At 63.2% G+C, this 57671-nt stretch carries 50 protein-coding genes and 3 tRNA genes (2 of these 53 only partly in view); 21 read left to right on the top strand and 32 right to left on the bottom strand.

The genetic code is table 11. The annotated features are described in order from the left end of the window. Positions 1-346, top strand: partial view of a DUF4177 domain-containing protein gene (locus R1T40_RS02315; protein ID WP_317385732.1) — the 3' portion only. Its footprint begins 239 nt before the window's first position; only the last 346 of its 585 coding nucleotides appear in the window; its start codon lies beyond the left edge, outside the window; the stop codon is at positions 344-346. Positions 347-432: 86 nt separating this feature from the next. Here R1T40_RS02315 and R1T40_RS02310 read toward each other — a convergent pair whose 3' ends face one another. Then, the gene (locus R1T40_RS02310) at positions 433-687 is read right to left on the bottom strand and encodes a BolA family protein (RefSeq protein ID WP_317385731.1); all 255 of its coding nucleotides are present in this window, start codon (positions 685-687) and stop codon (positions 433-435) included. 117 nt (positions 688-804) lie between these two features. On the opposite strand from R1T40_RS02310, the gene R1T40_RS02305 reads away from it, so the two are divergent. The 6 genes from R1T40_RS02305 to R1T40_RS02280 all read left to right on the top strand — a co-directional run bounded on the left by R1T40_RS02305 (position 805) and on the right by R1T40_RS02280 (position 8182). Further along, positions 805-1431: a DnaJ domain-containing protein gene (locus tag R1T40_RS02305; protein ID WP_106163332.1), complete on the top strand. Its 627-nt coding sequence runs from the start codon at positions 805-807 to the stop codon at positions 1429-1431. Positions 1432-1711: 280 nt separating this feature from the next. Next, positions 1712-2311: a methyltransferase family protein gene (locus R1T40_RS02300; protein WP_317385730.1), complete on the top strand. Its 600-nt coding sequence runs from the start codon at positions 1712-1714 to the stop codon at positions 2309-2311. 314 nt (positions 2312-2625) lie between these two features. Continuing rightward, positions 2626-3612 carry a cobaltochelatase subunit CobS gene (gene cobS / locus R1T40_RS02295; protein ID WP_317385729.1) on the top strand — a complete coding sequence of 329 codons (987 nt, stop codon included), beginning with the start codon at positions 2626-2628 and terminating at the stop codon, positions 3610-3612. Between the two features lie 159 nt (positions 3613-3771). Beyond that, a complete protein-coding gene (cobT, locus tag R1T40_RS02290) occupies positions 3772-5649 on the top strand; it encodes a cobaltochelatase subunit CobT (RefSeq protein WP_317385728.1) in 1878 nt (625 codons plus the stop codon). Positions 5650-5994: 345 nt separating this feature from the next. Then, positions 5995-7779: an aminopeptidase P family protein gene (locus R1T40_RS02285; RefSeq protein ID WP_317385727.1), complete on the top strand. Its 1785-nt coding sequence runs from the start codon at positions 5995-5997 to the stop codon at positions 7777-7779. 61 nt (positions 7780-7840) lie between these two features. Next, positions 7841-8182, top strand: a complete 342-nt coding sequence (locus R1T40_RS02280; protein ID WP_317385726.1) for a DUF427 domain-containing protein — start codon at positions 7841-7843, stop codon at positions 8180-8182. Positions 8183-9046: 864 nt separating this feature from the next. On the opposite strand, the gene R1T40_RS02275 is transcribed toward R1T40_RS02280, so the two are convergent. From R1T40_RS02275 to ftsW, 14 genes are all read right to left on the bottom strand, one after another. Next, positions 9047-10741, bottom strand: a complete 1695-nt coding sequence (locus R1T40_RS02275) for a chloride channel protein (RefSeq protein WP_317385725.1) — start codon at positions 10739-10741, stop codon at positions 9047-9049. Between the two features lie 85 nt (positions 10742-10826). After that, on the bottom strand, positions 10827-12476 hold the full coding sequence (gene recN / locus R1T40_RS02270) for a DNA repair protein RecN (protein ID WP_106163325.1): 1650 nt from the start codon (positions 12474-12476) through the stop codon (positions 10827-10829). A 21-nt stretch (positions 12477-12497) separates the two neighbouring features. Next, on the bottom strand, positions 12498-13349 hold the full coding sequence (locus tag R1T40_RS02265; RefSeq protein ID WP_106163324.1) for an outer membrane protein assembly factor BamD: 852 nt from the start codon (positions 13347-13349) through the stop codon (positions 12498-12500). 320 nt (positions 13350-13669) lie between these two features. Beyond that, positions 13670-14617, bottom strand: a complete 948-nt coding sequence (gene lpxC, locus R1T40_RS02260) for a UDP-3-O-acyl-N-acetylglucosamine deacetylase (protein WP_317385724.1) — start codon at positions 14615-14617, stop codon at positions 13670-13672. A 196-nt stretch (positions 14618-14813) separates the two neighbouring features. After that, positions 14814-16553 carry a cell division protein FtsZ gene (ftsZ, locus tag R1T40_RS02255; RefSeq protein WP_317385723.1) on the bottom strand — a complete coding sequence of 580 codons (1740 nt, stop codon included), beginning with the start codon at positions 16551-16553 and terminating at the stop codon, positions 14814-14816. A 420-nt stretch (positions 16554-16973) separates the two neighbouring features. Further along, entirely contained in the window at positions 16974-18308 is a 1335-nt protein-coding gene (ftsA, locus tag R1T40_RS02250; protein ID WP_106163321.1) for a cell division protein FtsA, read from the bottom strand. 1 nt (position 18309) lies between these two features. After that, a complete protein-coding gene (locus R1T40_RS02245) occupies positions 18310-19209 on the bottom strand; it encodes a cell division protein FtsQ/DivIB (protein ID WP_317385722.1) in 900 nt (299 codons plus the stop codon). Then, a complete protein-coding gene (locus tag R1T40_RS02240) occupies positions 19197-20081 on the bottom strand; it encodes a D-alanine--D-alanine ligase (protein ID WP_243394978.1) in 885 nt (294 codons plus the stop codon). Before R1T40_RS02240 ends, R1T40_RS02245 begins: the two co-directional genes overlap by 13 nt. Before the next feature lie 313 nt (positions 20082-20394). Continuing rightward, positions 20395-21321: a UDP-N-acetylmuramate dehydrogenase gene (murB, locus tag R1T40_RS02235; RefSeq protein ID WP_317385721.1), complete on the bottom strand. Its 927-nt coding sequence runs from the start codon at positions 21319-21321 to the stop codon at positions 20395-20397. Positions 21322-21475: 154 nt separating this feature from the next. Then, positions 21476-21724: a DUF2484 family protein gene (locus tag R1T40_RS02230; protein WP_106163318.1), complete on the bottom strand. Its 249-nt coding sequence runs from the start codon at positions 21722-21724 to the stop codon at positions 21476-21478. Continuing rightward, complete coding sequence (locus tag R1T40_RS02225) at positions 21721-21984, bottom strand: DUF2484 family protein (protein ID WP_317385720.1); 264 nt, start codon at positions 21982-21984, stop codon at positions 21721-21723. The genes R1T40_RS02230 and R1T40_RS02225 overlap by 4 nt, the downstream gene beginning before the upstream one ends. Before the next feature lie 43 nt (positions 21985-22027). Further along, complete coding sequence (gene murC, locus R1T40_RS02220) at positions 22028-23437, bottom strand: UDP-N-acetylmuramate--L-alanine ligase (RefSeq protein ID WP_317385719.1); 1410 nt, start codon at positions 23435-23437, stop codon at positions 22028-22030. Further along, positions 23434-24531, bottom strand: a complete 1098-nt coding sequence (locus R1T40_RS02215) for a UDP-N-acetylglucosamine--N-acetylmuramyl-(pentapeptide) pyrophosphoryl-undecaprenol N-acetylglucosamine transferase (RefSeq protein ID WP_317385718.1) — start codon at positions 24529-24531, stop codon at positions 23434-23436. Before R1T40_RS02215 ends, murC begins: the two co-directional genes overlap by 4 nt. Before the next feature lie 46 nt (positions 24532-24577). After that, complete coding sequence (gene ftsW, locus R1T40_RS02210; RefSeq protein ID WP_106163314.1) at positions 24578-25747, bottom strand: putative lipid II flippase FtsW; 1170 nt, start codon at positions 25745-25747, stop codon at positions 24578-24580. A gap of 223 nt (positions 25748-25970) precedes the next feature. Here ftsW and R1T40_RS02205 point away from each other — a divergent pair, with 223 nt between their 5' ends. Further along, a complete protein-coding gene (locus tag R1T40_RS02205) occupies positions 25971-27152 on the top strand; it encodes a BaiN/RdsA family NAD(P)/FAD-dependent oxidoreductase (protein WP_317385717.1) in 1182 nt (393 codons plus the stop codon). Positions 27153-27189: 37 nt separating this feature from the next. Here R1T40_RS02205 and R1T40_RS02200 read toward each other — a convergent pair whose 3' ends face one another. Further along, entirely contained in the window at positions 27190-28089 is a 900-nt protein-coding gene (locus tag R1T40_RS02200; RefSeq protein WP_317385716.1) for a LysR substrate-binding domain-containing protein, read from the bottom strand. 92 nt (positions 28090-28181) lie between these two features. On the opposite strand from R1T40_RS02200, the gene R1T40_RS02195 reads away from it, so the two are divergent. Then, a complete protein-coding gene (locus tag R1T40_RS02195; protein WP_317385715.1) occupies positions 28182-28343 on the top strand; it encodes a DUF1127 domain-containing protein in 162 nt (53 codons plus the stop codon). A gap of 37 nt (positions 28344-28380) precedes the next feature. Here R1T40_RS02195 and murD read toward each other — a convergent pair whose 3' ends face one another. The 10 genes from murD to R1T40_RS02145 form a co-directional block, all read right to left on the bottom strand. Further along, the gene (gene murD / locus R1T40_RS02190) at positions 28381-29784 is read right to left on the bottom strand and encodes a UDP-N-acetylmuramoyl-L-alanine--D-glutamate ligase (RefSeq protein ID WP_317385714.1); all 1404 of its coding nucleotides are present in this window, start codon (positions 29782-29784) and stop codon (positions 28381-28383) included. A gap of 551 nt (positions 29785-30335) precedes the next feature. Next, the gene (gene mraY, locus R1T40_RS02185; protein WP_106163309.1) at positions 30336-31418 is read right to left on the bottom strand and encodes a phospho-N-acetylmuramoyl-pentapeptide-transferase; all 1083 of its coding nucleotides are present in this window, start codon (positions 31416-31418) and stop codon (positions 30336-30338) included. A 40-nt stretch (positions 31419-31458) separates the two neighbouring features. Beyond that, positions 31459-32850 (bottom strand): UDP-N-acetylmuramoyl-tripeptide--D-alanyl-D-alanine ligase, encoded by a 1392-nt coding sequence (locus R1T40_RS02180; RefSeq protein ID WP_317385713.1) that lies wholly within the window; start codon positions 32848-32850, stop codon positions 31459-31461. Continuing rightward, positions 32847-34331, bottom strand: coding sequence for a UDP-N-acetylmuramoyl-L-alanyl-D-glutamate--2,6-diaminopimelate ligase (locus R1T40_RS02175; RefSeq protein ID WP_317385712.1), 1485 nt, complete (start codon positions 34329-34331; stop codon positions 32847-32849). Before R1T40_RS02175 ends, R1T40_RS02180 begins: the two co-directional genes overlap by 4 nt. A 14-nt stretch (positions 34332-34345) precedes the next feature. Next, complete coding sequence (locus R1T40_RS02170) at positions 34346-36130, bottom strand: peptidoglycan D,D-transpeptidase FtsI family protein (protein ID WP_106163306.1); 1785 nt, start codon at positions 36128-36130, stop codon at positions 34346-34348. Continuing rightward, positions 36127-36474, bottom strand: coding sequence for a cell division protein FtsL (gene ftsL / locus R1T40_RS02165; protein WP_106163305.1), 348 nt, complete (start codon positions 36472-36474; stop codon positions 36127-36129). The genes R1T40_RS02170 and ftsL overlap by 4 nt, the downstream gene beginning before the upstream one ends. Continuing rightward, positions 36474-37463, bottom strand: a complete 990-nt coding sequence (gene rsmH / locus R1T40_RS02160) for a 16S rRNA (cytosine(1402)-N(4))-methyltransferase RsmH (RefSeq protein ID WP_106163304.1) — start codon at positions 37461-37463, stop codon at positions 36474-36476. Before rsmH ends, ftsL begins: the two co-directional genes overlap by 1 nt. Positions 37464-37466: 3 nt before the next feature. Next, positions 37467-37970 (bottom strand): division/cell wall cluster transcriptional repressor MraZ, encoded by a 504-nt coding sequence (gene mraZ / locus R1T40_RS02155; RefSeq protein ID WP_106163303.1) that lies wholly within the window; start codon positions 37968-37970, stop codon positions 37467-37469. A gap of 784 nt (positions 37971-38754) precedes the next feature. Further along, complete coding sequence (locus R1T40_RS02150) at positions 38755-39216, bottom strand: hypothetical protein (protein WP_317385711.1); 462 nt, start codon at positions 39214-39216, stop codon at positions 38755-38757. A gap of 120 nt (positions 39217-39336) precedes the next feature. Next, the gene (locus tag R1T40_RS02145) at positions 39337-40416 is read right to left on the bottom strand and encodes an Mrp/NBP35 family ATP-binding protein (protein WP_317385710.1); all 1080 of its coding nucleotides are present in this window, start codon (positions 40414-40416) and stop codon (positions 39337-39339) included. A gap of 319 nt (positions 40417-40735) precedes the next feature. Here R1T40_RS02145 and R1T40_RS02140 point away from each other — a divergent pair, with 319 nt between their 5' ends. Next, positions 40736-40954: a DUF1127 domain-containing protein gene (locus tag R1T40_RS02140; protein WP_106163251.1), complete on the top strand. Its 219-nt coding sequence runs from the start codon at positions 40736-40738 to the stop codon at positions 40952-40954. A gap of 417 nt (positions 40955-41371) precedes the next feature. Here R1T40_RS02140 and R1T40_RS02135 read toward each other — a convergent pair whose 3' ends face one another. Further along, complete coding sequence (locus R1T40_RS02135; protein WP_317385709.1) at positions 41372-43828, bottom strand: ATP-dependent helicase; 2457 nt, start codon at positions 43826-43828, stop codon at positions 41372-41374. Positions 43829-44093: 265 nt separating this feature from the next. Here R1T40_RS02135 and R1T40_RS02130 point away from each other — a divergent pair, with 265 nt between their 5' ends. Both R1T40_RS02130 and R1T40_RS02125 read left to right on the top strand, forming a co-directional pair. Beyond that, positions 44094-44537, top strand: a complete 444-nt coding sequence (locus R1T40_RS02130) for a BLUF domain-containing protein (protein ID WP_317385708.1) — start codon at positions 44094-44096, stop codon at positions 44535-44537. 70 nt (positions 44538-44607) lie between these two features. After that, positions 44608-45777: an alpha-hydroxy acid oxidase gene (locus R1T40_RS02125; RefSeq protein ID WP_317385707.1), complete on the top strand. Its 1170-nt coding sequence runs from the start codon at positions 44608-44610 to the stop codon at positions 45775-45777. 100 nt (positions 45778-45877) lie between these two features. Here R1T40_RS02125 and R1T40_RS02120 read toward each other — a convergent pair whose 3' ends face one another. After that, entirely contained in the window at positions 45878-46312 is a 435-nt protein-coding gene (locus tag R1T40_RS02120; protein WP_106163247.1) for a BLUF domain-containing protein, read from the bottom strand. A gap of 425 nt (positions 46313-46737) precedes the next feature. On the opposite strand from R1T40_RS02120, the gene R1T40_RS02115 reads away from it, so the two are divergent. After that, entirely contained in the window at positions 46738-50178 is a 3441-nt protein-coding gene (locus R1T40_RS02115; protein ID WP_317385706.1) for a pyruvate carboxylase, read from the top strand. Between the two features lie 125 nt (positions 50179-50303). Here R1T40_RS02115 and R1T40_RS02110 read toward each other — a convergent pair whose 3' ends face one another. Next, positions 50304-50891: an outer membrane protein gene (locus R1T40_RS02110; RefSeq protein WP_317385705.1), complete on the bottom strand. Its 588-nt coding sequence runs from the start codon at positions 50889-50891 to the stop codon at positions 50304-50306. Between the two features lie 307 nt (positions 50892-51198). On the opposite strand from R1T40_RS02110, the gene R1T40_RS02105 reads away from it, so the two are divergent. The 4 genes from R1T40_RS02105 to R1T40_RS02090 all read left to right on the top strand — a co-directional run bounded on the left by R1T40_RS02105 (position 51199) and on the right by R1T40_RS02090 (position 53260). After that, positions 51199-51273: transfer RNA gene (locus tag R1T40_RS02105), tRNA-Gly, on the top strand. 172 nt (positions 51274-51445) lie between these two features. Next, a tRNA-Gly gene (locus tag R1T40_RS02100) sits at positions 51446-51520 on the top strand. A gap of 168 nt (positions 51521-51688) precedes the next feature. Next, positions 51689-51763: transfer RNA gene (locus R1T40_RS02095), tRNA-Gly, on the top strand. Positions 51764-51907: 144 nt separating this feature from the next. Continuing rightward, positions 51908-53260, top strand: coding sequence for an aminotransferase (locus tag R1T40_RS02090; RefSeq protein WP_317385704.1), 1353 nt, complete (start codon positions 51908-51910; stop codon positions 53258-53260). A 145-nt stretch (positions 53261-53405) separates the two neighbouring features. Here the strand turns inward: R1T40_RS02090 and R1T40_RS02085 are convergent, their stop codons facing one another. Continuing rightward, positions 53406-53645: an Lrp/AsnC family transcriptional regulator gene (locus tag R1T40_RS02085; RefSeq protein WP_005652398.1), complete on the bottom strand. Its 240-nt coding sequence runs from the start codon at positions 53643-53645 to the stop codon at positions 53406-53408. Between the two features lie 170 nt (positions 53646-53815). On the opposite strand from R1T40_RS02085, the gene hisB reads away from it, so the two are divergent. Further along, positions 53816-54403 (top strand): imidazoleglycerol-phosphate dehydratase HisB, encoded by a 588-nt coding sequence (gene hisB / locus R1T40_RS02080; RefSeq protein ID WP_317385703.1) that lies wholly within the window; start codon positions 53816-53818, stop codon positions 54401-54403. Positions 54404-54484: 81 nt separating this feature from the next. Here the strand turns inward: hisB and R1T40_RS02075 are convergent, their stop codons facing one another. Continuing rightward, positions 54485-55117: a DUF2306 domain-containing protein gene (locus tag R1T40_RS02075; protein WP_317385702.1), complete on the bottom strand. Its 633-nt coding sequence runs from the start codon at positions 55115-55117 to the stop codon at positions 54485-54487. 84 nt (positions 55118-55201) lie between these two features. Between R1T40_RS02075 and R1T40_RS02070 the strand changes: the two genes are divergently transcribed. Next, complete coding sequence (locus tag R1T40_RS02070; RefSeq protein ID WP_317385701.1) at positions 55202-55810, top strand: TetR/AcrR family transcriptional regulator; 609 nt, start codon at positions 55202-55204, stop codon at positions 55808-55810. A gap of 72 nt (positions 55811-55882) precedes the next feature. Continuing rightward, positions 55883-56521, top strand: coding sequence for an imidazole glycerol phosphate synthase subunit HisH (gene hisH / locus R1T40_RS02065; RefSeq protein WP_317385700.1), 639 nt, complete (start codon positions 55883-55885; stop codon positions 56519-56521). A gap of 213 nt (positions 56522-56734) precedes the next feature. On the opposite strand, the gene R1T40_RS02060 is transcribed toward hisH, so the two are convergent. Further along, positions 56735-57463 carry a helix-turn-helix transcriptional regulator gene (locus R1T40_RS02060; protein ID WP_317385699.1) on the bottom strand — a complete coding sequence of 243 codons (729 nt, stop codon included), beginning with the start codon at positions 57461-57463 and terminating at the stop codon, positions 56735-56737. A gap of 138 nt (positions 57464-57601) precedes the next feature. Between R1T40_RS02060 and R1T40_RS02055 the strand changes: the two genes are divergently transcribed. Continuing rightward, on the top strand, positions 57602-57671 hold the 5' portion of the coding sequence (locus R1T40_RS02055) for a peroxiredoxin-like family protein (protein WP_106163238.1). It continues 467 nt past the right edge of the window; only the first 70 of its 537 coding nucleotides appear in the window; the start codon lies at positions 57602-57604; its stop codon lies off the right edge, out of view.

Genomic DNA, 57671 nt, shown 5'->3' with positions numbered 1-57671 from the left:
GAGCCATACGTCTCCAACGCTTGCAACCACAGAGCCGACGCCCGCGACCGCGGCACAGCCCGTTGTCGCCGCAACCACACCCTCCGAAGCCGCGGCCCCCGAGCCGAATGCAGAACTGATCGCGGAAACCGAGCGCGTCGCTGCGCCATCCGCCCAGCCTGCAGCCGCGCCAGCGCCGCTGACTGCCACTGCCGGCGACCCAGAGGCCCCGCCAGAAGCGATTCCCGTGCCGGGCCCCGGTGCCCGGCGCATGGTCTCCGATGATGGGGTGGAAGAATTGAGCCCGGTCTCCGGCCTCACCGCCGCGCTGAAGGCACGGGCCAGTCGGGGCAAACCGGACGAGTGAGGCTCCTCGCTTCAGTGGTCTGATCCCTGTTCCCCGGTCACCATGCGGTGACCGGGGACGCGTTGATCGTGTCAATGTCAGGACCGTCAGGACCCGATATCTAGGGCCAGCGCATGAATGCGTGGAACAGTGTCGCCCATAGCCTTGTGCACCGCGCGATGCTGCGCGACGCGGCTCATGCCCTCGAAGGCCGCGGACCTGATTTTGACATTGAAATGGCTTTCCCCCTTGCCGTCATGCCCTGCGTGACCCACATGACTGTCACTGTCATCTTCGACCTCCAGCTCTCTGGGGTCAAAGGCGGCTCGCAGGCTCGTTTCGATCTCGTCTCTTACGCTCATGTCTGCGTCACTCCGTCTGTAGTTCATAAAACTGTGCCCGCCCCCCTTTTATCTCTCGACCGTTAGACTAAACTGCTGCCTCCGAGTCGAACAGATGCGTCTAGAAGGTGCTCCCGCATGACCAAATCCGATCCCTTTGGATTCGATATGTCGATCCGCTCCGCGAAGAAGAAAAATCCGCGGGGGCGGCGCAGCATGTCTGGCGCCTCCGAAACCTCCGTGCGTCTCTGCGATCATGAGGGGTGCGAGGAAGCCGGCAAGTTCCGTGCCCCCAAGGCCCCCGATGTTCTCGACGATTTTTTCTGGTTCTGCCAGCAGCATGTGCGCGAGTACAACCAGAAATGGAATTTCTTCGAAGGCACCACCGAGGCCGAGCTGAACGCACAGGCCTCCAAGGACAAGGTGTGGGAACGCACCACCAAGCCGCTGGGCGATCCCGAGGCGCGTGCTTGGGCCCGCCTCGGCATCGAGGACCCGCATCAGGTGCTCGGCGCAAACGCGACACAGAACCCCGGCAAGAACGGCCAGGCCGCAGGCCGCCGCCTGCCGCCGCCCGAACGCCGCGCGCTGGAGATCCTCGAGGCCAAGGATGACTGGACAAAGGCCGAGATTCGCAAGGCCTACAAGAAGCTCATCAAGGTGCTGCACCCGGACATGAACGGCGGCGACCGCAGCCAGGAAGAACAGCTGCAGGAGGTCATGTGGGCCTGGGATCAGGTTAAGGACAGCCGCAGCTTCAAGTAGGCTACGCGCCGCGCCCTCCCCGCGCTGCGCCCTGCCGGTGCCACATCCGATTGCCCAGACCGCCCGGCGCCCCCAGCGTTCGGGCGGTTTCTTTTTGGGAAAATCGCGCAGGCGTGACACGGTTTGAACCGCCTGACACGCAGGTCGGCACCACTTTTCTGTTACATTGAATTGCTACGCGAGGCGTCAACCGGGTGTGCGCCCGGCCCACCGGATCCACGTTCCGGACCGACCGTTCAGAGCAGACGTCCAGACCTCCAGAAAGGGATCAATTGCCGCCATGTACGACCTTGTCCTGACCTTGCATGACATCGCCCTCCTCATCGCCGCCGGGGCCGCCCTCGCCCTGGCCGCCCATCTCGGTTACAGCCTGAAGCGGCCCGACCTCGGCCTCTGGCCCGCTTCTGAGGGCTGGCGCCACCACCTGGCCTTTGGCCTGTTCCGGATCTTCTGCGGCGCCACCGTGGTGTTTGCGCTTGCCGAAATCGGCGTCAACGGCTGGGGCCACTGGCTGCGCTATGTGGTGGGCCTGCCCGTCATGGTGGTGGCCTTTGGCATCACCCTCTGGGGCTACCGCTTTCTGGGGCTGGACAACACCTATTGCGACAGCGGCGGGCTGGTCACCGGCGGCATGTATGAATATTCCCGCAACCCGCAGTATGTGACCTCGGTGCTGGCGACCATCGGCCTCGGCATCACCACCGGCTCCTGGCTGACCGTCGCGCTGGCGCTGGTGCTGTTTGCGCTCTATTTCCTGTTTGTGCTGAACGAGGAGCGCTGGCTGATGAAAGGCTACGGCCAGGCCTTTGCCGACTACATGCGCTCAACACCGCGCTTTGTTGACGAACGCAGCCTGGAGCGCCTGCGTGCCGCGCTCTGAGGCCCTTCCTCTGAGGCCCTTTCAGAGGCGACGCGTCCAGGCGCCATATCCCGGGACAGATTGGCCCTGCCGCGTCCACCGCGTGCAGGGCCTTTTTATGCCAGCTTTGCGCCTGCAGGCGACCGCGCCCGCGATAAAACCGCTCACCATTGCGGCTCTGGCGTATCGACACACGAGTTTCCCTTGCCCTCCCCGGCATCTTCAGGCACCAATCCTGCGATTGTGCGCAAGACGCATCCCGAGATTGACCGACGGGCCGCCTGACAGACGCCACCACGCCCGCGCCGAGACTGACAAGACAAGGACTGACACCTATGACCAACGGCCTGCAGGACATGAACGCAAAACCCACCGAGACGATCTCGGTCCGCGAGGTCTTTGGCATCGACACCGACATGACGGTAAAGGGCTTCGCTGCGGGCTCCGACCGGGTGCCGGCCATGGATTCGACCTACAAGTTCGACCCCGACACCACGCTGGCGATCCTTGCAGGCTTCAGCCACAACCGCCGTGTGATGATCCAGGGCTACCACGGCACCGGCAAATCCACCCATATCGAACAGGTCGCCGCGCGCCTGAACTGGCCCTCCGTGCGGGTCAACCTCGACAGCCACATCTCCCGGATCGACCTCATCGGCAAGGACGCGATCAAGCTGCGCGACGGCAAGCAGGTCACCGAGTTCCACGAGGGCATCCTGCCCTGGGCCCTGCGCAACCCGGTGGCGATCGTGTTCGACGAATATGACGCCGGCCGCGCCGACGTGATGTTCGTGATCCAGCGGGTGCTGGAACATGACGGCAAGCTGACGCTCCTCGATCAGAACGAGATCATCACGCCGAACCCGTTCTTCCGCCTGTTTGCCACCGCCAATACCGTGGGCCTCGGCGACACCACCGGACTCTATCACGGCACTCAGCAGATCAACCAGGCCCAGATGGACCGCTGGTCGCTGGTGGCAACGCTGAACTACCTCAGCCATGATGCGGAAACCGCGATCGTGCTGTCGAAGGCGCCGCATTACAACACCGCCGAGGGCCGTCAGCAGATCGCCCGCATGGTGACGGTTGCCGACCTGACCCGCACCGCCTTCATGAACGGCGACCTCTCCACCGTGATGTCGCCGCGGACGGTGATCAACTGGGCCCAGAACGCCGAGATCTTCCGCGACGTAGGCTATGCCTTCCGCCTGTCCTTCCTCAACAAATGCGACGAGTTGGAACGCCAGACCGTGGCGGAGTTCTATCAGCGCTGCTTTGACGAAGAACTGCCCGAAAGTGCTGCAAACGTCAGCCTCGGCTAAGGAGCGGGGATCGGACGGCTTCGCCGTCCGACCGGTGCCGAGGCCCCCTCGACGGGGGCCTCGGCACCCCGCCCCCGGCGGGGCGGGGACGGTCATTTTTCAAATGACTGGACAGCGCCGCGCAAAGGACGAATGCTTGCCCCGTAGGAGCACCGGTTCATGAGCAAACCAAACGACAACCCGGCAGATCCGTTCAAGAAGGCCCTCGCCGAGGCCACCAAGGTGATGGCCGATGACACCGAACTGACGGTGAACTACTCGGTCGACCCCTCGGGCATGAGCGGCGACACCATGCGCCTGCCGCAGGTCTCGCGCCGGATGACCCGCGAGGAAGTACTGCTGGCCCGTGGCACCGCCGACGCACTCGCCCTGCGCCGCAAGTATCATGACGAGAGCGTCGCCAGCCGCTATGCCCCCTCCGGCGACATGGCGCGCGAACTCTATGACGCGATGGAAAGCGCCCGTTGCGAGGCCGTGGGCGCCCGCGACATGCCCGGCACCGCCTCCAACATCGACGTCAAGATCAAGACCGAAGCGCTGCGGCGCGGCTACGATCAGGTGACCTCCGCTTCCGAGGCGCCACTGGCAGTCTCCGCCGGCTACCTGATCCGCCACCTCGCCACCGGCAGACCTCTGCCCGAGGCCGCGGCCAACGTGATGGACCTGTGGCGCGGTTTCATCGAGGCGCAAGCGGGCGAGACGCTGGAAAACCTCGATGAGACCATTGCCGATCAGGCCGCCTTTGCCAAATTCGCCCGGCGGGTGATTTCCGATCTCGGCTATGGTGACCAGCTGGGCGACGACCCGGATGATCTCGATGACGAGATGAACGACGAGTCGGAAGAGACCGCCGAGGAAGAGGAACAGCCTGACAGCTCCGGTCAGGACGACAGCGACGAGGAAGAGGCCGACGCCTCCCCCGAGCAGGCGCAGGAGCAGCAACAGGACGAAAGCCAGGCGCAGGTCTCCGCCGACGACATGGCCGAGGAAGAGGTCACCGACGAGACCGAGATGCCCGACGGCGAAGCGCCGCTGGAGCCGCCCGCACCGCAGCCGGTCTCGGACGCCGACCCGGATTACCGGGTCTTCCTGGACACCCATGACGAGGAAATCGCCGCCGAAGACCTCGCCGAACCGCAGGAGCTGGAACGGCTGCGCGCCTATCTCGACCAGCAGCTGGAGCCGCTGAAAGGCGCGGTCTCGCGTCTCGCCAACAAGCTGCAGCGGCGCCTGCAGGCACAGCAGAACCGCTCCTGGGAGTTCGACAAGGAAGAAGGCGTTCTGGACGCGGGCCGACTGGCGCGCGTGGTGGCCAACCCCACGACGCCCCTGTCGTTCAAGGTCGAGAAGGACACCGAATTCCGCGATACCGTGGTGACGCTGCTGCTGGACAACTCCGGCTCGATGCGCGGTCGCCCGATCTCCATCGCCGCGATCTGCGCCGACGTTCTGGCCCGCACGCTGGAGCGCTGTAACGTCAAGGTGGAAATCCTCGGCTTCACCACCAAAGCCTGGAAAGGCGGCTTGTCGCGCGAGGCTTGGCTCAACGACGGTCGCCCGCAGCTGCCCGGGCGTCTGAACGACCTGCGCCACATCATCTACAAGAGCGCCGATGCGCCCTGGCGCCGGGTGCGCCCGAACCTTGGTCTGATGATGAAGGAAGGCCTCCTGAAGGAGAACATCGACGGCGAGGCACTGGAATGGGCCCATCGCCGCATGGCGGGCCGTCCCGAGGCGCGCAAGATCCTCATGGTGATCTCCGATGGCGCGCCGGTGGATGATTCCACGCTCTCGGTGAACCCGGCCAACTATCTTGAGAAACACCTGCGCGACGTGATCGCCATGGTGGAGAAGAAAAAGCAGGTGGAACTGCTGGCGATCGGCATCGGCCATGACGTGACCCGCTATTATGACCGTGCGGTGACGATCACCGATGTGGAGCAGCTGGCCGGTGCCATGACCGAACAGCTGGCCGCGCTGTTTGACAGCGACCCGCGCGCCCGTGCCCGCGTTATGGGCATGCGCAAGGTCAGCTGACATCGCATCCGCCTGCGGCGGGCGGCGCCCGCACGCCCATGCGACCGTCGCGCTTCGGCCCAATCAAGGCGCAACCGCGCCGCGCCTCCCCTCGGGAGGCGCGGCGCCCGGCCCAACGGGCGCCCGGGGTCCTGCAAGGGAGGCTGGGCAACGGGCGGGAGCCCCCCCCCCGACGCTCCACAGTCATCACGTCACATGGGCTTGTCTGCGCAGGCGTGATCTGTAACAAAACAACTCCCGGTCACCGCGCGCCGTAACCCGGCCGCCGCAGCGGCAGCACCGATGCCCCACATTCTTGCCTGCTGCCCGCCTTTCGGGTCCGGGCTCCGCATTCAGGAGAGAGAGATGTTCCAGACCTTCGACGTCACCGCACGCCCCGAGCAAGGCCCGGACCGGCTTGCCGCCCTGCGCGCGGAGCTGGAGAAAGACGGCTATGACGGCTTCCTGATCCCCCGCGCCGATGCCCATCAGGGCGAATATGTCGCCCCGCGCGACGAACGCCTGTCGTGGCTCACCGGCTTTACCGGCTCTGCGGGCTTCTGCGCCGCGCTGCGTGACAGTGCCGGCGTCTTCATCGACGGGCGCTACCGCACCCAGGTGAAGCGGCAGGTGGCCGATGTCTATACCCCCGTGCCCTGGCCCGAGGTCACGCTGGGCGACTGGCTGGTGGAACAGCTGCCCGAGGGCGGCACACTCGCCTATGACCCCTGGCTGCACGCCGCGCGCGAAATCCGCGAACTGACGACACGCCTCAAGGGCAGTGGCATCACGCTGGTGGAGACGGATAATCTGGTGGATCGCATCTGGGACAACCAGCCTGCGCCGCCGATGCAGCCCGCCACCGCGCACCCCGAGGACATTGCCGGCGAAAGCGCCGCCGCCAAAGCCGCGCGGCTGGCCGAAGGCCTGCGCAAGGGCGGCCAGTCCGCCGCCGTCATCACCCTGCCCGACAGCATCATGTGGCTCTTGAACATCCGCGGCGCCGACATCCCGCGCAACCCGGTGGCGCATGGCTTTGCCATCCTGCACAGCGACGGGTGTGTGGACCTCTTCATGGAGGCGCAAAAACTCGGCGGCCTCGACCTCGGTGCCCATGTCACCTGCCACGCGCCGGACAGGTTTTCCGATGCGGTCGCGGGCCTCAACGGACAGGTCGCGGTGGACGAGCGCAGCCTGCCGCAAGCGCTTGCCAACCTCCTCGAGGGACGCATGGCCATGACCGGCGATCCCTGCGCTCTGCCCAAGGCGCGCAAGAACGCCGCCGAGATCGCCGGCAGCGCCGCCGCCCATCTGCGTGATGGCGCCGCCGTGGTGGAAACCCTCGCCTGGCTCGACGCGCAGCCCCCCGGCAGCATCACCGAGATCGACGTGGTCAAAACCCTCGAAGGCTTCCGCGCTGCCGATCCGAGCTTGCGCGACATCAGTTTCGAGACCATCTCCGGCACCGGCCCCAATGGCGCGGTGATGCACTACCGGGTCACCGAGGAGACCAACACGACGCTGCAGGACGGCCACCTGCTGGTGCTGGACAGCGGTGGGCAGTATCTCGACGGCACCACCGACATCACCCGTACCATCGCCATCGGCACCCCGGGGCGCGACGAGGCCGAAGCCTTCACCCGCGTGCTGCAGGGCATGATCGCGATCTCCCGCCTGCGCTGGCCCGAGGGGCGGTCAGGGCGCGAGCTGGAGGCGATCGGCCGCCTGCCTCTGTGGATGGCCGGTCAGGACTTCAACCATGGGCTAGGCCATGGCGTCGGCGCCTATCTCAGCGTGCATGAGGGCCCGCAGGGGCTGTCGCGGCTCAATACCGTGCCGCTGGAGCCCGGCATGATCCTGTCGAACGAGCCCGGCTACTACCGCGAGGGCGCCTTTGGCATCCGGATCGAAAATCTCCTGGTGGTCGAGGACGCTGCCCCCCTTGACACCAGCGACGCAGACCGCAAGATGCACGCGTGGCGCACATTGACCTTTGCGCCCATCGACCACCGATTGGTGGTGCCCGAGATGCTGTCAACGGGTGAGCGCGACTGGCTCAACAGCTATCACGCAGACGTATACCGCAACATCGCACCGCGCCTCAGCGCAACTGCGGCCAAGTGGTTGGAGACGGCCTGTGCGCCGCTCTGATATTCGACTGTTACATTGACCGGGCAGAAGCCTTACCAAAGCTAGAAGGAGGGGGAACCCGATGAGCAAGATCACGATCCGCAAAGCGACAGGCAGATGGGTTGTCCGTTCGGGCGGCGCCGTTCTGGGCGAGACCTCGAACGCACTGGAACTGAGCGAGGGCGATCTGGCCCCGGTGATCTACTTCCCCAGGGAAGATATCGCCATGGCCTTCCTCGACAAATCCGACAAGACAACCCATTGCCCGCACAAGGGCGACGCGAGCTACTATTCCATCGTCAACAAATCCTCCGTGACCGAAAACGCGGTCTGGAGCTATGAGGCCCCACTGGAGGCCGTGACCGAGATCAAAGGTCATCTCGCGTTCCTGCATCTCGACTCTGTCAAAGTTGAACAGGTCTGAAATCGCAGAGATCCCCCTCAATAGACTGATACTGTGATTGAAATTGGAGTGGTGCAAACCATACCAATTCACAAGAAACAGGATATAGAAAGCCGGGCAATTGCGTCCGGCTTTTTTGCAACACTCCTGGGTTTTCTCAGTCCCCGGACGCTCCGCATTCCATTTTCGTGAATAAAACAGCAGGTCGCAGACCGCAGTTCTGCCCCCCCCGTTTCCGGAGACACATTCGCGGAATGCATGATCTGACCACAGTTGAGATGGTCCGAGACTTACGCTGAAAGCACCGCTGCGCTCAGACTTCGACGCAGGTCATCGGCCCCGTCCCTCCCAATGCTAGACTGGGAATCGCAAGTTGTTTCAACAACATAGTCTATGAGGGCGGTTAGTGCCGCCCGCTCATTTTCCTGCTCTTTGGTTGTCCCGAAGGACGCGACCTCTGCGAGGTCATCTGCCCAAGCACGCATTATTTTCGTCCACCCGATGCCTGCCATTGTTAATCTTTTAGTAATATTAAGTGCCCGGATTAACCTTTGTTATCAAGTATAAAATGCGGACGGGTTCAAACCTAGAATTGGCTTATTGCATATCAGCGAAATTTGACGCTGCGTTTGCGAAAATTTATTATGAGAAATTGACATGCAGGGTCGCGTGGTCATGTCCGCCGCGCACGAACCGCAACAGAACCGCACTCACCTCAGCGGCCTGTTCCATCCCTGAACCCTGCTTGCGTATTGACACCGCTTTGGCATCGCCGACATTCAAATGCGCGGCACCGAGCCGCTTGGAATGTACCGATGAGCATGTGCCCGAATGTCAAAGTAAAGGGCCATTGCGCGATCGCCGCGTCAGACCCGAATTGCCACGTCAGCGATGCTCTTCTGCGGAAATCGCCACCAGCGCCCGGTTATAGGCCTTCAGCGCGTCCAGATGATGGATCACCCCGATCAGCGTCAGCTGCGGCTCTCCGGTCTCTTCTGACCGCTCCTCTTCGTCCACCACCGGGATGAACTCCACCCCTGCCCGGTCAAAGATCGGCAGCGCCGCCTCAAGCGTCGCCAGGGGGCTGATTGCAATGCCTTCATCCATCAGCGCCTGCGCGCTCTCCGGGTCGGATGCCGACAGCGGCCGCATCACCTTGCCCACCAGCAGGGTGCCAAGCAGATAGGCCTGAGGGCCCGCCGAACAGCGCAGGTTGCGTTTTTCCAGCTGGGTCAGGAAGAAAGACCGATCCACCAGACGCGAGGCCAGCGCCGTGGACATGGAAACGGAGACCATCACAGCCAAACCGATCTGCCAGTCACCTGTCAGCTCAAACACGATCAGCGTGGTGGAAATCGGCGCGCCCAGAACCGCTGCGGCCACTGCCCCCATTCCGGCAAACGCATAGAGCGTATGTGTCCCGGAGACATCGGGCAGCGTGGCGGTGGCGATGATCCCGAAGGCCAGCCCGGTCAACGCGCCCACCATCAGCGACGGAGAGAACACGCCGCCGCCCATGCGTCCGCCCATGGTGATGGACACTGCCGCAGCCTTCACGATGGTAAAGAGGATCGCCTGGCTCAACAGCAGCTGGCCCGACAGCGCCAGAACGGTGGTTTCGTAACCAACCCCGATAATATGGGGAAACCAGATCGCAATGAGCCCAAGCAGGAAACCCGCCGCCGCAGGGCGCAGCCAACGCGGCACGCCAAGCGCACTCTGCACCGCCGTTCCCAGCCGGTCTGCCAGAAAGATCGAATGCATCAGCAGCACGGCCACCACGCCGCAAATCACCCCGAGGATCAGAAATGCGGGCAGCTCAACATAGAACTGCAGCGCGCCGGGCGTGGTCAGCACGAATTCTGTCACATCGCCGTATTCCAGCCGGTTGATCACCGTGCCCGCCACCGAGGCCACCACGATGGGCGCAAAGGTGTTGACCGAGAAGTGCCGCAGCACCACCTCCATGGCAAACAGGGCCCCGGCGATCGGCGCGTTGAAGCTGGCTGAAACCGCTGCAGCCACCGCACAGCCCAGCAAATCCCGCCCCGTGACCCCATCAGCACGAATACGGTCGCTCACCCAGGTGGAGATCATACCGGCGATATGGACCACCGGCCCCTCCCGTCCGGAGGACCCCCCGGTGGAGAGCGTCAGAAAGGAGGCGCAGGCCGATGCAAGACCTTCGCGGATTTCCACCCGCCCGTCGCGCAGCGCGGCGCCCTCGATGACATCGGCAACAGAGCGCACGCGACCATCCGGCGTGAACCGATGCAGGATCACCCCCACCGCAAGCCCGCCCATTACCGGCACGAGCAACAGCAGATACCAGGGCAAGGTCGCCGCAAAACTATGAAGGTAGTCAAGGTCTTCGGCACCGTAGACAGCGCCCTGCAGCGCCGTGATCCCCTTGCGGAAGAACAGGGCGGCAAAACCGGCAAGCACACCAATCACCAATGCGATCAGCCAGAACTGCAGCTGGCTCGGTCCGCGATGCAGCAGCACACGCCGTGCGTCCTTCAGCGTCGCCCGTGTCTGGGCGAGATATGAGGACAGGGCCGTGCTTTGCAATCGCGGCATTGGGGTTCTCCGATCAATTCACCGATAAATCAGTCGCGCGGGACCCAATAACTTTAGCAAACAGTTCTATCCGTGCGGTAAATCTTTAATCGCCTTGCAAAAGAGCCTTGGCGGCGGCCCGTGCCTCCGGTGTGATCCTGTCGCCCGACACCATGCGGGCGATCTCATCCACGCGGTCATCAGCGCTCAGGGGCACCACCTGTGACAGGGTTACGCCATCCTCTACGGACTTCTGCACCCGCCAGTGATGGGCGCCCTGTGCGGCAACCTGTGGCGAATGGGTCACCACCAGCACCTGACTGCCATCGGCCAGCGCCTTGAGGCGGCGGCCAACCGCATCTGCCGTGGCGCCGCCCACGCCGCGGTCGATCTCGTCAAAAATCAGCGTCTTGGCCGAATCCTCACCGCGCAGGCAGACCTTCAGCGCCAGCAGGAAGCGGCTCAGCTCACCGCCCGACGCGATCTTGTTCAGCGGTCCCGCAGGCGCACCGGGGTTGGTCGCCACGGTAAAGGCCACCGCATCCACGCCTTCTGGTCCTGCCTCGGCCGGGGTGATGAGGGTCTCAAACACCGCGCGTTCCATTTTCAGTGGCGCCAGCTCCGCCATCACGGCTGCATCCAGCGTCGCGGCGCTGTCCCGGCGCTTGGCCGACAGCCGATCTGCTGCCGTGGCATAGGTTGCCTCTGCCGATTTCAGCGCCAGTTCCTGATCGGCCAGGTTCTGATCGCCTGCGTCCAGCGCCTGCAACTTTTCACGCAGCACATCGGCGTAGTCGGCCAGATCATCGGGCTGCACATTATGCTTGCGCGCCAGAGCGCGGATCGCAAACAGACGCTCCTCGCAATCCTCAAGATCGCCGGGATTGAACTCCAGCCCCTCGAGGACGCGTTCCACACCGTCCTGCGCCTCGCCCAGCTCTATCATCGCGCGGCTCAGGGCTGCCAGCGGCGCGTCCAGCGCCTCGCCCGCATCTCCGGCCACCGCCTCCAGCCAGCGCTGTGCTTCGCCCATGGTGCCCTCGGCCCCCTCGGACAGCAGGCTATGCGCACGGGCGATATCGCCGCGAATACGTTCAGCCGCCTGCATCTGACGACGACGCGCATCGAGGCTCTCATCCTCGCCCGGCTCCGGGTTCAACTGGTCAAGCTCGCCCACAGAATGGCGCAGGAATTCCTCTTCCGCCCGCACCGCCTCAAGTGCTGCGCGGGTTTCCTCGACCCGTTTGCGCGCCTTTGCCGTCGCGGTCCAGGCTGTGCGGACCTCGCCGACCAAGGCGTCGACACCGGCGAACTCATCCAGCATGGCCCGGTGGCCACGCGGGTTCAGCAGCCCTCGGTCATCATGTTGTCCGTGTAATTCCAGCAAAGTGTCCGACAGCGCCCGCAGCACCTCGCCCGAGCAGCGCCGGTCATTGACCCAGGCCGTCTTGCGACCGTCAGCGGTGTTCACCCGGCGCAGCAGCAGACTGTCCGAGACAGGCAGCCCCGCCTCTTCCAGCACGGCACGGGCAGCATGGCCCTCGGGCAGATCAAATTCCGCCACCACCTCGCCTTGATCCGCACCCTGACGCACCAGCGCAGCACGCCCCCGCCAGCCGAGAACAAAGCCCAGTGAATCGAGCAGAATCGATTTGCCTGCCCCGGTTTCGCCGGTCAGAACATTGAGACCTGACTGGAACGTAAGCTCCAGATGGTCGATGATCAGTAAGTCGCGAATATCAAGCGCGCGCAGCATCAAGATGCCCCGTAAATGCCGTCAGAGCCAATCGCCCTTGACCGTTTGACGATAGATCTTGGCAAGCCAGTTGTTGCCGCGATCCTTCAGCTTCAGCCCCTGCGATGTCAGCAGCTTGAAACTGTCCTCATACCACTCGGTCGAACGGAAGTTATGGCCGAGGATGGCCCCCGCAGACTGTGCCTCATCCGTAAGGCCCAGCGATAGATAAGATTCGACCAGACGATGCAGCGCCTCGGCCGTGTGTGATGTGGTCTGGAAGTCCTCGACCACGACGCGGAACCGGTTGATCGCCGCAGTATAGTGCTGACGCTTCAGGTAATACCGCCCGATTTCCATCTCCTTGCCCGCCAGGTGGTCAAAGGCGAGGTCGAATTTCAAGATCGCAGAGGTGGCATATTCGCTGTCAGGATAGACCTCGATCACGGTCCGCAGCGATTGCAGCGCCTGGAAGGTCAGCCCTTGATCGCGGCCCACTTCGTCAATCTGGTCATAGTAGCTCAGGGCCAGCAGATACTGCGCATATGCTGCATCTTCTTCCGTTGGGTAGAAATCAATGTAGCGCTGCGCCGCCGAGCGGCTGTTCTCGTAGTCCTCGGCCTGATGGTAGGTGAAGGCCTGCATGATCAGCGACTGCTTCGCCCATTCGGAATAGGGGTAAAGACGCTCAACCTCGGAGAAATAATAGGCTGCATCCCCTTCGCGATCACGCGCCAGCTCAAACTCACCGCGCTCATAGATCTGTTCCGGAGTATAAACTTCCAGGTTCTGAGAAGATTGCCGGGCGTCGCCATCTGCACCGCCACATGCGGCGAGAGTCGCCATCAGTGCGACCGCTCCGATCCCTTTGGCTGCTGCCCTGATGCCGATCATTCCTGCCTCACTTCACCGTCTTGTTCTACAACCCGCAGGTCGCATCCTCTGCCTGCGCACTGGCGCGGCCCGGACTGTCCATGTCAAACATGACGCCCGGCGTCGCCACGGTCTAGCACATTCATATGATGTGCAAAACGCCTTTCACGCTGCTCCCGTTCAATTGGCAGAGAAAGCTTGCGAGGGTCAAGTCTGCATGCCGCACTGCACCCACGCAATCCGCCTGAAATCCGGTGATCCCTACAGAAGCCCCCACACATAGAAAAACGGCCGGCGACAGGCCGACCGTTAATGCGATTGTAAAGACATGCGTGGCACGCTTAGGCGACGCGGCGCACCTGAGCGGGGATTTCGGACCAGACCAGCCCCTGCCCCGGCAAACGTGCAGTCATGACCGGATCACAGGTGACCTCGGCAACCGCGCCGGGCTCGTTGAACAAGGCGCGCAACAGGGTGTTGGTCATCGAATGGCCCGCACGCTCGCCCACGTAGTGGCCGAAGATCGGCAGACCGGCCAGCGCCAGATCGCCAAGCGCGTCGAGCATCTTGTGGCGCACAGGTTCATCCGAATGGCGCAGACCTGATCCCGCATGCACGACAGGACCGTCGAACACCACGGCATTTTCACCCGGCACGCCGCCCAGAGCCAGACCATTGGCCTGCATCTCCTCGACATCGACGCGGCGGCAAAACGTGCGGCTGTCGCACAGCTCGCGCGCGAAGGTGCCGTTGCGCAGGTCCAGTTCACGGCTCTGATGGCCGATGCCCTCTTCGGCGAATTCGATATCAAAGGAAATCTTCAGGCGGTCACACGGCAGCAGGGTTGCCCGTGCGTCCTTCGTTTCGACCATCACCGGCTTGAGCACTTTCCAGGCGCGCACTGGCGCGTGCAGGCGCTGAATGCCGGTGGCCATGATTTCACGCACGAACTGAGCGGACGACCCGTCCATGATCGGCACTTCCGGTCCGTCGATCTCCACCCGCGCGTTGTGCACACCACAACCGGCCAGCGCCGCCATGATGTGTTCGACAGTGGAGACGGAAACACCGGCAGCATTCACCAGACGCGTGCAAAGCGCCGTGCGCTCCACCATATCCCAGCGCGCCGGGATGACTGTGTTGCCCAGGGCAATGTCGGTCCGTTTGAAGGTCACACCATGCTGCGCTGCAGCGGGAAGCACGACCATCTTGGCCGGCTTGCCGGAGTGCAGGCCGATGCCGTCAAACGTAACTGCTGCTTTGAGCGTGTTCTGCACAGGGTGCCTCATGGGTTGTTCGGGTCGCACTGACCATCTCGCCGGTACACCTAAGCGCTCCATGCATGCGCCTCAACTCAATCTTTGCAACCAAATGAAACATGAATATTACAGTTCGGCAGAACACCGCCACGGCCATGTTAAGCCACTGTATTTAAAATAAAAAAGGCCGCCAACTGGCGGCCTTTTCATCGTTTTCCGTGAGTAATTAGTTGGCTTGACGACGCAGGAATGCGGGAATTTCGATGCGTTCCTGATCTTCATCATGCGGCTGCTCGGCCTGTTGCGGCTGCGCGGACTGCATGCTCGGTTGCGTCCGTTGCGCGGCCTGCGGACGGTTCTGCGTGGTTTCCTGCGGGTGGCCGGTCATCCGGTTGATCAGGGAGTTCAGGCCAAACCGGCGCTGCTCCTGCGGATCCGTAGCCGGGCGCTGCTGCTGCGCTGCGGCAGGTTGCTGCTGATGCTGCGGAGCCTTCTGCTGGCCGCTCTGATGACGTTGCGCCGCCTCGCGCAGACGCACGATGGCATCCTGCGAAGGAGCACCCGGAGCCGGAGCGCGCGGCGCGACAAAGCCCTCGGCCTGGGTCGTGGCAGGCTGTTGCTGTGCAGGTTGCGGCTGAGCCATCTGCTGGTGCTGCTGCGGCGCAGGCTGCTGAGCGACACGTTGTTGCTGCACCTGTTGCGGCTGCACTTGCGGCTGCGGGCGGTATGCCGGCGGCGGCAGGCCGTCATTGGCGTCGGCGCTCTCGTTCACGTCTTCGATCAGCTCGTCGTTCTGCGCCTGGGCTGCCGCACGGTCATTGTCAAACTCGGAAAACAGCGAAGGCTCCTGCCCGGTGGCCGCATCTGCTGCGACAGCCGGAGCGGCTTCCATAGGCTCTTTCAGTTCCAGCGGCGCGCGACGGTTGTCCTCGACGCTGACGGTCTTGGTCAGTGGCGCGGACATCGGACGGCGCGGTACCGGAACGTCATGGACGTCTTCGGTGGCATCGATACCGGTTGCAACCACGGAGACGCGCATCTTGCCTTCCATCGCCGTGTCCAGCGTGGAGCCGACGATGATGTTGGCGTCCGGATCGACCTCTTCGCGGATGCGGTTTGCCGCTTCGTCCAGTTCGAACAGGGTCAGGTCATGCGCGCCGGTGATGTTGATCAGAACACCCTTGGCGCCGCGCAGGGAGATTTCGTCCAGCAGCGGGTTCGCTATGGCTTTCTCGGCGGCCTGGATGGCGCGATCTTCGCCTTCGGCCTCGCCGGTGCCCATCATCGCCTTACCCATCTCGTCCATCACGGCGCGCACGTCCGCAAAGTCGAGGTTGATGAGACCCGGACGGACCATCAGATCGGTCACACCCTTCACACCCTGATACAGGACGTCATCCGCAAGCGAGAACGCTTCGGTGAAGGTGGTCTTTTCATTGGCCAGACGGAACAGGTTCTGGTTCGGAATGATGATCAGCGTGTCCACGACCTTCTGGAGGTTTTCTACACCCTCCTCGGCCTGGCGCATCCGCTTGGCACCTTCGAACTGGAAGGGTTTGGTCACGACGCCAACGGTCAACACGCCAAGCTCACGCGCGGCCTGCGCGATGATCGGTGCCGCACCGGTGCCGGTGCCGCCACCCATGCCAGCGGTGATAAAGCACATGTGCGCACCCGCAAGGTGATCCACGATCTGTTCGATGCTCTCTTCCGCAGCGGCGGACCCGACCGAGGCACGCGCGCCGGCACCCAGACCTTCGGTCACTTTCACACCCAGCTGCACCCGGCTCTTGGCCGCGTTCTGCTGCAACGCTTGCGCGTCGGTGTTGGCCACAACAAAATCCACACCCTCGAGCTCTTTGGCGATCATATTGTTGACGGCATTGCCGCCCGCGCCGCCGACACCGAATACGGTGATCTTGGGGCTCAGCTCTTCTTGTCCGGGCATCGAAAGGTTCAGGGTCATGCTTTTTCCGCCTGTGTTTTAGCCCTCCCGCAAGGGCGTCGATTGTCACTCTTCTGCCTTAATCCTATCGCGATGCAGGAGTCTCGTCATCCCCAAAAGCGCATTCACCCACAAAATATGGGCCAAATGGTGGGGGACTTTGCCGAATATCGCCATTCAGGCGAAATATGGTGGTATGCAGAGGGTCGATACATAAACACAATCTCTCCGCGCCTGCCAGAACAGGCACGCCAGACCGATCTTGATATGATTGCGAACCCCTGCTCGGCCTCGCACATCGCTGATTTCAGCGTATTGGGACGATTTTTAACGCAAGTGAAGACCCCTGTCACGGGGTATGTGGAAAAACTGTGGGTAACCGGTGGATAAGATCCCGCGAAACGGCGCAGATCGGCAAAGCTTTGCCGAGCGCCGCGCGCATTACCAGTTGTCTTTGAACCAACGCACGACGCGGCGCATCGATCCGCCCGCCATCCGGTCCACCGGCGCGTCGAAATCCCACCATTCGTCCTGCGGATGAGCCGCGAACAGGCACATGCCGACGGCGGAGGCGAATCCCGGTCCGGTCACCGCCTGCGGCAGGCCATGCACCCGCATCGGGCGACCCAGACGCACCTGCTGGCCCAGAATGCGGCTCGCCAGACCGTCCAGTCCGAGGATCTGACTGGAGCCCCCGGTCAGCACGATCTGCTGGCTCGGCAGATGGTCGAACCCGGCTGCATCCAGCCGCACCCGCACCTCCTCCAGGATTTCCTCGACCCGGGGGCGCATGATGCCGATCAGCTCCGCCCGGCTGACGGTGCGGCGGTCGCGCTCCCAGTCGCCGGTCTCGCCACCGATGTCGATCATGTCGCGGTCATCCGCGCCCGTGGCATGCACGCCGCCGGACATGGTCTTGATCCGCTCAGCGGTGGCCACCGGCACCCCCAGCCCCATCGAGATATCGCTGGTGATATGGTCGCCGCCCATGCGCACCGCATCGGCATAGATCATGTGCTTCTTCATGAAGACAGAGATCGAGGTGGTTCCGCCGCCCATGTCGACGCAGGCCGCGCCCAGCTCCTGTTCGTCCTCTACCAGCGCCGAGACGCCAGAGACATAGGCCGAAGAGGCAATCCCGGCCAGTTCCAGATCGCAGCGCTGCACGCAGCGCACCAGGTTCTGGATCGTGGCGGCCTCTACCGTCAGCATATGCATGTCGACCGACAGTGCCTGCCCCATTTGGCCGCGCGGGTCCTCAAGACCGGAACGGTTATCAAGCGCGAAATTCACCGGCTGCGCATGCAGCACCTCACGTCCGGCGCCATATTCCGGCACCTCGCAGGCGGCCAGAACGCGGGCGATCTCGTTTTCCGTGACCTCCTGGCCTTCCAGCTCCACCGTGGCGTCCAGCCCGTAAGAGCGCGGCGTCGCACCGGCGAAACAGGCAATCACGTGGTCCACCCGCACCTCGGCCATCTTCTGCGCCGCCTGCACGGCGGTGCGGATGGCCCGTTCGGTTTCCTGCATGGCGGAAATCTCGCCGAACTGCACACCGCGCGACCGCGTCGTTGCAGCGCCGATGACGCGAAATCCCGACTGACCGGCCAGCGAGCCGATGGAATTGTCCTCGCTCAGCCGTCCGATACCATCGAACCGCAGCACCAGACAGGAGATCTTGGAACTGCCCACATCCAGAATGGCCACCACACCGCGCTGCATGGCCTGGCGGCGCATCTGCCGCATCGCACGTTGGGATTGATACAGGTCTGTCATATCAATAAGAGCTCTCGTTCAATTGGCGAATGCGCCACCAGTCCTCAACGGCTGGCGCGTTCATCCGCACGGTCAGACGGGTCGGCAGGCGCAAGTCCACGATCGCCACATCCCGTTCCAATAGGTCCTTCACTTCGCTGACAGCGATCACACGCTCCAACGCCGCAACCGGGCGTTCAACCGGCAACTGAATGCGTTGGCCACGGTCCAGCACCACATCCCAGCGCCGCTCCCCCACACGAACAATGCCGCGCAGGCGTTCCCCCAGGGGACGCGCAGCTGCGAACAGCTTCAGCGCCTCCACGGCAGCCCGGTCCGCGCCCCTGCCCGCAATCAATGGCAGGTTGGGATGCAACCCGCGCTGGCCCAGCTCGGCAACAAAAGCGCCCGTTTCATCCAGCAGAGCCAGCCCGTCGCGGCTGCGCCAGACGATGGCGGGCTGACGCTCCACCACATCCACCTGCAGAATGCCGCCCGGACGGATGCGCACGGCTGCGGTTTTCACCGGGTCCAGCCCGACGATCAGATCGCGAATGGCCGCAAGGTCCAGATCAAAGGAACTGAGCGGCAGATCCAGCGAGGTCACCTCGCGGATGTCCGTCGCCACGCTCTCCCCTGCGCCGTCGATGGCCATCACGTTGACCATGAACTCAGGCCGCGTCTCAAAGGCCGCGCGGGCCTCGGTATAAAGTCCAACCAGATGGTCGCGCCGCGCTTCGCTCGCCAGGTAGCCCCCGGCAGCAGCCAGTATCGCGCAGACCGGAAGGCCCACGCGCAGCCCCATGCGGATACCCGGCGTCAGCATCCAGCGCTGAACACGATACTTCAGACGCGACGGCGCCGGATCGGCCTTGTTCTCGGCCGCATGTGCTTTGGACCTGCGTGATGTCAGCGCTCGCATGACGCATCCTCCACCAGCCAGGCACACAGCTGGCCAAAGCTCAGACCGCAATGCTGCGCCTGCTCAGGTGTCAGCGAGGTTGGCGTCATGCCCGGCTGCGTGTTGGTTTCAAGCAGGATCAGCCCGTCGGTGCCACGCGCCTCATCCCAGCGGAAATCGGTGCGCGACAGGCCCCGGCAGCCCAGCACGTCATGCGCGCGGATCGCATAATCGAGACACAGCTGGGTGATCTCTTCGGGAACCTCGGCGGGCAACACGTGGCGCGAGCCACCGTCGGCATATTTCGCCTCGTAGTCATACCAGCCATCGGTGATGATATCCGTCACGCAAAGCGCCCGCTCGCCCATCACCGTGACCGTCAACTCACGCCCCGGCGCATAGGTCTCCACCATCACCTGCGCGGGCATTTCCTGGGACAGCTGCGGCGGGCTGTTGGCCGCCTCATGCACGATATAGATCCCGACAGAGGAGCCTTCATTGTTGGGCTTCACCACATAGGGCGGCGCGATCACATGGCGCGCCATCACCTCGTCCTTGGCGGCGATCACGCTGTCCACCACCGGCAGACCGGCGGTGCGATAGGTCGCCTTGGAGCGTTCCTTGTCCATCGCCAGCGCCGAGGCCAGCACACCGGAGTGCGTATAGGGAATGCGCATCCATTCCAGAATGCCCTGCACACAGCCGTCCTCGCCCCAACGGCCATGCAGCGCGTTGAAAACCACATCCGGCTTGATGTCCTGCAGTTGCGCCACAAGGTCCGGGCCTGCATCGACCTCGACCACCTCGTAGCCTTCTCCCCTCAGTGCGCCGGCGCATTCACGCCCCGTGGACAGAGACACCTCCCGCTCGGCGGAGGGGCCACCCATCAACATCGCAACCTTCGGGAGTGTTCTGCTCGCTCCACCCACGATCACTGCCTCAATTTCTACCGGGCATTGTTGCCCTTTATAATTATTCCGGTGCCGGTTTTCCGGCTCCCGCAAAGACCTCGGCCTTCAACACCATGAGACCTGCATCCCGATGGCAACATCACACCTGCGCGCCCCGTGACAGGGCCAAAACACAAAGGCTGTTCACCAAGTTTCCCGCACGTTCGGGACTTCAGCATCTGCGCTTGCGCAAACCTGACGGGACGCAAATTGGCCGCACCGGGTCAGGTTATTGAAATCGCTGAATTTTCCTGGATCACACTCGCTTGGGATCGCCTATACGCATGATTTCCCACTTTAGCCAAATGCCGGAGTCCGCGTAAACCTTTTTTCGCACATTTTCGCCCAACTGTTCCAAATCTGCGGCGGTTGCGCCACCCGTGTTAATCATGAAGTTGGAATGCTTCTCACTCATCTGTGCCCCGCCAAGGGTCGCGCCGCGCAGGCCGGCGTTGTCGATCACCTTCCAGGCCTTGAGGTCCATCACGTCATCGGCCTTGCCGGTCGAGGAAAATCCCGCCGGATTGCGGAATGTCGATCCTGCCGAACGCTCCTTGGTGGGCTGGCTTTCGTCGCGCTTGCGCAGCTGCTCCTCCATGCGCGCCGCCAGCGCTTCGGGCGCGCCCGCAGGTCCGCGCAGGGTGGCCGACACCAGAACGGCACCCTCCGGCAGGTCGGTCTGGCGATACTCGAACTGCAGATCTTCCGCCGTCAGGGTCTTTACGCTGCCATCCCGCAACACCACCTGAGCCGAGACAAAGACATCCGCTACATAAGCGCCATAGCAGCCCGCGTTCATCCGCACCGCCCCGCCGATACTGCCGGGAATGGTGCGCAGAAAGGTCAGATCGACACCCGCCTCTGCGGCCTTGCGCGCCACATGGCCGTCCAGCGCCGCCGCGCCTGCGGTCACGGTGTCGCCTTCGACTTTGATCGTGTTGAAACCGCGCCCCAGCCGGATCACCACCGCCCGCAAACCACCATCCCGCACGATCAGGTTCGACCCCACCCCCATGGGAAAAACCTCCACATCCGCTGGCAGATCCCGCAGGAAATCCTGCAAGTCCTGTAGATCGGCGGGCTGGAACAGATAATCCGCAGGCCCGCCCACACGCAGCCATGTGAGGTCACAGAGGTCTCGGTTCGGCGTCAGGCGCCCGCGCACGGCTGGAAGATCGGTCATCACGGCTCACTTCTGGTTTCAACGCGGGTTTAGGCCATGCCCGCGCGAAGGAAAACCCCAGAGCCCACTCCACCTGCCGTTTGCGCGTGTTTCGCCGCCTTTGGATCTGCGCCGCATAGCGCGCGTCGAGGACCGTAGACCAGACGGCCTCCGCCTATCCGCGCCGCACACCGCGCAGCCAGCGCACCAGATAGATCACCGGCCAGCGCAGGATCGACATGCCCGCCACCAGCATCGCCAACCCCCACCAGGGGCCGTTCTCATAGGTCACATAGCCAAGGAGCGGAATGCCAATGGCAATCAGCACATAGGCGCGGGACCAGTGGTTGTCCTTTGACGGGATCATCGCCAGCAGGTTGGCCAGCACCACCCAGAGACAGGCCAGGATCAGGGAGGTGTTCATGGGCGTGGCCCTCCGGTCTCGCGCCCAACAGCAGCGCGACGCAGCAAGGCGGAGAGCGGCTTGCGAAACATCGACAGCAGCGCAAACAGGCCAAAGCCCGCCGCCAGCAGGCCGAAATCACGATACAGCAGCCAGATCAACAGCGGCGCCACCAAGAGCAACAGCAGTCCCGGCGGACGCTGATAGCGCAGTGGCAGGAACGCCACCACGCTGGCGCAGAGCACCCAGACCACGGCGGCAAGGAGCGAGAGCGACATCATGCGTCCCTCCCCTCTGCCACCACGGCCCGGAGTGCGCGCCGCCTCACCCCTGCAGCCTTTCGGGCAGCCCGTTCGCCCAGGCGGAAATCGTACCGGCGCCGAGGCAGACAACCATGTCGCCGGGGCGGGCTTGTTCGCGCACCAGCCGCAGCAGGTCGTCTTCGTTGAGGATCGCGCGCGCATGACGGTGCCCATGACGGATCAGCCCCGCCACCAGATCGTCGCGGCCCGCGCCTTCGATGGGGTCTTCACCGGCGGCGAAGACTTCGGCGATGGCGACTACATCGGCGTCATTGAAACAGGCGCAGAAATCATCGAACAGGCTCGACAGGCGCGAATACCGGTGTGGCTGATGCACCGCGATAACACGGCCCTCACCCTCACTGCCGATGGCCTGACGCGCCGCCTTCAACACGGCAGCAATCTCTACCGGGTGGTGGCCGTAATCGTCGATGATGGTAACGCCGTCGACTTCGCCCACCTTGGTGAAGCGCCGGTTCACGCCGCCAAAGGCCGCCAGCGCCGTGCGAATCTCATCCAGCTTCATGCCCAGATGACGACACACCGCCACTGCCGACAGCGCGTTGGAGACGTTGTGATCGCCCGGCATCGGCAGGGTGCAACCTTCGATCTTCTGCCCTTCGGCCTGCAGCAGCACGTCGAAATGCGCCACCCCGCCTTTGTAGGTCAGGTTCACCGCACGTACGTCCGCCTGCGCGTTGAAGCCATAGGTCACCACGCGGCGATCCGAAATCCGTCCCACCAGCGCCTGCACCTCTGCGTGGTCGGTGCAGCAGACCGCAAGGCCATAGAAGGGGATGTTGGAGACAAACTCATAAAACCCGTCGCGCAGGCGATCAAAGTCGCCCCAGTGTTCCATATGCTCGGGGTCGATATTGGTCACCACGGCGATGGTGGCGGGCAGCCGGTTGAAGGTGCCGTCACTCTCGTCGGCCTCGACCACCATCCACTCGCCCTGCCCCATGCGCGCGTTGGAGCCATAGGCATGAATAATGCCGCCGTTGACCACGGTCGGATCAAAGCCCCCCGCGACCATCAGCTCGGCCATCATAGTGGTGGTGGTGGTCTTGCCGTGGGTGCCGCCGATGGCGATGTTGGACTTGAGCCGCATCAGTTCCGCCAGCATTTCGGCCCGGCGCACCACCGGCAGGCCGCGCGCACGGGCCTCGTCCAGTTCGGCATTGCCGGGTTTGATCGCGGAGGAAGTCACAACCACCTCGGCGTTTTCCAGATTCTCAGCCCGCTGGCCCTCAAACACGGTCGCCCCGAGGGTCTCCAGCCGCTGGGTGATCTTGGAGGACTTCAGGTCGGACCCCTGCACCACATAGCCAAGGTTCAACAGCACTTCGGCGATGCCGGACATGCCGATGCCACCGATACCGACAAAATGGATCGGGCCGACGTCGCCGGGCAGTTTGGTGGCAGGGGTCATGGGGCAGCTTCCTCGGACAAGTGTTCAACAAGCGCCACGAGACGATCCGTGGCATCGGGTATTCCGGCGTTCATCGCCGCATTGGCCATCTGGGTGGCCCCTTGCGGATGGGTCAGAACAGCGGCGATCTGCTCTGCCAGGCTGTTGCTGTCAAGGGCGCTTTCGGGGATGCGGATGGCACCTCCGGCCTCAACCAGCCCGCGCGCATTGGCGGTCTGGTGATCGCCAGCGGCCGAGGCCAGCGGGATCAGGATCGAGGGCCGCCCGATGACGGAAATATCGGCAATCGACGACGCGCCCGAGCGCGATATCACCAGCTGCGCCTCGGAAATGCGCGACGGCACATCGGTAAAGAACGGCTGCACGTCGGCATCAATACCATTGTCGGCATAGACCTTGGCCACCCGCGCCTCATCCTCGCCGCGCGCCTGGTGGCTGATCCGCATATGCTGGCGCAGCTCGGGCGGCAGGGCCAGAATTGCTTCTGGCACCACGTCGGACAGGATGCGCGCGCCTTGGCTGCCGCCGATCACCAGGATCGACATCGGGTAATCCCCGGGCGGAATATAGGGCGCACCCTGACGTTCCAGCACCGCGCCGCGAACCGGATTGCCCACATGAACGCCCTGCGCGCCGTCCGGCAGGTCCGTAGGCCAGACACCGCAGGCCACCTGCGCCACACGCGTGGCGAACTTGCGGTTCACCTTGCCCAGCACGCCGTTCTGTTCGTGGATCATCCGTGGCAGGCCCAACAGCGTCGCCGCACCCAGCGCCGGGATCGACGGGTAGCCGCCAAAGCCCACCACCGCATCGGGACGGTCGCGCCTCATGTCCAGTGCCATCTGCGCCACGCCCGACAGGATCTTCGGCCCCACCAGCGCCTTGGCCAGCAGCCCGCCACGGGCAAATGTGGCCGAAGGCACCTCGGAGATTTCGGTCGAATGGGGAAAGCCGCCAGTGTAGCGCGCGCCGCGCGCATCGGTGGAGAGCTTCACCCGCCAGCCCTTGCGCAACATCGCCTCTGCCAGCGCCTGCGCGGGGAACATATGCCCCCCGGTGCCGCCCGCCGCCATCAGGAGCAGTTTCTGTGTCATCTCGTGCCTGCCTTCGCGTTCTTATCCGTTGACCGGCCCACCTCTCTTATCCGCGCCCACGTCCGCGCAAAGCGTCCGCGATTTCGCCCTGAGGTCGGGACCGGGTGAAGGCCAAGAGCATACCCATTGCGATGCCGCCTGCAATCAGGGAGGAGCCACCATAGCTCACGAACGGCAAAGTCATGCCTTTCGCGGGCAGAAGCCGCACCGCAACCCCCATGTTGATCATCGCCTGAACACCAAAGGAGCAGGCCAGACCGGCCCCCGCCAGACGGATGAATGTATCCCGCTCGCGCATCAGGCGGAACAACGACCGCACGACGATCATGGCGTAGAGGAAGATAATGATCGACACGAGCACAAGCCCGTATTCCTCGGCCGCCACGGCGATAATGAAATCGGTATGCGCATCCGGCAGGGACCATTTCACCTGCCCCTCACCGACGCCAACACCAAACAGGCCGCCCTCGCGAATGGCGTTGGTGGCATAGCCCAGCTGCGTGGTCGGGTCGAGATCCGGGCTCAGGAAGCCATCAATACGACGGGCAAAGTGTTCGGAGTTCGAATAGGCGATAACGCCGCCAAAAATCACCACAGCCGCCATGCCCACCAGCAGCAGCATCGGCGCCCCGGCGACGAAATACATCACGCCCCAGCCAAAGAGGATCAGACAGGCCTGACCAAAGTCCGGCTGCATCACCAGCAGCATCACCACCGACAGACACAGCCCAAAGGACAGCAAGGTGCCCGGCGGGCCATAGATCTGATGGCTCGCCGCGATCATCCAGGCGGCCAGCACGATGAAGCCCGGCTTCAGGAATTCCGACGGTTGCAGCGAGGCAAACCCAAGGCTGTACCAGCGCACAGCCCCCTTGCCGAAATCGGTGCCGAAGATCGGCAGCAAGGCCATCGCGACAAAGGCACAGACAAATCCGATCACAGCCAGCCGTCGCACCAGTGTCGGGGACATCATCGAGGTCAGCACCATCGCCACCAGCGCGGTACAGCCAAAGAAGGCCTGACGTTGCACATAATGGAAATTGTCAAACCCGTTGCGGGCCGCCAGCGGCACCGAGGCCGCCAAGCCCAGCAGAAGCCCGACAATGAACAATGTGACCACAAAGGTCATCGTCCACTTGTCCAGTGTTCGCCACCATTTGGGAAGAATCGGCTCCCCTTCTTGCGCGGGGAGCGCGCCATAGACCATCTCAGTCATGGGTTCACTGCCTTGATTGGGCGCTGAAATCAGCGCCGGTTTTGCCTCGAAAATGTCCCATTTGCGGGACTTATTACATAAAGTGTAACCTGATAACGCTGCGCAGGCCAGTCACTTCCTCCCCGATCACACGGGAAATTACCGCAGTTCGGCCCCGTAGCGACCACAATTGCCCGCAGCGGCGATGCTTGCGCGGACACAGCTTTCGTGGTCGATGCGGCTCATGCAGATCAAGACCCTGATTCTCGGCGCCGGCGCAGCTGGCATGATGTGTGCGGCTCATGCGGGCGGCGATTGTCTGGTGGTGGACCACGCCAAGAACCCGGGCGAGAAGATCCGCATCTCCGGCGGCGGGCGCTGCAACTTCACCAATATGTATGCCACACCCGAGAACTACATCTCGCAGAACCCGCATTTCTGCAAATCGGCCATGGCCCGCTACACACAGTGGGATTTCATCGACCTGGTCACCCGCCACGGCATCGCCTGGCACGAAAAAACCCTCGGGCAGCTGTTTTGCGATGACTCGGCCCGCCAAATCGTTGCCATGCTGGTGAAGGAACTGCGCGATGCGGGCGCGGATCTGTGGCTGCAAACCTCGGTGGTGGATGTGCGCCACGGCGCCGGTGGATACACGGTCCGGCTGGAGCGCGAGGGCAAACCGATCACCGTCACCGCGCAGAACCTGGTGCTGGCCACCGGCGGCAAATCAATCCCCAAGATGGGCGCCACCGGGTTGGCCTATGACATCGCACAGCAATTCGACCTGCCGGTGCTGGACACCCGCCCTGGCCTCGTGCCCTTCACGTTTGGCGCGGACCGGTTCAAGCCGCTGGCCGGCGTCGCCCTGCCCGCGCGCCTGTCGAACGCGCGCGCCAGCTTTGACGAGGCGCTGCTGTTCACCCATCGCGGCCTGTCGGGCCCGGCGGTGCTGCAGATCTCCAGCTACTGGCACGAAGGCGAGGAAATCACCGCGCATCTGCTGCCCGACTTCGACCTGTTCAGCGCCCTGCGCGACCAGCGTCAGCAAAGCGGGCGCAAGGATCTGACCACCGAGCTTGCGCGCCACCTGCCCGCCCGGCTGGTCGAAGACCTCGCCGCCGATGGCAGCCTAAAGGGACGCCTTGCAGATCAGTCCGACGCCGCCTTGCAGGCGCTGTGCGACCGGCTGAACAACTGGCGCCTGAAACCGACAGGAACCGAGGGCTACCGCACTGCCGAAGTGACCCTTGGCGGGATCGACACCGACGCGCTCTCCTCGCGCACGATGGAGGCCAAGGCCCAGCCCGGCCTCTATGCGATCGGCGAGGCGGTGGATGTCACAGGCTGGCTCGGCGGCTACAACTTCCAATGGGCCTGGGCCTCCGGTTTTGCCGCGGGACAGGCCATCGCCACCAGCGCCTGATACGCGCCCTGACACCGGCACTGCGATCCACGCCGCCTCAGTTGCTGTCGAAATCCGCAACCTCGGCCAGCAGCCAGTTGCGAAAGGCGGCAACCGCAGGGTCCGCGCGACGCGCTTCCGGGTAGGCCAGCCACACCGAGATATCATCCTCCGTCACCTGATCAAACGGTTGCACCAACGCGCCGCTGGCGATCATGCCGCTGGCATAGGCCGGGGTCAGCAGGCAGGCCCCATGCCCCGCCAAGGCCGCCTGCACCTCCAGCACCTGAGTGCCCAGACTGTGCCGTTCTGCCTGTGGAACATAGTCGACACCGGCCGCCCGGAACCACATCCCCCAGGCCGGATCAGCCGCATCCACCAAGGGCACCCCCAGCAGATCTTCTGGCTGCGTGATCGGGCCATAGGTCTCCATCAGGGCCGGGGTCAGTAACGGCGTATAGCTGGAGCGAAACAGCAGGTCCGCAGCCAACCCGGGCCAGCTGCCATGTCCGACACGAATGGCCACGCTGGCCTCGCCTGCCTCCAGATCGACGTAACGGTGATTGACCTCGACCCGCGTGGTGATGCCGGGATGGGCGACCTGAAACAGACCCAGTCGCGGGCCCAGAATGAAGGCCGCGAAACTGGCAATGGCGCTGATCACCAGCTCCTGCCCACCGCCACCGCGCACCTCTGCCCAGCCGCGCCGCACCATGTCCAGCGCCTCACCAACCTGCAGCTGCAGCGCCTTGCCCGCCGCTGTTGGCACCACGCCACGCGGCAGGCGCCGAAACAGGGGCTGACCGGCGCGATCCTCAAGCAGCTTGATCTGATAGCTGACCGCCGCCTGCGTCATCGCAAGCTCTTCCGCGGCGCGGCTGAAACTGCTCAACCGGGCCGCCGCCTCAAAGGCGCGCACCGCAGGCAGGGGTGGCAGGGGGGATTTCGCTTTATCCATTAAGGCAGCTTATACCAACCCCCTTGAGTTTCAATTGGTCATTTGCCCCTGAAAAGCACACATCTAAGGGACATCACGCAAGGAAGACTGCCATGACCACCATGATCGCACAGCTGAGCCTTTGGGTCGCCATCAGCAGGTTTTTTACCCGCCCCACACACAAACGCGGCCCGAGTCAGCACGACCTGCACCGCCACGCCCGCCGCGAGCTGTCGCATATGTCCGACCACATGCTACGCGACCTCGGCCTGTGACCAAGGTCGCGCCAGCAGGTCCGGGCAGCCTCAGACCTCAGAGTTGCAATCGGGCCGTGACTTCGGCGATGAAATCCTCGCCGCGCTTCTCAAAGCTGTCGTATTGGTCGAAACTTGCCGCCGCCGGAGCCAGCAGCACGGTTTCGCCCGGCTCTGCATCCGCCACCGCCCGCGCCACCGCTTGCGCCATGGTGGTGCAAACCTCGGCTTCCACGTCCAGCTGCATGGCGAACTGCGCCGCCTCGCGGCCGATCACATAGGCTTTGACCACCTCGTCGCTCGCGCCTTTGAGGCCCTCCAGCCCGCCTTCCTTCTCCAGCCCGCCGCAGATCCAGCGGATCTTCTTGAAGGCACTTAGCGCCTTGGCCGCGCTGTCGACATTGGTGGCCTTGCTGTCATTCACATAAGACACCCCATCCACCTCGGCCACCCGCTGACTGCGGTGTGGCAGACCGGGATATGTGCGCATCGCCGCCTCGATCACCCGGGGCGCCAGGCCCAGGGTGCGCGCTGCGGCATAGGCCGCACATGCGTTCTGATGGTTGTGCGCTCCGGGCAGGCCGGGAATGTCACGCAGGTCGATCGATCCTGCCTGCCGCCCCTTGCGATATTCCGACAGGAAGCCCTTGCGGGCAAAAACCGTCCAGCCCGCGCCGCCCGACAGCTTCTGCCCTGACGACACCCGGATCACCCGGTCATCGCCATTGCCCTCGCTCAGCTGCCCGGCCAGGAACAGCCCCTCGTCCTCGTCAACGCCGATGACCGCGCGGTCGGGACCACCTTCGGCGAACAGCCGTCGCTTGGCCGCAAAATAGCCGCCCATGCCGGCGTGACGGTCCAGGTGATCCGGCGTCAGATTGGTAAAGACCGCCACATCCGGCGTCAGCGCCCGCGCCAGATCCGTCTGGTAGGAGGACAGCTCCAGCACCACCACGCCGCCATCGCCCGGCGGGTCGATGTCCAGCACCCCACGGCCGATGTTGCCCGCCATCTGACTGTCGCGGCCCACGTGTTCGAGGATATGATTCAAGAGCGCCACCGTGGTGGATTTGCCGTTGGATCCGGTGATCGCGATCACCTTGGGCATGGTGACAAACTCGTCCCATTCGCCCGAGGCAACAGAGCGGAAGAACAGCCCGATATCGTTGTCCACCGGCACGCCCGCAATCAAGGCGGCGCGCACCACCGGGTTTGGCTTGGGGTAGAGATGCGGAATACCCGGCGACACGATCAGGGCCGCGATATCGTCAAACGCATCCTGTCTGGTCAGCTCGCGGCAGGCAAAGCCCTCACCTTCGGCGGCGTCCCGCGCGGCGGGGTTGTCGTCCCAGCAGATCGCCTCCGCGCCGCCTTCGCGCAGCGCCCGCGCCGTGGCGAGGCCCGACCGGCCCAGCCCCAAGACCGCAATCTTCTGCCCTGTGACACCTTTAACCGGGATCATGCCGCACCTCTTCTGACATCTCTGTTCGGCGCGACACTGCACCGGAGCGCGGCGGGAATGCAAGCGGGCTTGAGCACCCGGACAGTGCCTGACCTTGGGGAGGCGTGAAGCGCCTTCCCGGGGGGAAGGTCAGGCGCTGTCCGACCTCTCGGTCGGACCGAACCGTTGCCATCCTCGCGCGCGCCCTGCTGACGCCACCTTCATGCCAGCGTGCTAGTCTTGATGCGTCGCGACATCAAAGACCCACAGGAGTTCGGCCCGTCCCGAGACCACCCCCTCATTGGGTGCAGGGCGGATCCACCCGAGGCCTCACTGGATTTGGCCCTTAAAACAGGCCAGCCAATGCTCCGCCCCTCCGGCGGCGCCGCCTTTCTTAACGACGAAACCGCGCAAGGCTTCCCCAACGCGGTGTGACATATCTCAGAGTAACGCTTGAGCGCCCCGCCAGCAGGTCGGGTGCCAAAGGTGGATTGGTTGCCCCCCCGTTCGACCGAGAGGTCGGACAGCGCCCGACCCTCCCCACGGGAGGGCGCTGCCCTTTCGCTTGGGCCTCAGCGGACCTTCAGTGTTGCCAGTCCGATCAACGCCAGGATCAGCGAGATGATCCAGAAGCGGATCACGATGGTCGGCTCTGCCCAGCCCTTTTTCTCGTAGTGGTGATGGATCGGCGCCATCAGGAACACCCGCTTGCCGGTGCGCTTGAAGTAGAGCACCTGCACGATCACCGAAAGCGCCTCGACCACGAACAGCCCACCCACGATGGCCAGCACCAGTTCGTGTTTGGTCGCCACAGCGATCGCACCAAGGGCCCCACCCAGCGCGAGAGAGCCGGTGTCGCCCATGAACACAGCAGCCGGTGGCGCGTTGTACCACAGAAACCCCAGCCCGCCGCCAAACAGCGCCGCGGTAAAGATCAGGATTTCACCGGTGCCCGGCACATAGTGCACATCCAGATATTCAGTAAAATCGACACGCCCCACCGCATAGGCGATAATGCCCAGCGTGCCCGCCGCGACCATCACCGGCATGATCGCCAGACCATCCAGACCATCCGTCAGGTTCACCGCGTTGGCCGCGCCGACGATGACGCAGATGCAGAATGGCACATAGAGCAGCCCGAGGTTGACCAGCGTGTCCTTGAACACCGGCAGAGCAAGCTGGTTCTGCAGCTCAACCGGATGGCTCCAGCTGGCCCAAAGCGCCGCAATGATCGCGATCGCAAACCCCAGCGCCAACCGCACCTTGCCCGGCACGCCCTTGGTGTTCTGCTTGGAGACCTTGGCATAGTCATCCGCAAACCCGATCAGGCCGAACGACATGGTCACAAACAGCACCAACCAGACAAACGGGTTGTCCCAGCGCGCCCAGACGAGGGTCGAGAACAACAGCGCCCCCACGATCAGCAAGCCGCCCATGGTGGGGGTGCCGGCCTTGGCCAGATGCCCCTCCGGCCCGTCGTCGCGGATCGGCTGCCCCTTGCCTTGCCGGCGGCGCAGCACGTTGATCAGCGGTTTGCCAAACACGAAGCCAAAGATCAGCGCGGTCAGGAAAGCTCCGCCAGCGCGGAAGGTGATGTAGCGGAAGAGGTTGAAAAAGTCCCCCCCGTCCGACAGGGCGGTCAGCCAGTAAAGCATACCAGAGCGGTTCCTGTTCTGAGTGGTGCAAGTTGATGTGTCATGAAGGTGCGTTGCCTTGACCGATTTCCCGGATCGCGTCAACCACGCGCGCCATCTGCATGTAGAGAGAGCCCTTGGCCAAGACCACATCGCCGCCGCGGATTTCCCCGTTGAGGGCTGCCACCGCCTCGGCGCTGGTCTCGACCCGCAGGCCCCGTTTGGCCTCGGGCAGGGCCGCATGCAGCGCTGCCATCAACGGTCCGATACAGTGAACGGTATCAATATTGTCCATCGCCGGAAACGCGGCCAGCTGCGCATGTAGCGTCGCGGCCTCGTCGCCCAATTCGCCCATATCGCCCAGAAAGGCGATCCTGCGCCCCTCGCCCTTGGTCGCAGCCAGCACCGTCAGCGCCGCCGTGACCGAGGTGGGGTTGGCGTTATAGGCGTCGTCCAGCACGGTGACGGTGCCGTCGGGTACATCGACAGTGAAGCGCGCGCCGCGCCCCTTGACCGGCGACCAGCCCGCCAGCCCGGCCAGCGCCAGATCGAGGTCCGCACCAAGTGCTGTGACCGCCGCAAGCGCGCCAATGGCGTTCATGGCAAAATGCGCACCAAGCGACTGGATCTCTGCACTGATCTCACGCCCTTCAAAGCGATAGGAGGCGCGGGTGACATCACCGTCCAGATCCACGGCGTAGAGCGCATAGTCCGACGCGCTGCGTCCAAACCAGCGGGTCTCGCAACCCTTGGCCACGGCCACCTCACCCAGCACCGGGCTTTCGTCGAGGTCGGCGTTCAGCACCGCAACCCCGCCGGGCTCCAGCCCCTCAAGGATGGCCGCCTTCTCGCGGGCGATGCCGGCCACATCCTCAAACGCTTCCAGATGCACGGCGGCGACGGTGGTCACCATGGCCACATGCGGACGTGCCTGCAGGGCCAGTGGCGCGATCTCGCCGGGGTGGTTCATACCGACCTCGATCACCGCAAATTCCGTATCGGCAGGCATCCGCGCCAGTGTCAGCGGCACGCCCCAGTGGTTGTTGAAACTCGCCACAGCGGCATGGGTGCGGCCCTGCGGCGCCAGCATCGCGGCCAGCATTTCCTTGGTCGAGGTCTTGCCGACAGACCCCGTAACCGCAACCACGCGGGCCTGCGTCCGGGCCCGCCCGGCCCGTCCCAATGCCTCAAGCCCGGCCTGTACGTCCTCCACAACCAAGAGCGGCGCATCAGCTGCCACCCCTTCTGGAATGCGCGACACCAATGCGGCCCCCGCCCCCTTTTCCAGCGCCTGCGCCACGAAGTCATGCCCGTCCCGCGCCGCAGTGAGCGCCACGAACAGATCGCCCGGTTGCAGGCTACGGGTGTCGATGGAAATCCCGTCGACGCGCCAGTCGGTTATGGCCTGCCCGCCCGTTGCGGCGGCGGCCTCCTGTGCGGTCCAAAGGCTCATGCCAGCCTCCCATCCAGCGCGGCGACGGCCATGCTGGCCTGCTCCACATCGTCAAAGGGCAACACGTCGTTGCCAATGGTCTGGCCGCTCTCATGGCCCTTGCCACAAATCAGCAGCGCGTCACCCGGCTCCAGCATGTCGACCCCGCGCAGGATCGCCTCGGCCCGGTCACCCACGTTCAAGGCATTTGGCGCTCCGCCCATGACGGCAGCGCGGATCGCTTCGGGATCTTCCGAGCGGGGGTTGTCGTCGGTGACGATCACCGCATCCGCGTGGTCATGCGCCGCCTGCCCCATCAGGGGGCGCTTGGTCGCGTCCCGGTCGCCGCCCGCACCAACAATGGCCACAAGACGTCCCAGCACATGCGGGCGCAAGGCCTTGATCGCGGTGGCCACCGCATCGGGCGTATGGGCGTAATCGACAAAAACCGTCGCGCCATTATCACGCGTCGCGGCCAGCTCCATCCGGCCCCGCACTGTGCTGAGATGCGGCAGTGTGTCAAACACCTGCTCCGGCACCTCGCCGCTGGCAATGGCAAGCCCCGCCGCAACCAGAATGTTCTCCGCCTGGAAGCCGCCGATCAGGTTGAGCCGCTTGGCAAAGGGGCGGTCATGCCAGGTGAAGCGGATATCCTGCCCGGTTGCATCCACCCGCATGCCCATCAGCGCAAGATCCCCGAGCCCACGACCGACCGAGATCACCTCCTGGCCGCGTGCAGCTGCAATGGCCCGCATCTCCGCACCGCGCGGGTCAGACATGTTGATAACGGCCACGTCATCTTCCGACATGACACGGCGAAACAAACCGGCCTTGGCGGCGAAATAGGCCTCGAAGGTTTCGTGATAGTCGAGATGATCCTGCGTGAAGTTGGTAAAGCCCCCGGCCAGAAGCTGCACGCCGTCCAGGCGGCGCTGATCCAACCCGTGCGAAGACGCCTCCATCGCCACATGGGTGACACCCGCCTCTGCCGCCGCCGCGAGGGCACGGTGAAGCGTGATCGGCTCCGGCGTGGTATGGGCGAGCGGATGGGTCCATGCCCCCTCGATCCCGGTGGTGCCAAGGTTCACCGCCTGATGGCCGAGTTCCGTCCAGATCATGCGCAGGAAGGTGGCCACCGAGGTCTTGCCGTTGGTGCCGGTCACCGCCACCGCGACCGGCGGTTGTCCGCCGAACCACAGCGCTGCTGCGCCCGACAGGGCCTGCCGTGGGTCTTCTGTGACCACCAGCGCGGCCCCGGCGGCCGCAATCGCCGCCGCTGCGGTCTCTGCACCATAGGCATCGGTCAGAATCGCAACCGCGCCCTGCTCCAGAACCTGCGGGACAAATTCGGCCCCATGCACACGGGTGCCCGGCAGGGCCGCAAAAACAAAGCCTTGCCGCACATCACGGCTGTCCACCGCCAGCCCGGAAATCACCGGATCGATACCGCCACGTGCGGTCAGCCCCAACTGGCTGAGCTTAAGCGCTGGTTTGTCGTTCATGGTGTCCCCACATGTTAGTTTGAGGTGAGGGTTACACCAGAGATATGGGCGGGTTCAATCTGCGGTCTGAGGCCAAGCAGCGGCGCCAGCCGTGCAATCATCTCTCCGGCGACCGGTGCCGCAGTCCAACCTGCGGTGCGACGATCCTCGCCATGGGCGATGATTTCAGGTTCATCGAGCGTCACCACCAACACATACTTCGGCTCATCGGTGGGAAAGACAGCCGCAAAGGTCGCGATCACCTTGTCCTTGTAATAGCCGCCCATCGGCTTTGGCTTGTCAGCGGAGCCGGTTTTCCCACCCACGCTGTAGCCCTTCACCTCAGCCATGGAGGCTGTGCCGTTGCTGACGACCAGACGCAGCATGTCCAGTGACGCCTTTGCCACCTCTTCACTCACGATACGCTCACCCATCTGAGGGCCAGTCTGCTTCAGGATCGTTGGCGCCACATAGCGCCCGCCATTGGCGATCGCCGCGTAGCCCGCCGCAAGATGCATCGGGGTGGTGGAAATACCGTGACCGTAGGAAATGGTCATTGTTGACAGTTCCGACCAGTTCTTGGGCAACAGCGGCTGACCACCGGAGGCCTCGACGATCTCGAACGGGGTCGGCTTCAACATGCCGAGCCGGTCGAGGAACGCCCGCTGACGCTCGGCCCCGATCTGCTGGGCCATGCGCGCCGTGCCGATGTTGGACGATTTCTCGATGATACGGGAAACCGTCAACTCCTTGCCGTAGTTGCTGAAATCTTTGATCGAGAACTTGCCCCAGCGCAGGGGGCCACGAATGTCGATGACCGTGTCCGGCGTCACCAGATCCAGCTCCATCGCCTGCGCAGCGGTGAAGATCTTGAAGGTGGAGCCCAGCTCATAGACCCCCTGAACCGAGCGGTTGAACAGCGGGCTTTGCGACGGGTCGAAACCGGAGGTTGGCGGCCGGGGCCGTTCGTTGGGGTCGAAATCCGGCAGGCTTGCGACCGAGATCACCTCGCCGGTGTGCACGTCCATCAGGATCGAAGTCGCCCCCTTGGCGTTCATCAGCTTCATGCCGCCATAGAGCACCTCTTCGGAGGCGTCCTGCACCGACAGATCGAGGCTCAACTCCAGCGGCTTACCCGCATTGGCCGGGTCGCGCAGGTAGTCGTCGAATTGTTTTTCAACCCCCGCGACACCGATCACCTCGGCCGCGCTCACGCCCTCCTTGCCGAAGGACGCACCGCCCAGCACATGGGACGCCAGTTGGCCGTTGGGATACAGGCGCATTTCACGCGGCCCGAACATCAACCCCGGATCACCGATATCATGCACGGCCTGAAGCTGTTCCGGGCTGATTTTCTTCTTGATCCACAGGAACTTGCGCTTACCCGTGAAATCCTTCAGCAGGCGCTCGCGCTCCAGATCGGGGAAGATCGCCACCAGCTTGTCGGCGGCGGCGACGGGATCAATCATCTGCGGCGGCTGCGCATAGAGCGAATGGGTCTCGAAGTTGGTCGCCAGGATGCGGCCATCACGGTCCACGATATCGGCCCGCTGATTGGCAATCGCGCTGCCCCCCACGGAGGCCACCGGCTCTGACGGCTCGGAGGTTGCCATAAACGCCATACGCCCGCCGATCGCCACATAGGCACAGACAAAGAACGCCGCCAACACCAGCAGCCGGCCCTCGGCACGGGTGCGCGCGCGCACCTCCATCTCGCTGTGGCGCTGCGCGAGATTCTCGCGCTCGATCAGGTCCGGGTTCTCGCCGCGCGCTCGGGCGGGCAGCACACGGGCCAAGGGACGCAGGGGCGTGCGGATCATTGGTCGTCCTCCTGCCCATAGGCGGACACTTCAACGCCCTCTTCGATCACCAGACCGGAGGGCGGAAAGGACACTTCGTCGACGCGGCCAAACTGATCCGGACGCAGCGGCACCAGACCGAGGCTGTCAAAGTTCAGCTCGGCAAGATTGCGCAGCCGATCCGGGCGGTTGAGATAGGCCCATTCCGCCCGCAACACGCTGAGACGCACCTGGGCCGCGGCAATATTGCTGCGCAGGCCGCGGGTTTCTTTCAGCACCTGTTGCGTGGCGTAATTCTCGCGGTAGGCCCAGAATGCCAGACCAAAGACCGCGAGGATCGTCAGAATATAGGCAAGGGTTCTCATCAGCGCGTCTCTTTCAACTGCGGCATGCTCAGTTCGCGGGCGGTGATTTCGGTCGGGGCCGCATCCGTGCGGCGCCCCACACGCAACAGGGCTGAGCGCGACCTAGGGTTCTGCGCCAGCTCCTCGTCATCGGGACCAACGGCCTTGCGGGTGACCAGCTCGAACTGGCTTGGCAGCTCTTCAAGTGCGGGGGCGTAGCGGTTGGCATTGCCGGTCTTGTTGGCGCGGTGCTGGAAGAAGCGTTTGACCATGCGATCCTCGACCGAATGGAAAGTCACCACCGCCAAGAGGCCACCGGGTTTCAGCGCCCGTTCGGCAGCCAGCAAACCGCCCATCAGCTCCTCATATTCGCCGTTCACCGCGATGCGCAGCGCCTGAAAGCTGCGTGTGGCGGGATGCGACTGGCCGGGCTTGGGGCGCGGCAGGCAGCTCTCAATGATCTCGGTCAGGCGCAGGGTGGTGGTGATCGGCTCAATGGCGCGCTCGCGCACGATGGCCTTGGCGATCCGGCGCGAGGCACGTTCCTCGCCGAAATTGTAAATGATATCCGCAAGTTGCACCTCGGTGAGCTCTGCCACCAGATCCGCGGCAGAGGGGCCGTCCTGCGACATGCGCATATCGAGCGGGCCGTCCTTCATGAAGGAAAACCCCCGCTCGGCCAGGTCAAGCTGCATAGAGGAGACACCAAGGTCCAGCACAACGCCGTCCAGATCCTGCGCGTAGTCATCCATGCGGGAGAAGACCCCCTGCTGCAGCACCAGCTTGTCGCCGTAGTCCGCCGCCCAGGGTTGCGCCATCTCGAAGGCCAGCGGGTCGCGGTCGACGCCGATGACCTGATCGGCCCCGGCGGCCAGCAGACCCTTGGTATAGCCCCCGGCCCCGAAGGTGCCATCGAGCCAGCGCCCCCGGACCGGCGCCACAGCCGCCAGCAGCGGCTTCAGCAGGACGGGGATATGGGGACCGGAAGAAGCAGCGGGGCGGTCCGACATGAGTTACGCGCCTCCGGCGCCGTCTAGGAATTCAAGGGGATCGAAGTCTTCGGGCAGATCGTCCAGCAGCTTCTCAGCTTCGGCCATCTCGACCTCATCATAGGTCTCGGGCTTCCAGATCTGAAAGGTGTCGCCGGATGCGATAAAGAAGGCCTCGTTATCGAGGTCGATCTTCTGCCGCAGTTTGGCCGGCAGCACAAGGCGACCGGTCTCATCGACGGTGGTGGGCAGGGACTGACCATTGAAGATACGCTCAAGGACCTTGCGCCCGCGAGAGCCACGGGGCAACGCCGCGATCTTGGCGTCGACCTCTTCAATGGCCTCCATGGTGTAGCACTCGAGGTATTGGCGGCGGTGGTCGCCGTACACGATCACCAGTTCGGGACTGTCGCCAGGCTGCCAGTTCGGGTCGGAGGATTCCAGCACACGGCGAAAGGAGGCTGGGATAGACACCCGCCCCTTGCTGTCCACCTTGTGGTGGCTCTCGCCTCTGAACCTGCGACCCACTGCGCCGCCCTTTCCCGCGTCCCGCGCGTTTCCCCGGCTTCGTCCTGAACCCGGGGCCTTAAAACCAAAAGGGGCGAGTTGATCCGCTGCCACTGATCAACCCGCCGCCTTGACCCGCTATGCGGGGTGTCCGACTGCGCGCGCCACCTGGGGGGATGTCTGCTCGCTCGCGCGCCGGATCTCTTCATTGATGAAAGCGAAGGCCTGTATGAAACCTGCCGTTTTGTAAGGTTGGGGTCGTTTGTTGCCCCGTGCTCTTCGTTCTCATCCGATGAATTAGGGATACAATGGGAATGCATGGTCCCGCAAGGGATTTCTACAGGTAGCAGGGTGAGAATCGCCGCTCAGAGTCGCATTTCAAAGTCGCCCGCAAGGCCGAAATACTCGAATACGGCTGCATGTGGGGCAGAAACCTCAGATCAACACCATATATATGGCACACTTGCGCCTACGAAAAACTTCCCTTAATTTCCCACGATTCCTTTAGGCAGATGACAGGCGGGAGCATTTGTTCACCACTTGTTCACACACGGCATGCAAAATACCGCCTCCGACCGCTGCTTTTCCCAATTTATGTGATTCGTTTTGCACCAAACCTGGCAACGGGCCATGGTTTCCCATACCGCCCATGATTTCCCGTGAACCGGGCCATGGTTTCCCATTCCTGTAGCGCCTGTTGTAGCGTGACGGACTTTTTTACAGTGATTTACAGACTTTTTTACAGCAACGCGGTTTTGGTCTGACATGGGATTGAAGGGGCGTTGAACGCCCCTTCAAGTGGCTTTCACACTACAAGCTCCTGCTGCAGATCGAGGAACGCGCGCGCCGCAGCCATTGGGACCACCCCGTTGCCGGCTGCAGCGGATCGGTCCAGCCCTAAGGCCACCCCATCATCTAGTCCGTGAACGCAGGGTTTAAGCTCAGGGAATGCTCTGAGCGCTTCTCCCCATTGCTCAAATTCATCCGGAAGCGGTGGGAAGAGCGGAACCGCTGCGGCGTTCACTCCGCCGCTCCCAGCAGACCCCACATCAGTGTCCAGCCAGCCGCCGCCCGTGGCATCCCGATCTGCGTGCTGGTTTTGTTTAAGTCCGGCTTGAACTTCACGCCCGTTGGGCCCGCCACGATGCATGCGTTCGCCCCGCCGCTCTTGAACGTCGGCGTGGGCCAGAGTGAACAACAGTTCGCGGATATGCGCCCCGCCGACTTCCGCCGCTGATACGACGCGCGCTGCAACCCGATAGCCCATGCCCTGAAGAACTCCGACGACGTCTTGCAGGCCAAGGGAGAGATGCCCTAATCAATCGCCGCCGTGTGGTTGCCCACGGAGGCTTGCACCGACTTGGCCCGAGGCGTGGCAGGTCGTTGATCAGGCCATGCCGCCCTCGACAAGCCCGCTTGCGATACGGGCGTAGGCCTCGGCCATCGGCCCATCGCCGGCCGCAATCGGCGTGCCACCGTCCCCGGCCAACCGTGTTTCAAGGTCGATCGGCAGTGCGCCAAGCAGCGGTAGGCGCAGAGCCTCAGCCTCCGCCGCGACACCGCCATTGCCAAAGATGTTGTGAGTGCCGCCGCAATCGGGACAGGTAAAGAAAGACATGTTCTCAATCAGCCCAAGCACCGGAGTCTTGAGCGTGTCGAACATGTCGAGCGCCTTGCGGGCATCCAGCAACGCGACATCCTGCGGTGTGGAAACCACGATGGCCCCCGTCAGCTCCGCCTTGGTGCAGAGGGTGAGCTGCACATCGCCGGTGCCCGGTGGCAAATCGACGATCAGCACGTCCAGCTCGCCCCAGTTCACCTGCCCCAGCATCTGCTGCAGCGCCCCCATCAGCATCGGGCCGCGCCAGACCACGGCCTTGCGTTCCTCCACCATGAAGCCGATCGACATTACCGTGACCCCATGGGCGTGCAGCGGCTCGATCGTGGTGCCATCCGGGCTGGCGGGGCGTCCGGAGACCCCCATCATGCGCGGCTGCGAGGGACCGTATATATCCGCGTCCAGCAGGCCGACCTTGCGCCCCTGCCGCGCCAGGGCCACGGCGAGATTGGCGCTGACGGTGGATTTGCCGACGCCACCCTTGCCGGAGGCGATGGCGAGGATGCGCTTGACGCCCGAGGGCTTCATTGGTGCGGCCTGCGGTTTGGGATGACCGCCCAGCTTGAGGCTGGGGGCGGCTTTCTGAGGGCCGGCCTGTGCCGGACCATGGGCGGTCAGCACCACCGAGACCTCCTCGACGCCCGACAGCTCCGCGACGCAGGCCTGCGCGGCGCGGCGCAGCGGTTCCATCTGCCCGGCGATCTGCGGCGAAGGCGCTTCGATCACGAACCGCACGGTGCCGCCCTCGATGGTGAGGGCGCGCAGCATGTCGCGCGACACCAACGTGCCACCGTCGGGAAGCTCCAAACGCTCCAGTGCGGCGCGAATCTCTTCCTTGGTCACTGACATGGGGACTACTCCTTTTTGGGCCATCGCTTCGGGCTTTCACCGGATATATGCGCTGCATGCACGGGGCCCAAGCGACAAATTGACAGCGCTAACAGGCATGGCGACAAATTCTTGCCCAGATATGTGGCGAAAGGAAATATTGTCGCGCAGACTTTGGGCAAAACGTGGAAAAATATCCCTTATACCCATGCACTTGCTGCATAGCAGAAATGACCAATCCCCGGATTGTGCATTTGCAGCATTTGGTTATCTTAAGGATCAACAGAGACACACAGACAGACGGGCACACGGCCCCGACGATGACGAGCGAGACAAAGCAATGGCGATCCTGAACCAGATCAATACACATACCCCCTTCACCACCGGTGGCGTGACGCAAATGATCCAGGGCGCGCGTGAAAAGTTCGCTCAATACCGCGTGTATCGCGAGACCCTGAATGAGCTGAACGCTCTGACCGGTCGCGAACTGGCGGATCTGGGGCTGAACCGCTCCATGCTGAAGCGCGTCGCCATCGAGGCCGCCTACGGCGATAAGTAAGAACACAAGAGATCAGGTCCTTTCTCCTCCTCCCTTAAGGACCTGTCCTACGCGGTGGCATCTCCCTCCTCCCTGATGCCACCGCACCTAATACCGGCCTCGCGCCGGGATCAGATGCACCGGGTTTCCTCCTCCCTTTAACCTGGTGTTTGACAGAACGGCGGTGCCCCCTCCTCCTCCCTGGGCGCCGCCGTTTCCTTATTCTCTCCCCCTATTTGTGAATCCAGACGCCTCCGCCCCGGTCACACCGCGGCGGATTTTTTGCGTCATCATTTGCAATTAGGGGATGGCGGCGGGGCCGCAGGGGCGCATGCCCCTGCGGCCCCGCCGCCCGGGTCGGATCGCCTTAGCGATCCGATCCCGACAGACAGTCGGATCGCAATAGCGATCCGACTGTCTGGAGTGGTCAATAGAGTGTCAGAACGGCACGTCGTCGCTGGCCGAAACAAAGCGAGCTACCACTTTCTTGGTCCCGGCCTTCTCGAAATCCACTTCCAGCTTGTCACCCTCGATCCCGATGACCGCGCCATAGCCGAACTTCTGGTGGAACACCCGCTCGCCCATGGTGAAGGCAGAGGTGGCCGTCAGGTCGATCACCTGGGTCTTGCTCTCGCGGGGTTTGCTCAGCCCATGTTCGCCAGCCCGCGCCTGCATGCGTTTCCAACCCGGAGAATTATAGCCATCTGCATTGGCCATCCGCTCCTCGATGGTGGAGCGGCCGTATTCATTGGCCGTCTCACCAAAACCACGCGCCGCGCCCGGCGCCGCCGCGCCGTAGCCCCCGCCATAGAGCCCCGGTGGCGTCAGCACCTCCACATGCTCTTCGGGCAGCTCGTCGACGAATCGTGACGGCAGCTGCGACTGCCATTGGCCAAACACCCGGCGGTTTCCGGCAAAGGAAATGGTGCAGACCTCCTCGGCCCGGGTGATACCCACATAGGCCAGGCGACGTTCTTCCTCGAGCCCCTTGAGGCCGCTTTCATCCATCGAGCGCTGCGAGGGAAACAGGCCGTCCTCCCAGCCCGGCAGGAACACCGCCGGAAACTCCAGCCCCTTGGCCGCGTGCAGGGTCATGATGGAGACCTTCTGCTCCGCATCCTGCTTGTCGTTGTCCATCACCAGGCTGACATGTTCGAGGAAGCCCTGCAGGTTCTCGAAGTTTTCCAGCGCCTTGACCAGTTCCTTGAGGTTTTCAAGGCGGCCCGGGGCCTCCGGCGTCTTGTCGTTCTGCCACATGGTGGTGTAGCCGCTCTCATCCAGGATGATCTCGGCCAGTTCCACATGCGGAACCTCCGGCTCCCCAGAGGTGAAGGCGTCAAAGCTGGTGGCCTCCAGCACCGCGTCTTCCGGACCCTGGGGCGGCGCCACCACGCGGGTCATGCGGCCCCAGCGGGCGATATCCTCGACCAGACGGCGCAGGGCCGCGCCGCCCTTGCCCTTGATGTGGCCCTCTTCCACCGCGATCCGGGCGCCCTCCAGCAGGGACACGCCGTTTTCGCGGGCGATCATCTGCATTTTCTGCTGCGCCTTGTCGCCAAGGCCGCGTTTGGGCGTGTTGACGATGCGTTCAAAGGCCAGATCATCGTCGGGTGAGATCACCACACGGAAATAAGCCATGGCATCACGGATTTCCAAACGTTCATAGAAACGCGGGCCGCCGATGACGCGATAAGGCAGACCGATGGTCAGGAAACGGTCCTCGAAGGCGCGCATCTGATGCGAGGCACGCACCAGGATGGCCATCTCGTTGAGGTCGATGGGGCGGATGCCGCGACTGCCGCGCTGCATCGCCTCGATTTCCTCGCCGATCCAGCGGGCCTCTTCCTCGCCGTCCCAATGACCGATCAGGCGGACCTTTTCGCCGCCGTCGGCCTCGGTCCACAGCTCCTTGCCCAGACGCCCCTCATTGCCGCGAATGACGCCAGATGCCGCCGCCAGAATATGGGCGGTGGAGCGGTAGTTCTGCTCCAGCCGGATCACCTTGGCGCCAGAAAAATCCTTTTCAAACCGCAGGATATTGCCCACCTCGGCACCGCGCCAGCCGTAGATCGACTGGTCGTCATCCCCGACGCAGCAGATGTTCTTGTGCCCCGAGGCCAGCAGTCGCAGCCAGAGATACTGAGCGACGTTGGTATCCTGATACTCGTCCACCAGGATGTAGCGGAACCAGCGATGATACTGCGCCAGCAAATCCGGGTTGTTCTGGAAGATCTCCACCACATGCAGCAACAGATCGCCAAAATCGACCGCATTCAGCTCCTTCAGGCGGGCCTGATACTGGGCGTAGAATTCGGTGCCCCGATAGTTGTAGGCGCTGGCGTCGCTGGCGGGCACCTTCTCCGGGGTCAGTGCGCGGTTCTTCCAGTCGTCGATGATGTTGGCCAGCATCCGGGCCGGCCAGCGCTTGTCGTCGATGCCGGCGGCCTGGATGAGCTGCTTCATCAGGCGGATCTGGTCGTCGGTGTCCAAAATGGAGAAATTCGATTTCAGCCCCACCAGTTCCGCATGGCGGCGCAGCAGCTTGACGCAGATGGAGTGAAAGGTGCCGAGCCAGGGCATGCCCTCGGCCGGTTGGCCCAGCATCCGGCCCACCCGCTCCTTCATCTCGCGGGCGGCCTTGTTGGTGAAGGTCACCGCGAGGATTTCATTGGTGCGCGCCTTGTTGGTGCTGAGCAGATGCACGATGCGCGTGGTCAGCGCCTTGGTCTTGCCGGTGCCGGCGCCAGCCAGCATCAATACCGGGCCGTCCAATGTCTCTACCGCCTCGCGTTGCGCGGGGTTCAACCCGTCCATATAGGGCGTGGGCCGCGCGGCCATGGCGCGGGCGGATAGCGATGCGCCCTCGAAGGCGTCCATTTCGTCGAAACTGCTCATGGGGCTCATCCTAGCGTGATTCAGCGATAACGGGAAGAGGTGTGTTCATGCTATGTTCCGAACGCACGCCTTCCGCTCTTTCCGCCACCGCGCTTATCAGTCCGAATGCGCTGGATAAAGCCCTCAGGTTGGCATCGCTGTACATCTGGATAGGTCGCGTGACCGCTTGACCAAAACGTTAACCGCCTGACAGCTGGGGCGGTTCCCGCACGCATGATAGGGTGAATTCAAGCGAAGAGTTTGGCCACATACGGAGGACGGGTTGATGTTCAGACTGATCTACATAAGCGAGGCCGTTCACCAGATGCCCGACGAGGCCGTCATTGCGATCGTGCAAAAATCCCGCCGTCGCAACGAGGCAAGCGGATTGCGTGGCGCCCTTCTCTACCACGAAGGCCGGTTCATCCATATGCTGGAGGGCCCGGAGGCAGAGGTCATGGCGCGGTTTGAACGTCTTCGGCTTGATCCCCGACATCATAGCCTGCAGCTGCTGGGCACGAACGGGATCGACGCGCCGCTCTGCGCCAGCGGCATGGAGCATCACGACATAGATGCGCTGCCGCAGGATATCGCCGAGACCTTGCACGAGGCGCTGGCGCTGCTGAATGACCTGCCGCCACGGGATTTTTCCCAGCCGCGCCCCGGGCGCCACCAGCCCCGTCCGATGCGGCAGGTGCTGCCTGTGTTTTCCGGCGGCCTTGCGGCCTAACCGCCCCCCCCCCGGATACTCGATACCGGTCGCGCATTTCCACTGGACACCCGCTGCGGGACGCCAAAGAATGCGCGGCATGAATTTGGATCAACGTTTCCCCGGTCTCGACGACCTGCGCGCCCACGCCCGCCGCCGCCTTCCCCGATTTGTCTGGGAGTATCTCGACAGCGCCACCGGGCGGGAGGCATCGCAAGCGCGCAACCGCCGTTGCCTCGACCGGATCGGGTTGATGCCCGCGATACTGAACGGTCCGCAGGACGTAGACCTGAGCACGGAGCTGTTCGGCTCCACCCTGCCCCTGCCTTTTGGCATCGCGCCGGTGGGCATGTCTGGGCTGGTCTGGCCGGACGCGGAGGGGCATCTCGCGCGCCATGCAAAGTCCGCGAACCTGCCCTATGGCCTGTCCACGGTCGCCAGCCAAAGCCCGGAAGACCTGGCACCACATCTGGGCGCGCACGGCTGGTTCCAGCTTTATCCGCCAAAAGACGAAACCATCCGTAAGGACATGCTGGCCCGTGCGCGCGATGCCGGGTTCAAGGTGCTTGTGCTGACGGTGGATGTGCCGGTGGCTTCGCGCAGGGAACGTCAGGTCAGATCTGGCCTGACACAACCGCCAAGGCTGACCCCGCGCCTGCTGGTGCAGGTGGCGCAGCGCCCGACCTGGGCCCTGGGCATGGCGATGCAACACAAGGGCGATGGTGGCATGCCCCACATGCGCACGCTGGACAAATACATTGAGGGTGCCGCCTCTGCCCTGTCCTCCACGGCGCATATTGGCTATCTGCTGCGCACCGCGCCGGACTGGGACTATCTTGACTGGTTGCGCGATCATTGGGACGGGCCGCTGGTGGTAAAAGGCGTGCTGAATGCGCAAGATGTCCCCCGGCTGGAGGCTGCGGGCGCTGATGCGATCTGGATCTCCAACCACGCGGGACGCCAGTTCGATGCGGCCCCCGCGCCGATCGAGGTTCTGGAGGAAATCCGGGCAGCCACACCGCTGCCGCTGATCCTCGACAGCGGGATCGAGGGCGGACTGGATATCCTGCGCGCCATGGCGCTTGGCGCAGATTTCGTGATGATGGGGCGCGCATGGCACTATGCGCTTGCCGCATTGGGCGCACGCGGACCTGCGCATCTGACCGACATGCTGACCAAGGATCTGGCTGCAAACATGGGACAATTGGGCATTTCCGATTTGAAATCAGCACGCGATCTGAAGCGCTTGAACCTGGACTGACTGCGCCCAAACTACAGAAAAGGCGCGATCCTCGCCCAAGGACCGCGCCATCCCCCGCCGTTCCCCCCCGGGTCAGACTGGTGGTAAAATTTCTTTTGGCCTACGCTGCCAGAAGCTGTTTGAAGCTGGCCAGAAAATCACGAACCTTGTGACGGACCGCAAGATCATTGCCGCGAAACGGGCTGTTGATCGGCATTAGATCACGCAATGGTTTCACCCTTTCGTTGCCAAGGAGCGGCAGTGCTGCGGGTGTCTCATGCACGAAAGTCCAGTCGTCAAAGGCGCGCATCTGGATCTCGCAGGCTTCGATCACCTCGAAATCCCGGTGTCGCGGATCGTCCTGGATCATCTGCGCACGGCGGCGAATTGCGGCTTCGTCGCCTTCGAGGATATGCAGGAACCGGCCCTGATGCACCACCAGCAGCCCCGTCAGACCCGCGCGCCGGTTGTTCCGGTGACAGGCCCCCGCAATGTCCGCGATCTGCTGCGCGGTAAGGTCACGGGAAGCGGTGCTGGCATAAATGAAGCGATGCATCTGTTGAGTCCTTCGTTTCGTTGAGCGTGTGACCTTGCTTTGCGGTGGTCTGGAGGATCGCTTCTGACTGATCCGTCGATGTTGATTAAAATTTATCCGAAATACGCTCGAATAGAAGTCCTATCCGAAAGAGTGGTTAACGCTCGAAAGGCGACCCTCAAAATGCTGCAGTGCAAAAAAATGCGTGCACCAAGCGCGATCGCTCGGTACAACATCGCCAGCCCGCCTTCCCAAACGGCCTGCCGTGGCGGCAAAAGCCGGGAGTTCTCGGCTTCAATTTCGCATTTCGGCACGCCCACCTGCCGGAATTCAAGAAAAGGGGCGCAAGTGAGCGCAATCATGCCGCAGACACCCAGAGGACCAAATGGTCCGCGTGTCATACAGCCTTCACCACTTGCCCAACCCATAAAGACCTCGGGGGAAAGATGACTGAGTTCAACAAAATCCTGATTGCCAACCGTGGTGAGATCGCCATCCGTGTGATGCGCGCCGCCAACGAAATGGGCAAACGCACCGTCGCCGTCTATGCGGAGGAGGACAAACTGGGCCTGCACCGCTTCAAGGCGGATGAAGCCTATCGCATCGGCGAGGGCCTCGGCCCTGTCGCGGCCTATCTCTCCATCGACGAGATCATTCGCGTCGCCAAGGAATGCGGTGCTGATGCGATCCACCCGGGCTATGGCCTCTTGTCGGAAAACCCCGATTTTGTGGATGCCTGCGCACGCAATGGCATCACCTTCATCGGCCCCAAGGCCGAAACCATGCGCGCCTTGGGCGACAAGGCCAGCGCCCGTCGCGTGGCCGTAGAGGCCGGTGTGCCGGTCATTCCTGCCACCGAGGTGCTGGGCACCGACATGGACGCGATCCGCAAGGAAGCGGCTGAGGTCGGCTATCCCCTGATGCTGAAGGCCTCCTGGGGTGGCGGCGGACGCGGCATGCGTCCGATCCACTCCGAGGATGAGCTGGAAGAGAAGGTTCTGGAAGGTCGCCGCGAGGCCGAAGCCGCATTCGGCAATGGCGAAGGGTATCTCGAGAAAATGATCACCCGCGCCCGTCACGTCGAGGTGCAGATACTCGGTGACAAGCACGGCGAAATCTACCACCTGTTTGAGCGCGACTGCTCCGTGCAGCGCCGCAACCAGAAGGTCGTGGAACGCGCGCCCGCGCCCTATCTGACGGATGCGCAACGGACCGAGATCTGCGATCTGGGCCGCAAGATCTGCCAACATGTGAACTATGAATGCGCCGGTACCGTCGAATTCCTGATGGATATGGAGACGGAGAAGTTCTACTTCATCGAGGTGAACCCGCGGGTGCAGGTGGAACACACCGTCACCGAAGAAGTCACCGGCATCGACATCGTGCAGGCACAGATCCTGATTGCCGAGGGCAAGACGCTGGCAGAGGCGACCGGCAAGGCCAGCCAGGACGAGATCACCCTCAACGGTCACGCGCTGCAGACCCGCGTAACCACCGAGGATCCGCTCAACAACTTCATCCCCGATTATGGCCGCATCACGGCCTATCGCTCTGCCACCGGCATGGGCATCCGTCTGGATGGCGGCACCGCCTATGCGGGCGGCGTGATCACGCGGTACTATGACAGCCTGCTGACCAAGGTGACGGCCAAGGCGCCGACGCCGGAAAAAGCGATCGCCCGTATGGACCGCGCGCTGCGTGAATTCCGGGTGCGCGGTGTCAGCACCAACATCGCCTTTGTCGAGAACCTGCTGAAGCATCCGACCTTCCTGTCGAATGAGTACACCACCAAGTTCATCGACGAGACGCCGGAGCTGTTCCACTTTGCCAAGCGCCGCGACCGCGGCACCAAGGTGCTGACCTATATCGCGGATATCTCCGTCAACGGTCACCCGGAAACCGAAGGCCGCGCCGCGCCGCACCCCGACCTGAAGGAGCCGCGCGCGCCCAAGGTCGACAAGGGCAACACCCCTTATGGTGCCCGCAACCTTCTGGAGCAGAAGGGCGCCAAGGCCGTCGCGGACTGGATGACGGCGCAGCGGCAGTTGCTGCTCACGGACACCACCATGCGCGACGGCCACCAGTCCCTGCTGGCCACCCGCATGCGCAGCCATGACATGATCAAGGTGGCGCCTGCCTATGCGCAAAACCTCAGCCAGCTGTTCTCGGTCGAGTGCTGGGGCGGGGCCACGTTCGATGTGGCCTATCGTTTCTTGCAGGAATGCCCGTGGCAGCGTCTGCGCGACCTGCGCGAGGCGATGCCGAACCTGATGACCCAGATGCTGCTGCGCGCCTCCAACGGGGTGGGCTACACCAACTACCCCGACAATGTGGTGCAGTTCTTCGTGAAAGAAGCCGCCAAGGGTATCGACGTCTTCCGCGTGTTTGACAGCCTCAATTGGGTCGAGAACATGCGCGTCGCCATGGACGCCGTGGTGGAGAGCGGCAAGATCTGCGAAGGCACCATCTGCTACACCGGCGATATCCTTGATCCCGAGCGCGCCAAATATGACGTGAAATACTACGTCGGCATGGCCAAGGAATTGGAAGCGGCGGGCGCCCATGTGCTGGGCCTGAAGGACATGGCGGGGCTGTTGAAACCGGCCTCTGCCAAGCTGCTCATCAAGGCGCTGAAGGAAGAGGTCGGCCTGCCGATCCACTTCCACACCCATGACACCTCCGGCATTGCGGGCGCGACCATTCTGGCGGCGGCGGATGCAGGTGTGGATGCGGTGGATGCGGCAATGGATGCCTTCTCTGGCGGCACCTCGCAGCCCTGTCTGGGGTCGATCGTCGAGGCACTGAAGAACACCGACCGCGACACCGGTCTGGACATCGGCAACATCCGAGAAATCTCGGAATACTGGGAAAACGTGCGCGCGCAATATGCAGCGTTCGAGAGCGGCCTGATGGCGCCGGCCTCCGAGGTTTATCTGCATGAGATGCCCGGCGGCCAGTTCACCAACCTCAAGGCACAGGCGCGCAGCCTTGGCCTGGAGGAGCGCTGGCACGAGGTCGCCCAGACCTATGCCGATGTGAACCAGATGTTCGGCGATATCGTCAAGGTGACGCCTTCGTCCAAGGTGGTGGGTGACATGGCGCTGATGATGGTCTCTCAGGGCCTGACCCGCAGCCAGGTCGAAGATCCGAAATCCGACGTCTCCTTCCCCAACTCGGTGGTGGACATGATGCGCGGCAACCTCGGCCAGCCTCCGGGCGGGTTCCCCGACGGCATCGTCAAGAAGGTGCTGAAGGGCGAGGCCCCGAACACCGAACGCCCCGGTGCCCATCTGGAGCCTGTCGACATCGAAAGCACCCGCGCGGATCTCTCGAAGGAGCTGGAAGGCCTCACCGTCGATGACGAGGATCTCAATGGCTATCTGATGTATCCCAAGGTCTTCCTGGATTACATGGGCCGCCACCGCCAATACGGTCCGGTCCGTGCTCTGCCGACGCAGACCTTCTTTTACGGCATGGAGCCCGGCGACGAGATCACCGCCGAGATCGATCCGGGCAAGAAGCTGGAAATTCGCCTGCAGGCCATCGGCGAGACCGATGAACAGGGTGAAGTGAAGGTGTTCTTTGAACTGAACGGCCAGCCCCGCGTCATTCGCGTGCCGAACCGTCTGGTGAAATCCTCCACCGCCGCCCGCCCCAAGGCCGAGGTTGGCAACGCGGATCACATCGGCGCGCCGATGCCGGGGGTTGTGGCCTCCATCGGGGTGCAACCAGGCCAGAAGGTGAAAGACGGCGACCTGTTGCTGACCATCGAGGCGATGAAGATGGAAACCGGCCTGCATGCCGAGCGCGACGCGGTGGTGAAGGCCGTACACGTCCAGCCCGGTGGCCAGATCGACGCCAAGGATCTGCTGGTCGAGCTGGAGTAAGGCCGCGCGTCGGCGTTCAGACGCCAAACACGGATCCAGAATGCAAAGAGGGGCGGTCAGAGACCGCCCCTCTTCTTTTATGCCGCTACGCACACCGACCCACACCGGATCGGTGCTGCGGTCGATTAGAACCGGTAGGAGGCGCGCAACTGCACCTTGTCGGTGTCGAGTTCGCCCGCCGGAATATCGCTGAAGTCGCTCTTGGTGTACTCAAGACCGACGCTGAACCGCTCGCTGACGAGGTATTCCGCACCCACACCATAGGTGAACGCGTTCTCGGAAATATCGGCACCGCCCGAGGCGAGCGACAGATGCGACACGCCTGCGGTCACATATGGCATGAACCGTCCGAGATCCATGCCGGCGCGGGCACGCAGCGAGGTCATATCGCCGTCGCCGCCATTGTCGCCGCTGATGTCGTCATACATCAGCTCACCGCCGACCACATAGCGGCCGAAGTCATGGTTATAGCCGCCGTGAATACCAAGGGCGTCAAAATCTTCGGATGCAGAGGCGCCGCCCTGCGACAGGTCCGCTTCGCCCTGTCCGTATTGCAGACCGCCGTAAAAGCCGGTCCAATCGGTGTCCGGCGCAGCCGTGACCACAGGGGCCGGGGCGGCTGGTGCAGGCTCGACAACCGGCTCGTCCAGATTGCCAGCCACCGCTGCGGAGGCCGAGATCGACAGGGTAGATGCGAGGATGATGCGCTTCATGATGTTGTCTCCATTTATTGCAGCCTTTCGCTGTGTGGAGAACATGGGCTCCATGAATGTCACCACAACCTCTGTGCCCCAACTGCGTGCGAGCGACCATAAAGCCGGTAAAAAACTGCCGTTTTCCCAGCCTCCCCTCTGCATAATCCCGCCACTCGCGCGCGCCCCTGCAAATCTGCATGGAACCTTTTTGCTGCAGCCAAAATCCCGGCCCTTAAAGACGGGAGACGGCGAAATAGCCCCGCCTCGCATTTTCTGCTTGCAGCCCCTGCCGAGATTTCTTAAATCCCGCTCACCGAATAGGTAAGCGGGCGTAGCTCAGGGGTAGAGCATAACCTTGCCAAGGTTAGGGTCGGGCGTTCGAATCGCCTCGCCCGCTCCATTCGGAACCGAAAAGGCCGCATCTTCGGATGCGGCCTTTCGCTTTTGTCGTCTGGCGGCATCCTGCGCTCAGCGCCAAGATGCAGAGCCTTGCCAACAAATTCACCCAATTCGCATTTTTCCCTTGCAGCCTACGGCAGGATTGCCTAAATCACGGCTCACCGAATGGTAGCGCGGGCGTAGCTCAGGGGTAGAGCATAACCTTGCCAAGGTTAGGGTCGGGCGTTCGAATCGCCTCGCCCGCTCCATTTGAAATCGAAAAGGCCACATCTTCGGATGTGGCCTTTCGCTTTTCTGGCGCCTCATTCCGCATCCTCCGCCCCTGACGACACACAGAAGTTTTTGCTGTGATGCGCAAATTTTCCGCTTGCAGCCTTTGGCGGGATTGCCTAAACCCCGGCTCACCAAATGGCAGCGCGGGCGTAGCTCAGGGGTAGAGCATAACCTTGCCAAGGTTAGGGTCGGGCGTTCGAATCGCCTCGCCCGCTCCATTTGGAACCGAAAAGGCCGCATCATCAGATGCGGCTTTTCGCTTTTCAGAACAGGCGCTTGTGATTTTTGATCAAAATCCTTTGACTGACTCTCAAATGCGCGCCAATCCTTGTCCCAACCTGTGACAGCAAAGGATTGGCCAGATGGCGAGCGTGATCTACCCGACGACGAATTTCACCGCGACGGAGCAGCTCTGCATCACCCATGGTGAGGGGATCTACGTCTATGACGACACCGGCAAGGAATACATCGAAGGTCTCGCGGGCCTGTGGTGTACCTCGCTGGGCTATTCCAACACCGAGGTGGTGGAGGCGATCACCGACCAGCTGAACCGCCTGCCCTTCCAGCACACATTCGGCGGCAAGACCCACGCGCCGGTGATGCAGCTGGCCGAGACGCTCAAGGCGATGGTGCCGGTGGAGGACGCCTATTTCTTCTTTGGCAACTCCGGCTCGGATGCCAATGACAGCCACTACAAGATGCTGCGCTATTACTTCAACGCCATCGGCAAGCCGGAGAAGCGCAAGATCATCACCCGCGAGCGCGGCTACCATGGCGTGACGGTGGCGGCGGGCTCGCTGACCTCCCTGCCCGCCAACCTCGCCCATTTCGACGCCCCCCTTGAGGCACTGTCGATCCTGCGCGCCGATGCGCCGCATTACTACACCGGCCGTCAGGGCAATGAGACCGAGGCGCAGTTTGTCGAACGCATCCTGCAAAACCTCGAAGACCAGATCCTCGCCGAAGACCCCGACACCATCGCCGCGATGATCGTGGAGCCGATCACCGGAGCCTCCGGCGTGATCGTCCCCCCCGAAGGCTACTACGAGGGGCTGCAGGCGCTCCTGCGCAAACATGACATCCTGATCTGGGCGGATGAGGTCATCTGTGGCTTTGGTCGCACAGGCGCGGATTTCGGCTGCACCACCATGGGGATCAAACCGGACCTGATGACCTTCGCCAAACAGCTGTCCTCGGCCTATTTCCCGATCTCCGCCTCCGTCATTCCTGGCTGGATGTATAAGGCGATGGTGGATCAGACCAATGAGGTCGGCGTCTTTGGCCACGGCTATACCTACTCCGGCCACCCCGCCGCCTGTGCCGCCGCGCTGAAAACGCTGGAAATCTACGAACGCGACAAGATCTTTGACCACGCCGCCGAAGTGGGCGCCTATATGCAAGAGCAGCTGCGCGAGATCTTCACCGATCACCCGCTGGTGGGTGAGGTGCGCGGCAAAGGCCTGATCGCGGCGCTCGAACTGGTCTCCAACAAGACCACCGGCGCAACAATTGCCGGCGGCAAAGGCGGTGCTTTGGCAGTCAAAGCCTGCCAGGACGCAGGCCTGATCCTGCGCGCTGTGGCTGGAAACGCGCTGGCCTTCTGCCCGCCGCTGATCATCACCAAGGCGCAGGTCGACGAGATGCTCAAACGCACCAAGGCTGGCGTCGACACCGCCTATGAAACCTTAAGATCCGAAGGCCTCCTGGACAGCTGACCCAAAACAAAAGGCGCTCCAGAAATCGGGGCGCCTTTTCATCTTTTCAAAAATATCTCGGAGCGCGAGGCAGCGCCTCGCATCGGGCTTTTCCCACAAGGAAAAGCGCAAGCTGCGCGCCGCAAGGCGCTCCTTTTGGAAACCCTCAGAAGACCTTGAACGTCATCGTCGTCAGCGACCGCTCGATATTGGGGATCTGCAACAGGTGGTCATTGATATATTTGCCCACATCCTCGCCCGAGGGGATGTAGAGCTTCATCAGCAGGTCATATTCCCCGCTGGTGGAATAAAGCTCCGAGTGGATCTCATGCAGCGCAATATCCTCGGCCACCTTATAGGTGGTGCCGGGTTTGCAGCGGATCTGGATAAAGACGCAGGTGGACATATCTCGCCTCAGCTTCTGTCAGGTCTGGTTGCCCGGCAACCTCGCACGCAGCGCGGCAAAGGGCAATCCCGGCAAACCCAGCCTCGCTGGCCAAGCATTTACTGCAACAGCTCTTGAGCCCTCACCACCGCACCCCCTATAAGCCATGGCAACAGATTGAGGATTTCACCATGCGCACAGCCCAGGTTTCCCGCTCCACCGCCGAGACGGAGATCTCCGTTTCCGTCAACCTCGACGGCAGCGGCACATATGACAATCAGACCGGCGTTGGCTTTTTTGACCACATGCTGGACCAGCTGTCGCGCCACTCGCTGATCGACATGACCATCCGCGCCAAGGGCGACTACCATATCGACGATCACCACACCGTCGAGGATACCGGCATCGCGCTGGGTCAGGCGCTGGTGCAGGCGCTTGGCGACAAAAAAGGTATCAACCGCTACGGCGAGTGCCACTTGCCGATGGATGACGCACAGGTGCGCGCCGCGCTGGATCTCTCAGCCCGCCCCTTCCTCGTGTGGAATGTGGAGCTGCCGACCCAGAAGATCGGTAATTTCGACACCGAACTGGTGCGCGAGTTCTTTCAGGCGCTTGCGACTCATGGCGGCATCACGCTGCACATCGACCAGATCCACGGGGTGAACAGCCACCACATCGCCGAGGCCGCATTCAAGGCCGTGGCCCGTGCGCTTCGCACCGCGGTTGAGGTCGACCCGCGCAAGGCAGATGCGGTTCCCTCCACCAAAGGCGCGCTCTGAGCGCTCACAGTGTGTTTTCTGATGCGAAGGCCCGGCACAGCCCGGGCCTTTTCGTTCTGACTACTTGCGTTGGTGTACCGTTCACCCCGCAGGCACGGCGTCGTGCGCCTCACGGCGCAGCAGCCACTCTGCCGCCAATAGATTTGGCACCCAGCAGATCCATGCGATCACAGGGTAACTGGCCTCAAACCCCACAGTCGTCATGCCGATGGGCAGATAAAGCCGCAATGTCACCGCTGCCAGCGTCAGGGCCGCAGAGCGGATCATCCAGGCCCTGTGCCGGGCAAACCTCCGTTGCAGGGCGGCGATCACCGCCATCGCCGTAGTTGCCAGCCAGACCACCGCCAGCAGCGCAAAACCAAGCCCCGCCACCACGCCTTCGGCAGTGGTATACGCCAGCCACAGGCTGGCAAGCCCGGACATCAGAACGCACAGTGCATAGAGCCGACCACCCCATCGGTGCAGGCCCGGACGTCTGCCACGCAATCGGTGCGAAAACTGCACCGGCAACAGCCCCAAAGCCACTGGCGCCAGCCCGATATGCAGGTACAGCACCACCGGATGCGCCAGCAGGTGATGCACCATCGCCGGCATCACCAGTGAAATCTCCGCCACGAGGAACCGCAGCGACCCCAGCGCAATCAGAACAGACAGCACCCAGAGTGTGCCAAGCCCCCATGCGAGGCGGCGCCCGGTCCAGAAGTGACGTGTCATGCTTTGACTCCTCTACGGTCAACTTGACACTGTAAAGTAGAGATCAAACTTGACACCGTCAAGCTCCTCATCGATCCTGCCTTCATGACGGCCTCACCCCCCTCCTCCCACGCCCAGCCGAAAAACCTGCGCAACACCTTGGTGCGCGCCGGGATCGACCTCTTGGAAGAGGGCGGGATAGAGGCGCTGACCTTGCGCAAATGCGCCGCGCGGGCCGGTGTCTCCCATGCCGCTCCGGCGCATCATTTCGACGGGCTTGCGGGGCTGAAGGCGGCGATTGCGGCTGAAGGGTTTCGGATCTTTTCCAACTACATGCGCGAGGCGCGCGCGCAGGGTGACCAAAGCGCGCGCGGGCAACTCAAGTCGATTTGCCGGGGATATCTGCAGTTTGGCGTCGATCATGGCGGCATCCTGCGGGTGATCTTTGGCGACCGGGGGCTGGCGGGGCTGGTGCCCGGTGGCGCGCGCGAAGACGCAGACGCCTATCAGATCCTGCGTGAGGTCTGCGCGCCCTTTGTCCCCGAGGGCACCACTGCCCGGGTGATCGAGCTGCAGGTCTGGTCGCTGATCCACGGCTTCACCATGCTGAGCCTGGCGGGCGAATTCGGCGCGCCGGGGGGGCCGCTGGAAGACGGGCTGTTTGACCAGATACTCGGCTTGTTGAATGCGCTGGGAACATCGGGCACCACGTGATCCCCTGCGCCTCTTGACCCTCGCGCGGTTTCCCGCCACTTCAGGGGCGCATGACAATGAGGACGTCTTCCTATGCTGACCGCCATCATCGACTATGAATCCGGTAACCTGCACTCCGCCGAAAAAGCGTTTCAGCGCATGGCGGCCGAGGTCGGCGCCGGCGAGGTGGTGGTGACGTCCGATGCCGACGTGGTGGCGCGCGCCGACCGGCTGGTGCTGCCGGGCGACGGTGCCTTTCCCGCCTGCGCAACGGAGCTGCGCGGCCACAAAGGCATTTATGACGCGATGGTCGAAGCCGTAGAGGTGAAGGGCCGCCCCTTCCTCGGGATCTGTGTCGGCATGCAGTTGATGGCCACGACGGGTCACGAATATTCCGAGACGCCGGGCCTGGGCTGGGTCGGCGGCGACGTGGTTAAGATCACGCCTGAAGACGCGCGCCTGAAAGTGCCGCATATGGGCTGGAACGATCTGGTGATCGACCACCCCCACCCGGTGTTTGATGGCGTTTCCACGGGCGATCACTGTTATTTCGTGCACAGCTATCATTTCCGCGTCGCCAATCCCGCTGAACGTTTGGCGCATGTGGATTACGCCGGCGATGTCACAGCGGTGATCGGGCGCGACACCATGCTCGGCATGCAGTTTCACCCGGAGAAGAGCCAGCATGTGGGCCTCAGGATGATCGGCAACTTCCTCACCTGGACCCCCTGACACCCCGCTCTGATCTGGACGCCTGCCGCCCGTAAGGGCGGCGCGCGCATGGGGCCCCTGGCCGCATGCGCGCCACCGGCAGGCCCGCGCGCCCGCCCCATCGAGGGGCGGGCGCGCGGCGTTTGGCCATCACGTCACACACAGACGTGGACCGCCACACGCCAGCCCCTGTTTTGCAAAACACGACGCAGGAGGGCCAAACGCATCCCTCCCTCAGGCGGCGCTATGCCTGAGGGAGACTGGTGCGACGCCGTAGGCCTTGCGAAAAGCGCGTGTGAACCCTTCGGGCGATTCATAGGCGTAGCGCCTCGCCACCGCCTCCACCCGATCACCGCGGATCAAATCCTGCCGGGCGAGGGTCAACCGCCAGCGGCGCAGATACCCCATCGGGGTTTCTCCGACCTGGGCCGCGAACAATTCGGAAAATCGGGACACTGACAGCCCGGCTTCGGTTGCCAGATCCTGTGTCGTCCACAAGCGCCCCGGATGGTCGTGCATCGACACAATGGCCCGCGCGAGGCGCAGGTCCGACAGCCCGGCCAAAAGCCCAGGCTCCGCCGTGCCCGCCTCGATCAGATGGCGCAGCAGACGCACCATGAACGCCTGACCAAGACTGCTCAACACGGATTCTGCGCCGCATCTGTGGCACTCAACTTCCTGACGCATCAACGTCAGAAGCGCGGCGAGCTGCGGAGTCTGCGCCAATCTGACCTCCACCCGGGCGGGAAGCGCGGAAATCAGCGGATTATGTGACCCGGCCCATTCCACACGCAGCGCGAGGCACACACCGTCCCGCGGCGGGAGCAACGGTGCCTGTGCGCAGAACAGCACCGTCTCCGCCGCCCCTTCGGGTGATGCCAGCACCAGGAGATTCGCCTCAGACGGAGAGGCGATATTCACCCGCATACGAAATCGAGAGATGAGGCTGGAAAGCCGATCCATGGCATCCTCTACAAGACTATTTGGCAAGACTTCGGCAACTGTGTCAGGTTTTTCGGAATTATCAAGCCTCAACTTCTGCGATATAGGTTTCAGCCTTTCGACGGCCTCCATCACCTCACTTACACACAGGACTGCCTCATGTTGATCCCCCGCCAGAAGACCCCTGCCCTGTCCCTGCCCCTGTTGGGCGGCGGTCACTTCGACCTCT

The organism is Tritonibacter scottomollicae (genome assembly GCF_032924845.1).
GTDB lineage: Bacteria > Pseudomonadota > Alphaproteobacteria > Rhodobacterales > Rhodobacteraceae > Epibacterium > Epibacterium scottomollicae.
This window is presented reverse-complemented; position numbering and strand designations above follow the sequence as displayed.

What these genes read in the sequence shown, in the direction of transcription:
- R1T40_RS02310 (WP_317385731.1), bottom strand. Translation starts at nt 687, where the DNA reads ATGAGCGTAAGAGACGAGATCGAAACGAGCCTGCGAGCCGCCTTTGAC.
- R1T40_RS02305 (WP_106163332.1), top strand. Translation starts at nt 805, where the DNA reads ATGACCAAATCCGATCCCTTTGGATTCGATATGTCGATCCGCTCCGCG.
- R1T40_RS02300 (WP_317385730.1), top strand. Translation starts at nt 1,712, where the DNA reads ATGTACGACCTTGTCCTGACCTTGCATGACATCGCCCTCCTCATCGCC.
- cobS (WP_317385729.1), top strand. Translation starts at nt 2,626, where the DNA reads ATGACCAACGGCCTGCAGGACATGAACGCAAAACCCACCGAGACGATC.
- cobT (WP_317385728.1), top strand. Translation starts at nt 3,772, where the DNA reads ATGAGCAAACCAAACGACAACCCGGCAGATCCGTTCAAGAAGGCCCTC.
- R1T40_RS02285 (WP_317385727.1), top strand. Translation starts at nt 5,995, where the DNA reads ATGTTCCAGACCTTCGACGTCACCGCACGCCCCGAGCAAGGCCCGGAC.
- R1T40_RS02280 (WP_317385726.1), top strand. Translation starts at nt 7,841, where the DNA reads ATGAGCAAGATCACGATCCGCAAAGCGACAGGCAGATGGGTTGTCCGT.
- R1T40_RS02275 (WP_317385725.1), bottom strand. Translation starts at nt 10,741, where the DNA reads ATGCCGCGATTGCAAAGCACGGCCCTGTCCTCATATCTCGCCCAGACA.
- recN (WP_106163325.1), bottom strand. Translation starts at nt 12,476, where the DNA reads ATGCTGCGCGCGCTTGATATTCGCGACTTACTGATCATCGACCATCTG.
- R1T40_RS02265 (WP_106163324.1), bottom strand. Translation starts at nt 13,349, where the DNA reads ATGATCGGCATCAGGGCAGCAGCCAAAGGGATCGGAGCGGTCGCACTG.
- lpxC (WP_317385724.1), bottom strand. Translation starts at nt 14,617, where the DNA reads ATGAGGCACCCTGTGCAGAACACGCTCAAAGCAGCAGTTACGTTTGAC.
- ftsZ (WP_317385723.1), bottom strand. Translation starts at nt 16,553, where the DNA reads ATGACCCTGAACCTTTCGATGCCCGGACAAGAAGAGCTGAGCCCCAAG.
- ftsA (WP_106163321.1), bottom strand. Translation starts at nt 18,308, where the DNA reads ATGACAGACCTGTATCAATCCCAACGTGCGATGCGGCAGATGCGCCGC.
- R1T40_RS02245 (WP_317385722.1), bottom strand. Translation starts at nt 19,209, where the DNA reads ATGCGAGCGCTGACATCACGCAGGTCCAAAGCACATGCGGCCGAGAAC.
- R1T40_RS02240 (WP_243394978.1), bottom strand. Translation starts at nt 20,081, where the DNA reads ATGTTGATGGGTGGCCCCTCCGCCGAGCGGGAGGTGTCTCTGTCCACG.
- murB (WP_317385721.1), bottom strand. Translation starts at nt 21,321, where the DNA reads ATGACCGATCTTCCAGCCGTGCGCGGGCGCCTGACGCCGAACCGAGAC.
- R1T40_RS02230 (WP_106163318.1), bottom strand. Translation starts at nt 21,724, where the DNA reads ATGAACACCTCCCTGATCCTGGCCTGTCTCTGGGTGGTGCTGGCCAAC.
- R1T40_RS02225 (WP_317385720.1), bottom strand. Translation starts at nt 21,984, where the DNA reads ATGATGTCGCTCTCGCTCCTTGCCGCCGTGGTCTGGGTGCTCTGCGCC.
- murC (WP_317385719.1), bottom strand. Translation starts at nt 23,437, where the DNA reads ATGACCCCTGCCACCAAACTGCCCGGCGACGTCGGCCCGATCCATTTT.
- R1T40_RS02215 (WP_317385718.1), bottom strand. Translation starts at nt 24,531, where the DNA reads ATGACACAGAAACTGCTCCTGATGGCGGCGGGCGGCACCGGGGGGCAT.
- ftsW (WP_106163314.1), bottom strand. Translation starts at nt 25,747, where the DNA reads ATGACTGAGATGGTCTATGGCGCGCTCCCCGCGCAAGAAGGGGAGCCG.
- R1T40_RS02205 (WP_317385717.1), top strand. Translation starts at nt 25,971, where the DNA reads ATGCAGATCAAGACCCTGATTCTCGGCGCCGGCGCAGCTGGCATGATG.
- R1T40_RS02200 (WP_317385716.1), bottom strand. Translation starts at nt 28,089, where the DNA reads ATGGATAAAGCGAAATCCCCCCTGCCACCCCTGCCTGCGGTGCGCGCC.
- R1T40_RS02195 (WP_317385715.1), top strand. Translation starts at nt 28,182, where the DNA reads ATGACCACCATGATCGCACAGCTGAGCCTTTGGGTCGCCATCAGCAGG.
- murD (WP_317385714.1), bottom strand. Translation starts at nt 29,784, where the DNA reads ATGATCCCGGTTAAAGGTGTCACAGGGCAGAAGATTGCGGTCTTGGGG.
- mraY (WP_106163309.1), bottom strand. Translation starts at nt 31,418, where the DNA reads ATGCTTTACTGGCTGACCGCCCTGTCGGACGGGGGGGACTTTTTCAAC.
- R1T40_RS02180 (WP_317385713.1), bottom strand. Translation starts at nt 32,850, where the DNA reads ATGAGCCTTTGGACCGCACAGGAGGCCGCCGCCGCAACGGGCGGGCAG.
- R1T40_RS02175 (WP_317385712.1), bottom strand. Translation starts at nt 34,331, where the DNA reads ATGAACGACAAACCAGCGCTTAAGCTCAGCCAGTTGGGGCTGACCGCA.
- R1T40_RS02170 (WP_106163306.1), bottom strand. Translation starts at nt 36,130, where the DNA reads ATGATCCGCACGCCCCTGCGTCCCTTGGCCCGTGTGCTGCCCGCCCGA.
- ftsL (WP_106163305.1), bottom strand. Translation starts at nt 36,474, where the DNA reads ATGAGAACCCTTGCCTATATTCTGACGATCCTCGCGGTCTTTGGTCTG.
- rsmH (WP_106163304.1), bottom strand. Translation starts at nt 37,463, where the DNA reads ATGTCGGACCGCCCCGCTGCTTCTTCCGGTCCCCATATCCCCGTCCTG.
- R1T40_RS02150 (WP_317385711.1), bottom strand. Translation starts at nt 39,216, where the DNA reads ATGGGCTATCGGGTTGCAGCGCGCGTCGTATCAGCGGCGGAAGTCGGC.
- R1T40_RS02145 (WP_317385710.1), bottom strand. Translation starts at nt 40,416, where the DNA reads ATGTCAGTGACCAAGGAAGAGATTCGCGCCGCACTGGAGCGTTTGGAG.
- R1T40_RS02140 (WP_106163251.1), top strand. Translation starts at nt 40,736, where the DNA reads ATGGCGATCCTGAACCAGATCAATACACATACCCCCTTCACCACCGGT.
- R1T40_RS02135 (WP_317385709.1), bottom strand. Translation starts at nt 43,828, where the DNA reads ATGAGCAGTTTCGACGAAATGGACGCCTTCGAGGGCGCATCGCTATCC.
- R1T40_RS02130 (WP_317385708.1), top strand. Translation starts at nt 44,094, where the DNA reads ATGTTCAGACTGATCTACATAAGCGAGGCCGTTCACCAGATGCCCGAC.
- R1T40_RS02125 (WP_317385707.1), top strand. Translation starts at nt 44,608, where the DNA reads ATGCGCGGCATGAATTTGGATCAACGTTTCCCCGGTCTCGACGACCTG.
- R1T40_RS02120 (WP_106163247.1), bottom strand. Translation starts at nt 46,312, where the DNA reads ATGCATCGCTTCATTTATGCCAGCACCGCTTCCCGTGACCTTACCGCG.
- R1T40_RS02115 (WP_317385706.1), top strand. Translation starts at nt 46,738, where the DNA reads ATGACTGAGTTCAACAAAATCCTGATTGCCAACCGTGGTGAGATCGCC.
- R1T40_RS02110 (WP_317385705.1), bottom strand. Translation starts at nt 50,891, where the DNA reads ATGAAGCGCATCATCCTCGCATCTACCCTGTCGATCTCGGCCTCCGCA.
- R1T40_RS02090 (WP_317385704.1), top strand. Translation starts at nt 51,908, where the DNA reads ATGGCGAGCGTGATCTACCCGACGACGAATTTCACCGCGACGGAGCAG.
- R1T40_RS02085 (WP_005652398.1), bottom strand. Translation starts at nt 53,645, where the DNA reads ATGTCCACCTGCGTCTTTATCCAGATCCGCTGCAAACCCGGCACCACC.
- hisB (WP_317385703.1), top strand. Translation starts at nt 53,816, where the DNA reads ATGCGCACAGCCCAGGTTTCCCGCTCCACCGCCGAGACGGAGATCTCC.
- R1T40_RS02075 (WP_317385702.1), bottom strand. Translation starts at nt 55,117, where the DNA reads ATGACACGTCACTTCTGGACCGGGCGCCGCCTCGCATGGGGGCTTGGC.
- R1T40_RS02070 (WP_317385701.1), top strand. Translation starts at nt 55,202, where the DNA reads ATGACGGCCTCACCCCCCTCCTCCCACGCCCAGCCGAAAAACCTGCGC.
- hisH (WP_317385700.1), top strand. Translation starts at nt 55,883, where the DNA reads ATGCTGACCGCCATCATCGACTATGAATCCGGTAACCTGCACTCCGCC.
- R1T40_RS02060 (WP_317385699.1), bottom strand. Translation starts at nt 57,463, where the DNA reads ATGGATCGGCTTTCCAGCCTCATCTCTCGATTTCGTATGCGGGTGAAT.